At 67.1% G+C, this 55972-nt stretch carries 55 protein-coding genes (2 of these 55 only partly in view); 18 read left to right on the top strand and 37 right to left on the bottom strand.

Going from position 1 to position 55972, the window contains the following annotated elements:
* The 4 genes from G3545_RS13455 to G3545_RS13440 all read left to right on the top strand — a co-directional run.
* Positions 1 to 710: the 3' portion of a Gfo/Idh/MocA family oxidoreductase gene (locus G3545_RS13455; RefSeq protein ID WP_170013374.1), read on the top strand. It extends 427 nt beyond the left edge of the window; only the last 710 of its 1137 coding nucleotides appear in the window; its start codon lies off the left edge, out of view; its stop codon occupies positions 708 to 710.
* 76 nt (positions 711 to 786) lie between these two features.
* On the top strand, positions 787 to 1782 hold the full coding sequence (locus G3545_RS13450) for a tripartite tricarboxylate transporter substrate binding protein (protein ID WP_170013372.1): 996 nt from the start codon (positions 787 to 789) through the stop codon (positions 1780 to 1782).
* A gap of 188 nt (positions 1783 to 1970) precedes the next feature.
* On the top strand, positions 1971 to 2420 hold the full coding sequence (locus G3545_RS13445; protein ID WP_170013370.1) for a tripartite tricarboxylate transporter TctB family protein: 450 nt from the start codon (positions 1971 to 1973) through the stop codon (positions 2418 to 2420).
* A 7-nt stretch (positions 2421 to 2427) separates the two neighbouring features.
* Complete coding sequence (locus tag G3545_RS13440) at positions 2428 to 3936, top strand: tripartite tricarboxylate transporter permease (RefSeq protein WP_170013368.1); 1509 nt, start codon at positions 2428 to 2430, stop codon at positions 3934 to 3936.
* Positions 3937 to 4114: 178 nt separating this feature from the next.
* Here G3545_RS13440 and G3545_RS13435 read toward each other — a convergent pair whose 3' ends face one another.
* From G3545_RS13435 to G3545_RS13420, 4 genes are all read right to left on the bottom strand, one after another.
* Positions 4115 to 5071, bottom strand: coding sequence for a LysR family transcriptional regulator (locus tag G3545_RS13435; protein ID WP_170013366.1), 957 nt, complete (start codon positions 5069 to 5071; stop codon positions 4115 to 4117).
* 63 nt (positions 5072 to 5134) lie between these two features.
* The gene (locus G3545_RS13430; protein ID WP_170013364.1) at positions 5135 to 5686 is read right to left on the bottom strand and encodes a carboxymuconolactone decarboxylase family protein; all 552 of its coding nucleotides are present in this window, start codon (positions 5684 to 5686) and stop codon (positions 5135 to 5137) included.
* 6 nt (positions 5687 to 5692) lie between these two features.
* On the bottom strand, positions 5693 to 6721 hold the full coding sequence (locus G3545_RS13425) for a Gfo/Idh/MocA family oxidoreductase (RefSeq protein ID WP_170013362.1): 1029 nt from the start codon (positions 6719 to 6721) through the stop codon (positions 5693 to 5695).
* A 34-nt stretch (positions 6722 to 6755) separates the two neighbouring features.
* A complete protein-coding gene (locus G3545_RS13420; RefSeq protein ID WP_170013360.1) occupies positions 6756 to 7292 on the bottom strand; it encodes a flavin reductase family protein in 537 nt (178 codons plus the stop codon).
* A 78-nt stretch (positions 7293 to 7370) separates the two neighbouring features.
* Between G3545_RS13420 and G3545_RS13415 the strand changes: the two genes are divergently transcribed.
* Positions 7371 to 8339: a LysR family transcriptional regulator gene (locus tag G3545_RS13415; protein WP_170013358.1), complete on the top strand. Its 969-nt coding sequence runs from the start codon at positions 7371 to 7373 to the stop codon at positions 8337 to 8339.
* Positions 8340 to 8450: 111 nt separating this feature from the next.
* On the opposite strand, the gene G3545_RS13410 is transcribed toward G3545_RS13415, so the two are convergent.
* Genes G3545_RS13410 through G3545_RS13380 form a run of 7 tightly spaced genes read right to left on the bottom strand, consistent with a single transcriptional unit; the run spans position 8451 to position 14554 of the window.
* On the bottom strand, positions 8451 to 8888 hold the full coding sequence (locus G3545_RS13410; protein ID WP_170013356.1) for a cupin domain-containing protein: 438 nt from the start codon (positions 8886 to 8888) through the stop codon (positions 8451 to 8453).
* A gap of 16 nt (positions 8889 to 8904) precedes the next feature.
* Complete coding sequence (locus G3545_RS13405) at positions 8905 to 10005, bottom strand: Ldh family oxidoreductase (RefSeq protein WP_170013354.1); 1101 nt, start codon at positions 10003 to 10005, stop codon at positions 8905 to 8907.
* Entirely contained in the window at positions 10002 to 10457 is a 456-nt protein-coding gene (locus G3545_RS13400) for a cupin domain-containing protein (RefSeq protein WP_170013352.1), read from the bottom strand. The genes G3545_RS13405 and G3545_RS13400 overlap by 4 nt, the downstream gene beginning before the upstream one ends.
* Positions 10454 to 11488, bottom strand: a complete 1035-nt coding sequence (locus G3545_RS13395) for an amidohydrolase family protein (RefSeq protein WP_170013350.1) — start codon at positions 11486 to 11488, stop codon at positions 10454 to 10456. The genes G3545_RS13400 and G3545_RS13395 overlap by 4 nt, the downstream gene beginning before the upstream one ends.
* Before the next feature lie 8 nt (positions 11489 to 11496).
* Positions 11497 to 13029 (bottom strand): tripartite tricarboxylate transporter permease, encoded by a 1533-nt coding sequence (locus G3545_RS13390; protein ID WP_170013348.1) that lies wholly within the window; start codon positions 13027 to 13029, stop codon positions 11497 to 11499.
* Positions 13030 to 13055: 26 nt separating this feature from the next.
* Positions 13056 to 13508 (bottom strand): tripartite tricarboxylate transporter TctB family protein, encoded by a 453-nt coding sequence (locus G3545_RS13385; RefSeq protein ID WP_170013346.1) that lies wholly within the window; start codon positions 13506 to 13508, stop codon positions 13056 to 13058.
* Positions 13509 to 13534: 26 nt separating this feature from the next.
* A complete protein-coding gene (locus G3545_RS13380) occupies positions 13535 to 14554 on the bottom strand; it encodes a tripartite tricarboxylate transporter substrate binding protein (RefSeq protein ID WP_170013344.1) in 1020 nt (339 codons plus the stop codon).
* A gap of 507 nt (positions 14555 to 15061) precedes the next feature.
* Between G3545_RS13380 and G3545_RS13375 the strand changes: the two genes are divergently transcribed.
* Positions 15062 to 16171 (top strand): LLM class flavin-dependent oxidoreductase, encoded by a 1110-nt coding sequence (locus tag G3545_RS13375; protein WP_170013342.1) that lies wholly within the window; start codon positions 15062 to 15064, stop codon positions 16169 to 16171.
* A gap of 164 nt (positions 16172 to 16335) precedes the next feature.
* Here G3545_RS13375 and G3545_RS13370 read toward each other — a convergent pair whose 3' ends face one another.
* Genes G3545_RS13370 through G3545_RS13355 form a run of 4 tightly spaced genes read right to left on the bottom strand, consistent with a single transcriptional unit; the run spans position 16336 to position 19551 of the window.
* Positions 16336 to 17217 (bottom strand): SMP-30/gluconolactonase/LRE family protein, encoded by an 882-nt coding sequence (locus G3545_RS13370; protein WP_170013340.1) that lies wholly within the window; start codon positions 17215 to 17217, stop codon positions 16336 to 16338.
* A 9-nt stretch (positions 17218 to 17226) separates the two neighbouring features.
* Complete coding sequence (gene kduD / locus G3545_RS13365) at positions 17227 to 17991, bottom strand: 2-dehydro-3-deoxy-D-gluconate 5-dehydrogenase KduD (protein WP_170013338.1); 765 nt, start codon at positions 17989 to 17991, stop codon at positions 17227 to 17229.
* Positions 17991 to 18830: a 5-dehydro-4-deoxy-D-glucuronate isomerase gene (gene kduI, locus G3545_RS13360; protein ID WP_170013336.1), complete on the bottom strand. Its 840-nt coding sequence runs from the start codon at positions 18828 to 18830 to the stop codon at positions 17991 to 17993. Before kduI ends, kduD begins: the two co-directional genes overlap by 1 nt.
* A 43-nt stretch (positions 18831 to 18873) precedes the next feature.
* Entirely contained in the window at positions 18874 to 19551 is a 678-nt protein-coding gene (locus G3545_RS13355; RefSeq protein WP_170013334.1) for a GntR family transcriptional regulator, read from the bottom strand.
* Positions 19552 to 19667: 116 nt separating this feature from the next.
* Here G3545_RS13355 and G3545_RS13350 point away from each other — a divergent pair, with 116 nt between their 5' ends.
* From G3545_RS13350 to G3545_RS13335, 4 genes are all read left to right on the top strand, one after another.
* Positions 19668 to 20495 (top strand): fumarylacetoacetate hydrolase family protein, encoded by an 828-nt coding sequence (locus G3545_RS13350; RefSeq protein WP_170013332.1) that lies wholly within the window; start codon positions 19668 to 19670, stop codon positions 20493 to 20495.
* 54 nt (positions 20496 to 20549) lie between these two features.
* Positions 20550 to 21527, top strand: a complete 978-nt coding sequence (locus G3545_RS13345) for a TRAP transporter substrate-binding protein (protein WP_170013330.1) — start codon at positions 20550 to 20552, stop codon at positions 21525 to 21527.
* 95 nt (positions 21528 to 21622) lie between these two features.
* A complete protein-coding gene (locus G3545_RS13340) occupies positions 21623 to 22144 on the top strand; it encodes a TRAP transporter small permease (protein WP_246702818.1) in 522 nt (173 codons plus the stop codon).
* On the top strand, positions 22144 to 23424 hold the full coding sequence (locus G3545_RS13335; RefSeq protein ID WP_170013326.1) for a TRAP transporter large permease: 1281 nt from the start codon (positions 22144 to 22146) through the stop codon (positions 23422 to 23424). The genes G3545_RS13340 and G3545_RS13335 overlap by 1 nt, the downstream gene beginning before the upstream one ends.
* A gap of 144 nt (positions 23425 to 23568) precedes the next feature.
* On the opposite strand, the gene G3545_RS13330 is transcribed toward G3545_RS13335, so the two are convergent.
* Positions 23569 to 24471 carry an AraC family transcriptional regulator gene (locus G3545_RS13330; RefSeq protein WP_170013324.1) on the bottom strand — a complete coding sequence of 301 codons (903 nt, stop codon included), beginning with the start codon at positions 24469 to 24471 and terminating at the stop codon, positions 23569 to 23571.
* 217 nt (positions 24472 to 24688) lie between these two features.
* Between G3545_RS13330 and G3545_RS13325 the strand changes: the two genes are divergently transcribed.
* The gene (locus tag G3545_RS13325; RefSeq protein WP_170013322.1) at positions 24689 to 25522 is read left to right on the top strand and encodes an SDR family NAD(P)-dependent oxidoreductase; all 834 of its coding nucleotides are present in this window, start codon (positions 24689 to 24691) and stop codon (positions 25520 to 25522) included.
* Here G3545_RS13325 and lhgO read toward each other — a convergent pair whose 3' ends face one another.
* The 5 genes from lhgO to G3545_RS13300 all read right to left on the bottom strand — a co-directional run bounded on the left by lhgO (position 25523) and on the right by G3545_RS13300 (position 31752).
* A complete protein-coding gene (gene lhgO, locus G3545_RS13320; RefSeq protein ID WP_170013320.1) occupies positions 25523 to 26722 on the bottom strand; it encodes an L-2-hydroxyglutarate oxidase in 1200 nt (399 codons plus the stop codon). It abuts the gene before it with no gap.
* Between the two features lie 6 nt (positions 26723 to 26728).
* Positions 26729 to 27913: a lipase family protein gene (locus G3545_RS13315; RefSeq protein WP_170013319.1), complete on the bottom strand. Its 1185-nt coding sequence runs from the start codon at positions 27911 to 27913 to the stop codon at positions 26729 to 26731.
* Positions 27914 to 28145: 232 nt separating this feature from the next.
* Entirely contained in the window at positions 28146 to 28907 is a 762-nt protein-coding gene (locus G3545_RS13310; RefSeq protein WP_170013318.1) for an HpcH/HpaI aldolase/citrate lyase family protein, read from the bottom strand.
* A gap of 77 nt (positions 28908 to 28984) precedes the next feature.
* Complete coding sequence (gene araD / locus G3545_RS13305; RefSeq protein ID WP_170013317.1) at positions 28985 to 30724, bottom strand: L-arabinonate dehydratase; 1740 nt, start codon at positions 30722 to 30724, stop codon at positions 28985 to 28987.
* A gap of 56 nt (positions 30725 to 30780) precedes the next feature.
* A complete protein-coding gene (locus G3545_RS13300) occupies positions 30781 to 31752 on the bottom strand; it encodes a tripartite tricarboxylate transporter substrate binding protein (protein ID WP_170013315.1) in 972 nt (323 codons plus the stop codon).
* A gap of 170 nt (positions 31753 to 31922) precedes the next feature.
* On the opposite strand from G3545_RS13300, the gene G3545_RS13295 reads away from it, so the two are divergent.
* Positions 31923 to 32624, top strand: a complete 702-nt coding sequence (locus tag G3545_RS13295) for a GntR family transcriptional regulator (protein ID WP_170013313.1) — start codon at positions 31923 to 31925, stop codon at positions 32622 to 32624.
* A gap of 129 nt (positions 32625 to 32753) precedes the next feature.
* Complete coding sequence (locus G3545_RS13290; protein WP_246702817.1) at positions 32754 to 33581, top strand: RibD family protein; 828 nt, start codon at positions 32754 to 32756, stop codon at positions 33579 to 33581.
* On the opposite strand, the gene G3545_RS13285 is transcribed toward G3545_RS13290, so the two are convergent.
* The 4 genes from G3545_RS13285 to G3545_RS13270 are packed head-to-tail and all read right to left on the bottom strand — an operon-like array spanning position 33531 to position 36800.
* Complete coding sequence (locus tag G3545_RS13285) at positions 33531 to 34343, bottom strand: class I SAM-dependent methyltransferase (protein WP_170013310.1); 813 nt, start codon at positions 34341 to 34343, stop codon at positions 33531 to 33533. The two genes, G3545_RS13290 and G3545_RS13285, sit on opposite strands and share 51 nt — an antisense overlap.
* The gene (locus tag G3545_RS13280) at positions 34340 to 35419 is read right to left on the bottom strand and encodes a glycosyltransferase family 4 protein (RefSeq protein ID WP_246702816.1); all 1080 of its coding nucleotides are present in this window, start codon (positions 35417 to 35419) and stop codon (positions 34340 to 34342) included. The genes G3545_RS13285 and G3545_RS13280 overlap by 4 nt, the downstream gene beginning before the upstream one ends.
* The gene (locus tag G3545_RS13275; protein ID WP_170013306.1) at positions 35412 to 35813 is read right to left on the bottom strand and encodes a 6-carboxytetrahydropterin synthase; all 402 of its coding nucleotides are present in this window, start codon (positions 35811 to 35813) and stop codon (positions 35412 to 35414) included. The genes G3545_RS13280 and G3545_RS13275 overlap by 8 nt, the downstream gene beginning before the upstream one ends.
* Before the next feature lie 24 nt (positions 35814 to 35837).
* Positions 35838 to 36800, bottom strand: a complete 963-nt coding sequence (locus tag G3545_RS13270; RefSeq protein WP_246702815.1) for a zinc-binding alcohol dehydrogenase — start codon at positions 36798 to 36800, stop codon at positions 35838 to 35840.
* Between the two features lie 133 nt (positions 36801 to 36933).
* Here G3545_RS13270 and mdoH point away from each other — a divergent pair, with 133 nt between their 5' ends.
* The 4 genes from mdoH (at position 36934) to G3545_RS13250 (ending at position 41455) form a co-directional block, all read left to right on the top strand.
* Positions 36934 to 38733 carry a glucans biosynthesis glucosyltransferase MdoH gene (mdoH, locus tag G3545_RS13265; protein ID WP_170013303.1) on the top strand — a complete coding sequence of 600 codons (1800 nt, stop codon included), beginning with the start codon at positions 36934 to 36936 and terminating at the stop codon, positions 38731 to 38733.
* A 68-nt stretch (positions 38734 to 38801) separates the two neighbouring features.
* Positions 38802 to 39365, top strand: coding sequence for a cytochrome b (locus tag G3545_RS13260; protein ID WP_170013301.1), 564 nt, complete (start codon positions 38802 to 38804; stop codon positions 39363 to 39365).
* Positions 39366 to 39448: 83 nt separating this feature from the next.
* Positions 39449 to 40429, top strand: a complete 981-nt coding sequence (locus G3545_RS13255; protein WP_170013299.1) for an HlyD family secretion protein — start codon at positions 39449 to 39451, stop codon at positions 40427 to 40429.
* 24 nt (positions 40430 to 40453) lie between these two features.
* Complete coding sequence (locus G3545_RS13250) at positions 40454 to 41455, top strand: FUSC family protein (protein ID WP_170013297.1); 1002 nt, start codon at positions 40454 to 40456, stop codon at positions 41453 to 41455.
* Position 41456: 1 nt separating this feature from the next.
* Here the strand turns inward: G3545_RS13250 and G3545_RS13245 are convergent, their stop codons facing one another.
* From G3545_RS13245 to G3545_RS13230, 4 genes are all read right to left on the bottom strand, one after another.
* Positions 41457 to 42287 (bottom strand): glycine betaine ABC transporter substrate-binding protein, encoded by an 831-nt coding sequence (locus G3545_RS13245; protein ID WP_348644647.1) that lies wholly within the window; start codon positions 42285 to 42287, stop codon positions 41457 to 41459.
* A gap of 344 nt (positions 42288 to 42631) precedes the next feature.
* Entirely contained in the window at positions 42632 to 45835 is a 3204-nt protein-coding gene (locus G3545_RS13240) for an efflux RND transporter permease subunit (RefSeq protein WP_170013294.1), read from the bottom strand.
* 185 nt (positions 45836 to 46020) lie between these two features.
* Positions 46021 to 47247 carry an efflux RND transporter periplasmic adaptor subunit gene (locus G3545_RS13235; protein ID WP_170013292.1) on the bottom strand — a complete coding sequence of 409 codons (1227 nt, stop codon included), beginning with the start codon at positions 47245 to 47247 and terminating at the stop codon, positions 46021 to 46023.
* A 17-nt stretch (positions 47248 to 47264) separates the two neighbouring features.
* Positions 47265 to 48119 carry an alpha/beta hydrolase fold domain-containing protein gene (locus G3545_RS13230; RefSeq protein WP_170013290.1) on the bottom strand — a complete coding sequence of 285 codons (855 nt, stop codon included), beginning with the start codon at positions 48117 to 48119 and terminating at the stop codon, positions 47265 to 47267.
* Positions 48120 to 48283: 164 nt separating this feature from the next.
* Here G3545_RS13230 and G3545_RS13225 point away from each other — a divergent pair, with 164 nt between their 5' ends.
* Positions 48284 to 49198 carry a LysR family transcriptional regulator gene (locus tag G3545_RS13225; RefSeq protein WP_170013288.1) on the top strand — a complete coding sequence of 305 codons (915 nt, stop codon included), beginning with the start codon at positions 48284 to 48286 and terminating at the stop codon, positions 49196 to 49198.
* A gap of 143 nt (positions 49199 to 49341) precedes the next feature.
* Here G3545_RS13225 and G3545_RS13220 read toward each other — a convergent pair whose 3' ends face one another.
* From G3545_RS13220 to G3545_RS13185, 8 genes are all read right to left on the bottom strand, one after another.
* The gene (locus G3545_RS13220) at positions 49342 to 50067 is read right to left on the bottom strand and encodes an amino acid ABC transporter ATP-binding protein (RefSeq protein WP_170013286.1); all 726 of its coding nucleotides are present in this window, start codon (positions 50065 to 50067) and stop codon (positions 49342 to 49344) included.
* Positions 50045 to 50704 (bottom strand): amino acid ABC transporter permease, encoded by a 660-nt coding sequence (locus tag G3545_RS13215; protein WP_170013284.1) that lies wholly within the window; start codon positions 50702 to 50704, stop codon positions 50045 to 50047. The genes G3545_RS13220 and G3545_RS13215 overlap by 23 nt, the downstream gene beginning before the upstream one ends.
* Positions 50701 to 51375 (bottom strand): amino acid ABC transporter permease, encoded by a 675-nt coding sequence (locus G3545_RS13210; RefSeq protein WP_170013282.1) that lies wholly within the window; start codon positions 51373 to 51375, stop codon positions 50701 to 50703. Before G3545_RS13210 ends, G3545_RS13215 begins: the two co-directional genes overlap by 4 nt.
* A gap of 91 nt (positions 51376 to 51466) precedes the next feature.
* Complete coding sequence (locus G3545_RS13205; protein WP_170013280.1) at positions 51467 to 52258, bottom strand: transporter substrate-binding domain-containing protein; 792 nt, start codon at positions 52256 to 52258, stop codon at positions 51467 to 51469.
* Between the two features lie 5 nt (positions 52259 to 52263).
* Entirely contained in the window at positions 52264 to 53034 is a 771-nt protein-coding gene (locus G3545_RS13200) for a GntR family transcriptional regulator (RefSeq protein WP_170013278.1), read from the bottom strand.
* A 279-nt stretch (positions 53035 to 53313) separates the two neighbouring features.
* Positions 53314 to 55470 carry a methylmalonyl-CoA mutase gene (gene scpA, locus G3545_RS13195; protein ID WP_170013276.1) on the bottom strand — a complete coding sequence of 719 codons (2157 nt, stop codon included), beginning with the start codon at positions 55468 to 55470 and terminating at the stop codon, positions 53314 to 53316.
* A gap of 5 nt (positions 55471 to 55475) precedes the next feature.
* On the bottom strand, positions 55476 to 55832 hold the full coding sequence (locus tag G3545_RS13190) for a hypothetical protein (protein WP_170013274.1): 357 nt from the start codon (positions 55830 to 55832) through the stop codon (positions 55476 to 55478).
* 15 nt (positions 55833 to 55847) lie between these two features.
* Positions 55848 to 55972, bottom strand: partial view of a hypothetical protein gene (locus tag G3545_RS13185; protein WP_170013272.1) — the final stretch only. 235 nt of this gene lie beyond the right edge of the window; only the last 125 of its 360 coding nucleotides appear in the window; the start codon falls outside the window, past its right edge; the stop codon is at positions 55848 to 55850.

Raw genomic sequence — 55972 nt, 5'->3', positions numbered from 1 at the left:
TGCGTACCGGCGCGCTCGGCGACGTCACCATGGTGACGTCGCGCGCCTTCATGAACCGGCTGGTGGCGATCGACAATTACCGCCGCTCGGATGCGCCCGAGACCATCTCGCCAATGGTGATCTCCGGCACCCACGCGCTCGATATCGTCATGTGGTACCTGGAGGCCAAGACCCCGGTGGAGGTCTATGCCCGCTCGGTCGACAAGGTGCTGGGGCCGGACTATCGCGGCATCGACGGCACCGCCGGCATGATCATGATGAGCGACGGCTCGATCTACCATCTCAACATCTCCTGGGCGTTGCCGGTCACCTGGCCCGGCGCGGTCTACAGCCTCGAGGTCGGTATCGTCGGCACCACCGGCGTGCTCACCATCGACGACACCCACCGCGACATCGTGATGGCGGTGTCGGCGCCGCAGGCCGAGGGCTATCTGCCGGACAAGAGCCGCCTGGTCGATTTCCTGGGCTCCTATCCGCCCGGCGACATGGCGCTCGGCGAATTGCGCGGGCCGATGCGCACCGAGACCGAATCCTGGCTCAACCGCATCGCGCTCGACCTGCCGACACAGCATGCCACGGCGGCGGAAGCCCATAACCGGCTGATGCTGACCAAGGCGCTTGATCTCTCCGCCAAGCTGAAGCGCCCGGTGAAGCTGCCGCTCGAAGTCGACGCCGAAAAGGAACTCTTGCGCGAGGCCGCGATGGCCTGACGCGTTCATCCATCGAAGACGACGGCGCAAGCGGCAAAAACCACGCGGCGCCGGAACATCCCTGGGAGGGGAAACGATGACCAAGCGCATTGATCGACGCTACGTACTCGGCGCCGCTTTGGCGGCCGCGGGCATGCTCGCGGCGCCCGCCGCCTTTGCCCAGTCCGACTATCCGAACCAGCCGATCACCATGATCGTGCCGTTCGCGCCGGGTGGCGCCTCGGACTTCGCCGCCCGCCTGCTCCAGCCGCGGCTCTCCGCCATTCTCGGCCAGCAGATCGTCATCGAGAACCGCGACGGCGCCGCCGGCAATGTCGGCATGGACCTCGCCGCCCGCGCCAAGCCGGACGGCTACACGCTGTTCCTCGGCAATGTCGGCACCATCTCGATCAACCCCTACATCTTCTCAAGCCTCAGGGTGAAGCCGCTGCAGGACTTCGCGCCGATCTCCATCGTCGCCGACACGCCCGGCCTCCTGATCGCCAATCCCAGCTTCCCGCCGAACAACGTCAAGGAACTGGTGGAATATGTGAAGGCGCGGCCCGGCCAGGTGAACTTCGCCTCGCCCGGCACCGGCAGCGTGAACCGGCTGGAGATGGAATCGTTCCGTCGCGAGGCCGGGCTCGACATGGTGCACGTGCCTTACAAGGGCGGCGCTGGCCCCGCCACCGCCGATGTCATGGGCGGCCATGTCAGCCTGATGTTCGTCACCATCTCCTCGGGCATCAACCATGTGAAGGGCGGCCGGCTGAAGGCGCTCGGCGTCTCCACCAAACAGCGCGTGCCGCAGCTTCCCGACGTGCCCACCATGACCGAGCAGGGCTATCCAAAGAGCGTCTCGTCGTCCTGGCAGGGCATCCTGGTGCCTGCCGGTACGCCGCAGCCGATCATCGACAAGCTGCACGCCGCCGTCGTCGAGGCGATGAAGGACGAGACCATCCGCGCCCGCATGGGCGAGTCCGGCGTCATCGCCGTGTCGAGCGCCACCCCGGCGGAATTCAAGCAATACATCCAGGCCGACGCGGACAAATGGAGCGCGATCATCAAGGAGATCGGCGCCAAGGCGGATTGAGCCGGTACGCCGCCTTCTGCTTCAGCATCCTTCGAGGCCGGCCGGAAGCCGGCACCTCAGGATGAGGCCGTACTCCCAGAGGAACCTCATCCTGAGGTGCTCGCGCAAGCGAGCCTCGAAGGATGCCCAAGCCGAGCGTCGATCCCCAGCCTCCGAAGGCATTTGCCCAAACGCCCCCTGGAGCCTCCATGAATATCCGCCTCTCCACCGACTTCCTCACCGGCCTGCTGTTCTGCAGCCTCGGCGCCATCGCCATCATCATCGGCGCCAAATATCCGCTCGGCACCGCGGCGCGGATGGGGGCGGGGTATTTCCCGCTGATCGTCAGCATCGGCCTCATCATCCTCGGCGGCATCTTGCTGGCGCGCTCCTTCCTCACCGAGACCGAGGAGGTCGGCACGGTCGATCCGCGGCCGGTGCTGGTGCTGCTGGCGAGCGTGCTGGCGTTCGGCTTCCTGATCGAGGATTGGGGCTTCCCGCTCGCCGGCCTTGTCGTGGTGGTGGGGGCGAGCCTGGCGGGTCGCGGCTTCAAGCCGGTGGAGACCGGCCTGCTGGCGGTCGGCCTCGTCATCTTCTGCACGCTGCTGTTTTCCTACGGGCTGGGTCTGAACCTGCCCGGCACGCATCTAAGGTGGTGAGGGCGGCATGGAACTGTTCAACGACCTGCTGCTCGGCTTCTCGGTCGCGCTGACGCCGGCGAACCTCGCCTACGGCTTCCTCGGCGTGCTGCTCGGCACCATCATCGGCGTGCTGCCCGGCCTCGGGCCGGTCGCGACCATCTCCATCCTGCTGCCGGTGACGTTCGCGCTGCCGGCGCCGGCGGCGCTGATCATGCTCGCCGGCATCTATTACGGCGCACAATATGGCGGTTCGACCACGGCGATCCTGGTGAACCTGCCAGGCGAGAGCTCATCCGTCGTCACCGCCATCGATGGCTACCAGATGGCGCGCAAGGGCAAGGCCGGGTTGGCGCTCGCCACCGCGGCGCTGTCCTCATTCATCGCCGGCACCATCGCCACCGTCATCATCGCGGTGGCCGCACCTGCACTCGCGGAGGTGGCGCTCGATTTCGGCCCGGCCGACTATTTCTCGCTGATGCTGTTCGGCCTGATCGCCGCGGTGATCCTGGCCCATGGCTCGGTGATCAAGGCGGTGGGCATGATCCTGGTGGGCATCCTGCTCGGCACCATCGGCATCGACGCCAATACCGGCCTGGAGCGATATACCTTCGGCATTCCGGCCTTCGGCGACGGTATCGACTTCGCCGTCATCGCCATGGGCATGTTCGGCATCGGCGAGACCATCGCCAATCTGGAGCGCCGCGACGAGAACCGCACCTTCCTCAATGAGGTGCGCGGGCTGTGGCCGTCCTGGACCGACATCAAGTCGTTCCTGAAGCCGGCACTGCGCGGCACCGTGCTCGGCGGCTGCCTCGGCCTGTTGCCGGGCGGCGGCCCGGTGCTGGCCTCCTTCTCCACCTATGCGCTGGAGAAGAAGCTGTCCAAGGATCCGAGCCGCTTCGGCCATGGCGCCATCGAGGGCGTCGCCGGTCCGGAGGCGGCGAACAATGCCGCCGCGCAGACCGCCTTCATCCCGATGCTCACGCTCGGCCTGCCGTCCAGCGCGGTAATGGCGCTGATGATCGGCGCCCTGATGATGCAGGGCCTCTCGCCCGGCCCGCAACTGATGAACCAGCGCCCGGACCTGTTCTGGGGCCTGATCGCCTCGATGTGGCTCGGCAACCTGATGCTGGTGGTGCTGAACCTGCCGCTGGTCGGCATCTGGGTGAAGCTGCTCTCGGTGCCGTACCGCATGCTCTATCCGGCGATCATGCTGTTCTGTTGCATCGGCGTGTACTCGATTCACAACAACGCGCTCGACGTGGTGCTGGCAGCGATGTTCGGCGGCTTCGGCTTCCTCTGCTCGCGGCTGCGCTGCGAGCCGGCGCCGCTGCTGCTCGGCTTCATCCTCGGCCCGCTGATCGAGGAGACGCTGCGCCGCGCGCTGCTTATCTCGCACGGCGACCCGCTGGTGTTCGTGCAGCGCCCGATCAGCCTCTCCTTCCTCATCCTCGCCTTCTGCCTGCTCATCGTGCTGGTGGCGCCGATGATCCGGGTGACGCGGCAGAAGGCGTTCGAGGAGGGTGCGGAGTAGGGGACGCCCTGCTTCAGCATCCTTCGAGGCCCGGCGTTGCCGGGCACCTCAGGATGACGTGGTTGCAAGAGCGACGTCATCCTGAGGTGCGAGCACCAGCGAGCCTCGAAGGATGTTCAAGCCGAGGAACAAAAAAGGCCGGGCGCGAGCCCGGCCTTTCGATTCGATTGAACAAGCCTCACGCGGCGCCGACGAGCGTGCGTTCCGCCGGCATCTGCCAGGCCGAGCCTTCCGACAGCGCGCTGAAGATGCCGCGCTGCGCCAGGGCGTCAATCTCGGCGCGCAGCAGGCCCATCACCGCCTGCGCCGCCGCGCTTACCTGGTCGCCGACATGGGCGAGCATGATGGTGCGCGACAGGTTCACGCCGCCGACGGCAAGGCCGGTGAGCAGGCCGTCATTTATCTCCTTGCGGAATGCCGAGATCGGCATGATCGAGGCGCCGCGGCCGCGCAGCAGCATGCGGCGTATGGCTTCCACCGCATCGATCTCGCACTCCACCTCGATGCACACGCCGTGCGAGGCGAGCTGTTCGTCGACCATGGCGCGGATGCCGCGCGTCACCAGCATCGGCATCGAGGCCAGTTCGTCCAGCGTCACCACCGGCGACACCCCGCGCTGGTGGCGCGGCATGACCACGACGATCGGCTCGGTCAGCACTGCGGTGAAGCGCAGCGCACGGTTCGGCGGCGGGTTGGTGAGCAAGGCAAGGTCGACCTGACCGTTCAGCACGTCGACCTGGAGCCGGCGGGTGAATTCCTCGATGATCTTCAGCTGGATGTTCGGGAAGCCCGAGGTGCAGCGCTCGACCAGGCCCGGCACCAGCAGCGGGCTCAATGTCGGCGAGATGCCGACGACGACGCGCCCGGTCGGCCCCTCGCTGCCAATATTCAGCTCCTCGGTGGCGCGGGCCACTTCCTGGAGGATGCGGCGGCTGTGCTGCAGGAAGCGCCGCCCGGCGAAGGTGAGCTGCACTCCGCGCGGCAGGCGCACCAGCAGCGGCGTGCCTATCTCGGTCTCGATGCGCTGGATGTGCCGGCTCAGCGCAGGCTGCACGATGCCGAGGTCACGCGAGGCCCGCGTGATGCTGCCGAGTTCGGCAACGCGAACAAAGGCTTCGATGCTGCGCAGTTCCATGTCGGCTTCCTCCGGTCGGGAGCGCTTGTCGTGTCGTTCGCACCCGTTGTTGTTTGGGGTTCCTCACGCCGATGCCGGCACGCGGAACACCCGCAAGGCGATTGCCAGCATCGAATAATAGCCAAGCAAACCAGTGAGTTCGACCACCGTCCGGCGACCAAAGCGCGAATTGGCCGCGGCGAACAGTTCGTCCGGCACTTCGCGGTCGCGATAGAAGGCGGCTGCGAAGTCATGCACCAGAGCGGCGTCGGGATCGCTGAAGTCCGGCCGGCGCTTTTGTGCCAGCGCCTCGATCTCGGTTTCGGGCACTCCGGCCTTGCGGGCCTCGTGGGAATGCACCTCGAATTCGTAGTCCGCGCCCCAATAGGCCGCGGTGGTCAGGATCGCGGTCTCGGACAGGCGCGGCGGCAGGCCGGTGCGGTAGCGGCAGAAGGCGCCGACGGCCTGCACCAGTTCGCACAGTTCCGGATTCTCCAGATAGACATGGAACGGTGCCGGCACGGCGCCGGCGCGCGGGCGGGCGATATTGTCGAAGACCCGGCGCTGCTCATCGCCCAGCTCCTCACGGGTGAGGGCCCGGTAGCGCGGCTCGGTGGTAGTTGTGTTCAATTCCATTCCCTCTCACGCGCTCGCGGCGGCGCGGCCGGGCTGGCTGCCGGTCTCCACCGGCACCGGCGCATTGGTCGCCACCGAACGGCAGATCGCCTCGAGCACGGCGATATTGCCGATCTTCTGCGCGTCGGTGAACACATACGGCGAGCCGGCGGCGATCGAGCGGGCGAAGGCTTCGAGATTGGCCTTCACCGTGTCGGCCCACTCATAGTCTCGCACTTCGACCCGGCCGTCCTTGTGCTGGACGGTGAGTGTGGTCTTGCCCGGCGTGTCGGGATGGGTGTGGTTGCGCGCCTCGACCCAGGCGTCGGAGCCATAGACAGTAATGCCGATATAGTTCGGCGTCACCAATATGGCGTTGAGATAGCCGGTGGCGCCGGAGGCGAAGCGGGTCAGCACCGAGACCACGTCGCCATTCGCCCGGTTCGAGGCGCGCTGCGCCGTCGTCGCATAGACCTCGGTGATCGGCCCGAACAGGTCGATGAAGCCGTCGGTGAGATGGATGCCCATCGCCGTCATGCCGGCGGCAGGCGCATCGACCGGGGAGGCGCGCCAGTCGCCCGCCGGGACCTCGGCGAGCTTGTCATGGCTGAAATTGGCCTCGACATGCATGAAGGTGCCGAGCGTGCCGCTGTCGACCAGGCGCTTGATCTCCAGCATGGCCGGCTCGTAGCGGCGCTCATGGCCGATGCCGAGCTTGACCCCGGCGGCACGGCAGGCCTCGACCGAGCGCTCGGCGTCAGCGCGGTTGAGCGCCAGCGGCTTCTCGCAGAACACATGCTTGCCGGCCTTGGCGATGGCCAGCACCTGCCCGGTGTGCAGCGAATGCGGGGTGCACAGGATCACCGCGTCGATGGTCGGGTCGGTCAGCACATCGTCCCAGCGCGTGGTGACCGGGATGCCGTATTCCGCGGCGAAGGCGGCCTGCGCATCCGAGGTGTCGATGGCGACGACGATGCGCAGCTCGGTGGAATCCGCCATGCGGCGGATCATGTGCTTGCCCCACCAGCCAAGGCCGGCAATTGCGGCGCGGATCATGCGTTTCCTACCCTTTTCGTTGCGATGCTTGTTGTCAGGCCCGGGCGGCCGCCTCGACCGTCTCCGGGTGAGCGGCCGGCACCCAGAAGGCGCCGGTCGAGAAGATCAGCGGTTCGCCGTCGCGATGCATGGCACGCTCGACCCGGCCGAGGAAGATCAGGTGGTCGCCAGCTTCGATGATGTTCTCGGTGCGGCATTCGAAGCGGGCGATGGCGCCCTCCACCAGCGGGCAGCCATTCTGGCCGAGCCGGTGCTCGACGTCGGTAAACTTGTCCTCGCGCGGCGTCGAGAAGTGCCGGCACAGCTTCTTCTGGTGGGTGGCGAGCACATTGACCGCGAAGCAGCCGGCTGCCTTGAAGCCCGGCAGCGACGGTGCGCGGCGCTGCAGGCTCCACAGCACCAGCGGCGGATCGAGCGAGACCGAGGAGAAGGAATTGACCGTCAGCCCTTCGAGCTTGCCCTCCGGCGTGCGGGTGGTGACCACAGTGACCCCGGTCGCGAAGCGGCCGAGCGCCCGGCGGAAATGGCCATGGTCCTCGGGTTCGCGGAATTCGATGACATGATCGCTCATGAGATGAGGGTAGGCCGGCTTTTTCCGCTGTAGAAATGATATGATCTGCTTTCCCTCATCAGGAAACATGATGCCGGCATGAGCGACACCCTGCGCGATATCCGCCTTTTCGTGGCTGCCTATGAAGAACGCTCCTTCACCGCCGCGGCGGAACGCGAGCACGCCACGCAGTCCGGCGTCTCCCAGCACATCCGCAAGATCGAGGACCGCTTTGCCGTCCGGCTGTTTGCGCGCGGCAGCGGCATGGTGCGCCCGACCCCGGCGGGCGACAGCTATTACCGCCATTGCATCGAATTGCTGCGGCTGAACGAGATCGCCAGCCGCTCGGTCGCCGGCTATGGCGACGGGCTCGACGGTGACATGGTGGTGGGGCTGATGCCGACCATGACGCGCAGCGTGCTGGCGCCTGCCCTGGCGCGCTTCGTCGAGGCGCATCCCAATGTGGTGGTGCGGGTGCTGGAAGCTTTCTCCAACACCCTGACCCAGCAGGTGCGCAGCGGCGACCTCGCCTTCGCCATCGTGCCGGCCTCGACCGGCGTGGTGGGCGTGAAGACCACGCGCTTTGCCTATACGCCGGAGGTGCTGGTTTCGGGGCTGGCCGCCGGCCGGCGCCACATGGAGCCGATCAAGCTCGCCGATCTCGGCCCGCTCAAGATCGTGGTGCCGAGCGCGCAGAATGTGCGCCGCACCAATCTCGAGACCTATTTCAACGCCACCGGCGTGCAGGTCGAGCGGCTGCTGGAGCTCGACGCCATGATGGGCGCGCTCGATTTCATCGCCAGCACCGACTGGGTGGCGATCCTGCCCGGCCTGATGATGGCGGAGGATGCGACAAGCCAGGCGCCGCGGCGCTGGACCGTCAACCCGCTGGCGGATCCGCCGGTCGGCATCGAGCTGGTGCTGATCGAGCCGGCCCGCCGCCCGCTGATCCCGGCGGCGGCGGCGTTCCTGGACATGCTGCGCGAGGAGACACGGAAACTTGGGGCCGTGTGGGGGGAAAGCGCCACGCCTCAGGAGGCCACTCAGAAAGACACCACGTCATCCTGAGGTGCGAGCGAAGCGAGCCTCGAAGGATGCCCATCCCCGATGGCCGTCTTCTGCTTCAGCATCCTTCGAGGCCCGGCTGTCGCCGGGCACCTCAGGATGACGTGGTTCTATTCACTCCGACCCATAATAGCCCCCGGTCGCCTTGCCGTCGGCGGGATTTCCCGCGATGCCGTGGGTGGTGTCCTTGACCACGAAGAACAGCACGTCCTCTTCCGGCAGCGCCACCGTGGCGTGGACCACGTTGGGCGGGAAATAGATCAGCGTGCCGGGGCCGGCGATCTGGTCTTCCTCGCCCTCGATGCTGACCCGGAGCCGGCCCTGCACGACGTAGTTCCACTGCTCATTGGGATGCGAGTGCGGACGCGCGCCGGTGCCGGCGGCCTTGTGCATCAGCCCGCATTGGGTGCGGATGCCCTCCACCACGCTGCCGAAGGCAGTAGAATAGGCGGCGCCTCCGGGAATGCCCTCTAACTTGGCGAGCTGGAACAGATAGGCGCCTTCGCCGGCCTTGAAGGCGCCCTGGTTGATGGTCTGCGGCTGCGCGGTCATGGCGTGCGGTTCCTGCTCACGGCTGGCGGGAGGTGAAGGTGGCAATGCCGAGCTGGCCCGCCAGTTCGTCGAGCTGGCGCTGCAGCGGCGCGGGGATCGGCACGCCATGCTCGCGCCGCTCGTCGCGGCGCACCGCGCGCTGGTCGCCCGGCATGCGGATCTCCTCGACACCGGGCAGCGGCGTGTCGCCCCGCAATTCGTCGAGCTGGCCCTTCAACAGATTGGCGAAAACTGCCATCGGCATGAAGCGCTCGACATCGAGCGCCAGGATGAAATGGCCTGTATTGGTCTCGGTCGAGTTGTCGGCGTTGAAGTCGACCACCTCGCTGCCGAAGGCGGCATTGTTCAGCGTGCCGGCCAGTATGCCGAGCACCAGCGCGAGGCCGCTGCCCTTGTGGCCACCGATCGGCAGCAGCAGCCCCTCGCCGGTGCGCTTGGGATCCGTAACCGGGGAGCCGTCACGCTTGCTGACCAGCCAGCCCTCCGGCAAGGCCTTGTCCTGCATCACGTATTTCTTGACGGTGCCGTAGGAGACGATGGTGGTCGCGATGTCCAGCACCACCGGCGGCTCGTCGCCGCAGGGTATGCCGACGGCCAGCGGGTTGGTGCCGAGCAGCGAGGAGGTGCCGCCCCACACCGCCATATGGTTGGAGCTCGCCACCACCGAATAGATGCCGACCATGCCATGCTTCACCGGCATCTCGGCATAGAGCGCGGCGGGGCCGGCATGGTTGGAGCGGCGCACCCCGACCCAGGCGACGCCGGTATAGCGTGCCATCTCGATGGCGGTCTCGGTGGCCGTGGTCATCACCAGATGGCCCATGCCGTTGTCGCCATCGACCAGCGCCACCGCGGGCCCCTTGCGGGCGACACTGATGTTCGGGGTCGGATTGACGCCGCCGGCCCTCAGCCGCCGGACATATTGCGGCAGGCGGAAGATGCCGTGGGCGTCGGCGCCGGTGAGGTCCGCTTCGACCATCATCTCGGCGACCTTGGCGGCGCCCTCGGCCGGCAGGCCGCAACTCCTCATGGCGTCGGAGATCATGCTCCCCAGCACCTGCGGGGCAAAACGGCGAGGGGACTCGACCGGCGTATCGGTAACGGCGTGCACGCTCACTTGCGGTCTCCCGCATGCGAATCCTTCGCGTGCGAGTCCCTCGCATGCTCGGAGGCGATGCTGTGGGTCTTGCCGGTCTCCATCAGCGTGCGCGTCGCGTCGACGTCGGCATAGGTCCAGAATATCTCCAGCTTCTCGGTGTCCGACACATTGCGGAAGCGGTGCGGGATGTTGGGCGGGATCCAGGTGGTGTCGCGGGCCTTCAGCGCATATTCGACGCCGCCGATCTCGAAGACAGCTTCGCCTTCAAGGACGATCACGCTCTCCTCGCAATTGTGGCAATGCAGCGCGATCGCGGCTTTGGGCCCGAAGCTGGTGATGCCGTTGAGCAGCTTTTGCGAGCCGAGCTCGCCGGTGACGAGCCGCACCGTGCGGGCGCCGCCGCCACGCTCGGTGACCGGGAGTTCGTCCGGTCGAAGCACGGCGGCGGAAGGGGCGTTGCCGGCGCTCATGCGATGGCCTTCGCCTTGGCGTCCACCGTGCCGCTGACGCCGAAGAAGCCGGCCGCGGTGCCGCCGAGGATGGCGTCGCGATCCGTCTCGGCGAGGCCGGCCTCGCGCACCTGACGGGCACATTCCAGCGTGCCCATGTCGAACGGATAGTCGCTGCCGAGCAATATGTGGTCGGAGCCGAACGTGTCGGTGAGATAGCGCAGCGCCGGGCCGTAATGGGTCAGCGTGTCGAAATACAGCCGGCGGATCGAGACCTCCGGGCTCTCCTTGATGAATTTGCGGCACTCCGGCCGCTCCTTCCAGCCATGGATCATGCGGCCGGTCTGGAACGGCATGAAGCCGCCGCCATGTACGAAGCAGATCTTCAGGTTCGGGTAGCGCTCCAGCACGCCGGAGAACACCAATGAGGCCGCCGCGATGGTGGTCTCCAGTGGATTGCCGATCAGGTTCTTGAGGTAGAAATCCTTGGTGCGGTCGCCCGCCGCGGTCTTCTGCGGATGCACCAGGATGAAGGCATCGAGTTCCGCCGCGGTCGACCACACCGGCTCCAGCGCCGGATCGTCGAGGTTCTTGCCTTCGACATGCGAGCCGATCTGGATGCCGCCGAGACCGAGCTTCGACACCGCGCGGCCGAGTTCGTCGGCGGCGCGCTTCGGGTCCTGCAATGCCACCGTGCCGATGCCGAGGAAGCGGTCGGGATGCTTGCGCACCAGATCGGCAATGGCCTCGTTCTGCACCGCCGACAACGCGGCGGTGAGCGCGGGATCCTGCTCATAGAGGAAGGTCTGCGGGCAGTTCGACAGCACCTGCAGATCGATGCCGGCAAAGTCGAGATCGGCAAGGCGCTTGTCGAGATCCCAGCCGCCGCGCGGGAACGGACGCTGCACGATGTCGGCGACCTTGAGCACGCCGCCTTCGGCATCGACCTCGCTGAGGCGCGGGCCGATCTCCGGGGCCTCGTTCCGCATCAGGCGCATCATCTCCTCGGTCAGGATATGCGCATGGACATCGATCACGGGGGTGGCAGTCATCGGAGCTCCTAGTCGGAAGAATTGGAAACGAGGCCATCGTCCAGACGGGCGCGGCGCGCGGCGCGGCGATTCATCAGGGCGTTGAAGATCGGCAGCACCAGCGAGGCGATGACGAGCAGCGCCAGCACGGCGGAGAGCGGACGCTGCACGAAGATCGCCATGCTGCCCTCGGACAGCATCAGCGACTGCCGCAGCGAGGTTTCCATCAGCTGTGCCAGCACCACGGCGAGCACGACCGGCGCGCGAGGTATGTCGGCGCGGATCATCCAGTAGCCGACCACGCCGAAGAACAGCGTCAGCCCGACATTGAACAGGCTGAGGCTGGTGGCATAGGCCCCGACCAGCGAGATCATCAATATGCCGGGCACCAGGTAGGAATACGGGATGCGCAGCACCGAAGCGAAGATCGGCGCCATCGGCAGGTTCATGACCAGCAGGAACACATTGCCGATGAACATCGAGGCGATGAGCCCCCAGACCAGGTCCGACTGCTCGGTGAGCAGGCCTGGGCCGGGTCGGATGCCGAGCAGCACCAAAGCGGCAAGCAGCACCGCGGTCGAGGCCGAGCCGGGAATGCCGAGCGCCAGCATCGGCACCAGCGCACCATGGGCGGCCGAGTTGTTGGCGGATTCGGCGGCGGCGACGCCGTCGAGCGCACCGCGGCCGAAGCGTTCGGGGTGCTTGGAGAATTTCTTCTCGACCACATAGGCCAGCAGCGCCGCCACCGTCGGGCCGGCGCCGGGCATCAGGCCGATGAGGAAGCCTATGGTGCCGCCGCGCAGCACCGCCATGCGGCACTCGGCCCAGTCCTTGGCGGTGAGCCACATGTCGCGCAGCCGGGTCTTGATCGGCTCGACATGCTGGGTCTGCTCCATCGAGACCAGAATCTCGGCGATGCCGAAAATGCCGATGGCGACGGGCAGGAAGTCGATGCCTTCCAGCAGCTCCAGCGAGCCGAAGGTGAGGCGCGACGTGCCCTGGATCGGATCGGTGCCGACCAGCGCCACCATCAGCCCGAGCGCGGCGCCGATCATCGCCTTGATCGGCGAGCCGGTGCCCATGCTGGCGGTGGCGGTGATGCCGAGCAGCGCCAGCAGGAAGTATTCCGGCGCCGAGAAGCTGAGCGCAAAGGCGCTGAGCGCCGGGGTGAGGAATACCAGCGCGGTGACGGCGCTGATGCCGGCGAGGAACGAGCCGATCGCCGATATGGACAGCGCCGCGCCGGCTCTGCCCTGCTTGGCGAGCTGGTTGCCGTCCACCGCGGTCATCACGCTGGCGGCCTCGCCCGGCACGTTCACCAGCACCGAGGTGAGGGTGCCGCCATACATGCCGCCATACATGATGCCGGAGAGCATCACGAGGGCGGTCACCGGCTCGAGGCCGAAGGTGACGGGCAGCAGCAGCGCCATGCCGGCGGCCGGCCCGATGCCGGGCAGCACGCCGATCAATTGGCCGAGCGTGACGCCGATGAGCACGAACAACAGGTTCGTCGGCGTCGACGCGACCGCAAATCCTTGGGCAAGTGAGGCGAGGGCGTCCATGGTCCGTCCGGTTCTGGCGAGCGGGCTCAGATGCCCAGCACCCCTTGCGGAAGAGAAATGCCGAGCCAGGCGATGAAGACGCCATAGACGATGCCGACGGTGATCGCCGTGGTGGCAAGGCTCGGAATGAGCGGCCGCCGCTCGACGGCGAGCAGCAGGAACAGGCAGAAGACGACGCCGGAGAGGATCAGCCCGAGCACCGGCACCGCCAGCAGCATGATCCACAGCGCGGCGGCGACCTCGACGACGCGCAGGAAACCGTGGCGATCCGGAAAATTGTGCGGCTCGTGCTGTTCGCGGCGTAGCGCCGTGAACAGCAGCAGCAGCGACAGCACGATCCCGGCAATCCCCACCCAGAACGGCGCGAACGCCGATCCGGGTGCGAATTCCGACCAGTATTCGAGCTGGTGGGTGCCGATCATGACGGCGACCGACAAAGCGAGCACGATGAGTGCCGTGACGATGTCGACCGTCCTCATGCCGGCCTCCCTTTCGTTGACGATGCTCACTGGCCGGCCGGAGGAGCCTTGGCGAGGCCGAGGTCCTTCAGCAGTGCGAGGTGCTCTTCATGCAGCTTGGCGAGGTGCGCCTTGGCCTGCGAGGCCGGGATCATCTCGCTGCGCAGGAAGTTCTCCTTGATGCTCGCCTGCCATTCCGGATTGGCGACCAGCTTGGCGATGGCGTCGTCCCAGAACTTCACCGTGCCGGCGTCGAGATCCGGCGGGCCGGCGAGACCCCAGGCCTGGCCCCACACCACGGCGAAGCCCTGCTCCTTGGCGGTGGCGAGGTCCTTCAGCTCCGGCTCGGTGCGGCGCTTCTCGGAGAGGATGGCGATCATCTTGGCCTTGCCGCTCTTGACCAGCGGCAGCGCCTCGGAGGGCGTCAGCGTCATCATGTCGACATTGCCGCCGAGGAAGGCGGCCTGCGCGGCGCCGCCACCGTCGAACGGTACATAGTTCAGCTTCACCTTGCCGGCCTTCTCGACCAGGCCCGCCACCATGTGGTCGGTGGAGCCGCTCTGCGCGCCGGCAACCTTCACGCTACGCTCGCGCTGGGCGGCGAGTGCCACGAGGTCCTTCAGGCTGTTGACCGGCGAGGAGGGCTGCACCACCAGCACCAGGTCGCCCTGGATGAACATGCTGATCGGAGTCAGCTTGTCATAGACGGTGGCGAGACCCTGGGTGATCGGGGTGGTGAGGATCGGCTGGGCGATGCACAGCACGATGTTCTTGTCGCCCTTCTTGGCGAGCACGAAATTGGCGGCGACCATCCAGGAGCCGCCGGTGCGGTTCTGCACCACCAGCGGGTTGGTGATGATCTTCTGCTCATTGAGGATCTTGGCGGCGCGGCGCATCAGCACGTCGGGCGTGCCGCCCGGGCTGGTGCCGGTGGTGATCTCGATGGGGCCGGTCGGCGCGGTCTGCGCGGAAAGCCCGGTGGGCAAGGCGGCAAAAGCGAGCGTGGCGCCGATCGCGGCAAGCGCGGTGCGCCTTAGGCGGAAATGCTGGGTCTCACGAATGGTCATGGCGTTCCTCCATTGGCCTATGCGGCGACAGCGTCGTTTTCGACGTCTTCTGCGGAAGCTAAGGACGGTGACGCATATGTGTCAAGTTGTGCCTCATATATTCGTAGATACTCTCCCATGTCTAAAAAGCATGGATGTAATACAAATCGGCATATGTTTTGGTTGTACGAAATATAATCGGTAGAACGTGCATTGTTCGGTGATATTCCGTTGGGGATTATCTGTAACGAACAAAGATGATGTCGTTCTTCGTGGCAGAGGAGCAGGGCGCTCGGCTTGCGCATCCTTCGAGGCTCGCTGCGCTCGCACCTCAGGATGAGGTCATTTTTTGAGATGAACCTCATCCTGAGGTGCCCGGCGACGCCGGGCCTCGAAGGATGCTCAAGCCGAGCGACACGCCCCCGAGCGCATTAGAACTCCTGATCGGGCGCATCAGTTCTTATCGTTTCTGTTAATGCAGACGCGCCGCTAGCGTCCGGCCTGAACGGACACGTGCGGAGAGCAGGCATGCAACTCGGCTTCTTCACCATGCCCATCCATCCCCTCGGGCGGGATTGGCGCGAGACCCTGCGGGAAGACCAGGAAGCGTTCCTGCTGGCCGACGAGCTCGGCTACAGCGAAGGCTATGTCGGCGAGCACGTCACCGATCTGGCCGAGAACATCACCAGCTGCATGGTGTTCCTCGCCAGCCTTGCCGGGCGCATCAAGCAGATGCGGCTCGGCACCGGCACGGTGAACATGCCGAATATCCACCCGGCGGCGGTGGCGGCGCAGATTTCGATGCTCGACCATCTGCTCGACGGCAAGCTCAATTTCGGCATCTCGCCGGGCGGCCTGCTGTCGGACGCCGAAGTGTTCGGCAATCTCGATGCCGACCGTAACGCCATGTTCCTGGAAGCCATCGATGCGGTGATGGCGATCTGGACCGGCGAGGCGCCCTACAAGATCGACGGCAAATACTGGAAGATCACCACCGAGCGCACCCTGTTGCCGGAAATCGGCCAGGGCATCATTGGCCGCCCGCTGCAGAAACCGCATCCGCCGGTGGTAATCACCGCGGTGGCGCCATTCTCCAAAGGCGTGAGCGCGGCGGCTGCGCGCGGCTGGGACCCGATCTCGGCCAACTTCCTGATGCCGAAATGGGTCGCCACCCATCGTGCCTCCTATGAGGAAGGCTGCCGGGCGGGCGGGAGGCCGGTGGATTTGTCGAACTGGCGCGTCGCCAAGAGCGTCTTCGTCGCCGAGGATGCCGCGACGGCGCGCGAGTACGCTCGCGGCGAGGGCAGCCCCTATGTGCATTATTTCCGCTCGCTCTTCACCAAGCTGGTCAAGAACGGCCGCTCGAATCTGTTCAAGGAAGACCCGTCCATGCCGGACAGCGAGCTGACGCTCGAGCATGTGCTCGATCGCCTCGTCATTCACGGCACGCCGGACGAAGTGGCCGACAAGCTGCTCGGCTTCGTCGACGAGGTCGGCCCGTTCGGCACGCTGCTCTATGCCGGCCACGACTGGCGCGACCCCGCCCTCGCCAAGCGGTCGATGCGTCTGATGGCGGAGCAGGTGATGCCGCTCGTCAATGCCGAGCTGGGGGCAGAGGAGACCGCGGCGGCGGAGTAGCCTTCTTCCCTGCCACCACCCATCGTCATCCCGGAACGGCCGCAAGGCCGTATCCGGGATCGCGCGCAGGAAGGGGCACCACTCTCGGCACGCGATCCCGGCTCTTCGCTTCGCTGCGGCCGGGATGACGACTTACTGGAACAGCGCGCGCGGCATGCGCCAGCTCACGGCAGGTCGTCTGCGAACAGGCCGACCTTGGCTCCGGCGACGCCGGGGTCGAGCACCAGCACATCTCCCGAGGGCGGCGGCGCGTCGGCACTGCGGCGCAGCGTGGTGAGATAGAGCGTGCGCAGCCCCTCGCCGGCAAAGCACGGCATGGTCGGTCCCGGGGTCGGCAGCGGGATATGGGCGAGCATGATGCCGTCCCGCGAGAAGCGGTTGAGGAAGCCGGCGGAGACGCCGGAGCTCCAGTAATTGCCGTCGACATCGCAGGCGCCGCCATCCGGGCGGCCTTCCTCATTGCTCGGCGTGGCGATGCGCGTGCGGTTGGAAATGGCGCCGGTCGCGGGATCGAAATCCCAGCGGTCGATCCAGGGGCCGGCGGAATCGGTGTGGAACATCGAGCGGCCGTCCGGCGACCAGGCGAGGCCGTTCGAGACCTTCAGCCCCTCGACCTTGCGCTCCACGGTGCCGTGGGCATCGACGCGATAAAGCGCCGCGATCGGCTTGCGGTCGGCCGAGGCGACATCGTGCATGGTGCCGACCCAGAAGGCACCGTCCGGCCCGACCTTGCCGTCATTGAGCCGCAGCTCGGGGAAATTGGTCTCCACCGTCGCGAGCAATGAGCGCGCACCGGTCGCCGGGTCGAACATCACCACGTCGCCGCCGACCGCCACCACCAGCCGCCCGCTGCGGGCGAGGCCGAGGCTGGCAACCGGGCGGTCGAAATGCCACTGCCGGCGCTCGCCGGTCGATGGCGTAAAGGCGTGGATGATGCCGGCGGGGATGTCGGCAAACAGCAGCCGGCTATTCACTTCGTCCCAGACCGGGGATTCGCCGGTGGAACAGCGGGCCTCTAGAGCGACGCGGATCTCGGGAGTGCTCATGTGTGCGCCTCAGCGTGCGAGCCAGCCGCCATCCACCGGGACGACGGTCCCCGTTACATAGGACGAAGCAGGGGAGGCGAGGAAGAGCACCGCGGTGGCAATGTCCTCCGGCCGACCCCAGCGCGCCATGGGGATGCGGTCCAGTATCTGCCGGTTACGGCCGGGATCCGCCCTGAGCGCGAAGGTGTTGTCGGTTTCCATATAGCCGGGCGCGATGGCGTTCACGGTGATGCCGCGTGGCGCCAGCTCGTTCGCCATCAGCTTGGTGAGGCCGACAATGCCATGCTTGCTGGCGGTGTAGGACGGCACGCGGATGCCACCCTGGAAGGCGAGCAGCGAGGCGATGTTGATGATCCGTCCCTCGCTCATGCGCAGGCTCCAGCGCCGCGCGAATGCCTGCGACAGGAAGAACAGGCTCTTCAGATTGATGTCCATCACCGCGTCCCAATCCTCCTCGGTGAAATCGAGCAGGTCGGCGCGGCGGATGATGCCGGCATTATTGACGAGGATGTCGACGGCGCCGACCTCGTCCTCGATCTTGCCGACCAACGCGTCGAGTCCGGAGGTGTCGGCGAGGTCGCGCACCACCTCGTGGAAGGCGACGCCGAGCGCACGGATGCTGGCCGCGGTTTCCGGCATGGGCTGCGAGCCGAGCCCGACAATGTCGGCGCCGGCCCCGGCCAGCGCCTCGGCGATGGCACGACCCAACCCGGTGCGCGCGCCGGTGACGAGGGCGCGGGAGCCGGTCAGGTCGAACAGCTCGGCGCCGCGCATCAGGCCAGCTCCGCCATCGGTACGAAGTCCATGTCGGCGAAGGACTGGTTGTCGCCCGCCATTGCCCAGATGAAGGCGTAGGCCCCGGTGCCGGCGCCGGAATGGATCGACCAGGGCGGCGAGAGTACGACCTGCTCGTTGCGCACGATCAGGTGGCGGGTCGCTTCCGGCCGGCCCATCAGGTGCACCACGAAGGCGTCGGGGGCGAGCTCGAAATAGAAATAGCTCTCCATGCGCCGGTCGTGGGTGTGGGCCGGCATGGTGTTCCACACGCTGCCGGGCGCGAGGCGCGTCAGGCCCATCACCAGTTGACAGGTCGGCAGCACGCCGGGATGCAGATATTTGAAGATGGTGCGCTGGTTCGAGGTCTCCAGCGTGCCTAGCGGTTGCGGCGAGGCTTCCGCCTCGCGCACCACCCGGTTGGGATGGCGCATATGGGCCGGGGCTGAATTGGCATAGAGCTTCGCCGGCTTTGAAGGATCGAGGCTCTCGAAGCTGAGATCCCGAACGCCCATGCCGAGATAGACAGCTTGGCGCGGCGCGACGATCAGTTCCGCATTGTCGGCGCGCACGCGCGCAGTGCCCTCGCCGACATTGATGGCCCCGAGCTCGCGGCGCTCCAGTAGGAACTCGGCGCCGACCAGTCTGGCCAGCGCGGTGTCCGGGGCGAGCGGCCGGCCGTCCGGCTGGATGCCCAGCACCAGCATGCGGTCATAATGGGTGTAGGTGGCGCGGATCTCGCCGGGAGCGAAAATGCCTTCGATCATGAAGTGCCGGCGCAGTTCGTTGCCGTCGAGGGCTTCCGCCTGCCCGTAATGGATGGCGTGACGTGTCTCCATTGGCGTTCCCCTTCTTCAGAAGGCCGTAAGCCGGCCGTTGTTCTCAGATGAAAAGATCGCGGTGCGACGCCTGCACGGTCGGCAGCGCCTTCAGGATTTCGGACAGATGCACCTTGAGCGCCGCCTCGGCGCGATCGGCATCGCGGGCGTCGACCGCCTCGATGATGGCGCGGTGCTGGCCGATGAGGCGCGGCAGCGCCGTTGCCGAGGGCAGCGTCAGATGGCAGACCCGGTCCATATGGGCCTTGATGTCGTCGATCACGGTCCAGGCGGACGGGCAGCCGGCGCCCTCGGCCAGCGCAGCATGGAACAGTTCGTCGGCACGCTGGAATTCGTAATGCGCGCCGGCCTCGGCGGCCACCGTCTGGGCGTCGAGATAGAAATCGATGCGGGTGCGCACCCGGGCGTCGAAGCGCTCGCAGGCGCGGCGCACCACGGCGGTCTCCAGCGATTCCCGGATGAAGCGCGCCTCCAGCATGCGCTCGAGCGATATCTTGACGACGAAGGTGCCACGGCGCGGCTGGATCTCGACGAGACCGGAACGGGCGAGCGAGATGAAGGCTTCGCGCACCGGCTGGCGCGACACGTTGAGACGCGCGGCGATGTCCTGCTCGGACAGCGGCGCGCCCGGCGGAATCTCCATGGTGATGATCGCCTTGCGGATCTCATTCTCGACGCGGCGGGCGCTGGTCACCCCCACATCGCCGGACTCCACATTCACCGAAAGTCTCCCGCGGTCGCTTCTCTTTCTGCTTGACGCTGTACCATACCAGAGCCACTATCTGCCATACCAAAAACGCGTGATTGGGCGATAAACGTCCTCAATGGGTGGAAACGATGCCCCACTGGCCTGACGCCAAAGGCACGGCGGAGGAGTTCATCGCAGCACGGCGCGAGGTGCGCGTGCTGGCGGAATTCCCCGGTCCGCTGCCGGCCGATCTCGACGCCGCCTATGCCGTGCAAGAGGAGGTGCTGCGCCTCACGCCGCGCCGCCTCGCTGGATGGAAGGTGGCAGGCATCCCGCCCGGCTTCCGCGCGCAATATGACGCCGAGCGAATGGTCGGTCCGGTGTTCGCCGACGCGGTGCAGGAAGTGGCCAAGAGCGGCCATGCCATCGTCGAAGTGCATGAAGGCGGCTTCTGCGCCGTCGAGGCCGAGTTTGTGGTGCGCCTGCTCGCCGATGCGCCGGACAAGGACTGGCTCACGGCGGAGGACATCGCGGCCATCTCCAGCCTGCACGCCGGCTCGGAGATCGCCTCCAGCCCGCTTGCCACCATCAATGATCTCGGCCCCGGCGCGGTGATCTCCGATCACGGCAACAATTCCGGCGCCCTTGTCGGCCCCGGCATCCCGCGCAGCACCTTCGGCCATTGGGACGCGCTGGCCTCGCGCACCTATGTGAATGGCGAGCTGGTCGGCGAGGGCAGCGCCGCCCGCGTCGCCGGCGGGCCGTTCGCTGCCGCGGCCTTTCTCGCCGCCCAGCTCGCCACCCGCGGGCGGCGGCTGAAGGAGGGCGACATCATTCTCACCGGCATGACCACCGGCGTCCATTCGGTCCCGGTCGGCGCCCATGCCCGCCTCGAATTCGAAGGCATCGGCAGCTTCACCCTCGACGTCGTGGCGCGCCGGGCGGCGCACGCGGCGCCGCGGATGGCTGCCGGCTGAAGACCACCCTCATAGTCAAGGCGGGCCAACCGCCGGCATATCAGGAGGAAACCCATGAAGACGCCGAGCCTTCTCTGCATGGCTGCCGTTCTCGCCACCCTCGCGGTGGCGCCAGCCGCGGCGCAGAACGTCACGCTGCGTTCCGCCGACATCCATCCCGACGGCTACCCGACGGTCGAGGCCGTCATCTATATGGGCAAGCTGGTCGAGGAGCGGACCAAGGGCCGCATCAAGATCCAGATGTTCAACAATTCCGCGCTCGGCAGCGAGAAGGACACCATCGAGCAGACCCGCTTCGGCGTCATCGACATGAACCGGGTGAACACCGCGCCGTTCAACAACCTGGTGCCGCAGACCCAGGTGCTCGGCATGCCGTTCCTGTTCCGCTCGGTCGATCACATGCACAAGGTGGTGGACGGGCCGATCGGCGAGGAGATCCTCGCCGCCTTTACCCCGCACGGCCTGGTCGGCCTCGCCTTCTACGATTCCGGCGCGCGCTCCTTCTACACCACCAAGAAGCCGGTCAAGGGTCTCGCCGATCTCAAGGGGATGAAGGTCCGCGTCCAGCAGTCCGACCTGTGGATCGCCATGATGAAGGCGTTCGGTGCCAATGCGACGCCGATGCCGTTCGGCGAGGTCTATTCCTCGCTGGAGACCGGCGTGGTCGACGGCGCCGAGAACAACTGGCCTTCCTATGAATCCTCGCGGCATTTCGAGGTGGCGAAGAACTACACCCTCACCGAGCACTCGCTGGCGCCTGAAGCGCTCGTCATCTCCAAGATCAGCTGGGACAAGCTCTCGCCGGACGACCAGAAGATCGTCCGCCAGGCGGCGAAGGAGTCGGTCGGCAAGATGCGCGAATTGTGGACCGCCCGTGAGAAGGCCTCCGAGGATAAGGTGCGCGAGGCCGGCGTCACCGTCATCAAGGTCGACAAGCAGCCTTTCATCGACGCGATGAAGCCGGTCTATGACAACTTCGTCACTGATCCGAAGATGAAGGACCTCGTGTCCCGCATCCAGGCGGTGCAATGAGCGCCCCGCTGCAGCCGGCCGAAGCCGGATGGTCCGCCCCGGGGCATGACCCGGGGCCGGCCGCCCTGTCTTCCTCGGAGCCGAGGCCCATCCCGATGAACGGCACCTTGCTCGCCATCCGGCGCGCGCTTGCGCTCACCTCGAAACTCGCGCTCGGGATTTCGGGTGTCGGGCTCGTCGTCATGACGGTCGCGGTCGGCTGGCAGGTGTTCGCGCGCTACGTGCTGAACGACACGCCGACCTGGTCCGAGCCGGTCGCCCTGCAGCTCATGGCCTGGTTCATCCTGCTCGGCGCGGCGGTCGGCGTGCGCGAGAGCGTGCATCTGGGGCTCGACCTGCTGCGCCACGTGGTTCCGGAATGGGCGGGCAAGGCGATGGACCTCATCAATCTCGGCCTGGTCGCCTTCTTCGGCGCCGCCATGGCGGTGTACGGCACCCAGCTCGCCATCGGCACCTGGACGGCGACCATTCCCGTGCTCGGCCTTCCCGGCGGCGTGGACTTCTTTCCCCTCGTCGTCGGCGGCGCGCTCATCGCGCTGTTCGCGCTGGAACGCTTTGTCGATGTCCTGCTCGGGGTGAAGCCGGCGGCCGACGTCGAGATCCTGGAGGCGGTGTGATGGCCTATTGGGTCCTGTTCGGCACCTTTACGCTGCTGATGCTGATCGGCACGCCGATCGCCTTCTGCCTCGGCATCGCCTCGCTGGCGACGGTCCTCTATATGGGCCTGCCGCCGGTCGTGGTGTTCCAGCAGCTCAATTCCGGCATCAATGTCTTCGCCATGATGGCGATCCCGTTCTTCATCTTCGCCGGCGACATGATGATACGCGGCGGCATCGCGGCACGGTTGATCCGCTTTGCCGCGGGGCTGGTCGGCCACATGCGCGGCGGGCTTGGCCAGGTGAACATCGTGGCCTCCACGCTGTTCGGCGGCATCTCCGGCTCGGCGGTGGCGGACGCCTCGGCGGTCGGCGGGCTGATGATCCCGCAAATGGCGGCGCGCGGCTATGACCGTGACTATGCGGTGAACGTGACGGTAAACGCCGCCATCATCGCGCTGATGATCCCGCCGTCGCACAATCTGATCCTCTACTCCATCGCTGCCGGCGGCACGGTCTCGGTGGCGGACCTGTTCACCGCCGGCATCATACCCGGCCTGCTGCTCGCGCTCTCGCTCATGGTGACGGCCTATTGGGTGGCGCGCCGGCGCGGCTATCCCGCCGAGCCGTTTCCCGGCTTTGCCAAGGTCGGTTATTACCTCATCTCCGCACTGCCGGGGCTGCTGCTGATCGGCATCATCTTCGGCGGCGTGCGCTCGGGCATCTTCACCGCGACGGAAAGCTCCTGCATCGCGGTGATCTATGCGCTGCTGGTGGCGCTGCTGGTGTATCGCGAACTCGACTGGCGCGGCTTCGTCGAGGCGACGCTCGGCGCGGTGCGCACCACGGCAATGGTGCTGCTGGTGATCGGCGCTGCAGCCTCGTTCGGCTGGCTGATGTCGTTCCTGCAGGTGCAGCAGGCCACCATCGCTGCCATCCGCGCCATCTCCAACGACCCGATCATCGTGCTGCTGCTGATCAATGTGGCGCTGCTGGTGCTCGGCACCTTCATGGACATGGCGCCGATGGTCATCATCTGCACCCCGGTGCTGCTGCCGATCGTGAAGGCGTTCGGCATCGACCCGGTGCATTTCGGCATCGTGATGATTCTCAATGCCGGCATCGGGCTGAACACGCCGCCGGTCGGCACCGTGCTGTTCGTCGGCTGCGCGGTCGGCAAGATCTCGATCCGCGAGGCGATGCGCACCATCTGGCCGTTCTTCGGCGCCAGCATTGCCGTGCTGATGCTGGTGACCTACGTGCCGGCGCTCTCGCTCTGGCTGCCGGCGCAGTTCCGGTGAGGCTAACTACGCGACTTGCCCCCTCTCCCCGTTGGGGAGAGGGGTGGGGTGAGGGGCTCAAAGCTCCGCAATCGTGCTCCCCCTCACCGACCCGCTTCGCGGGCCACCTCTCCCCCTCGGGGAGAGGAAAGGGAGGCCAATCTCTCAGGCGTAGAGCGGCGCCTCGCTGGCGCGCAGCCGCTGCACGTCGCGGATCGGCGGCGCGCCGAACAGCCGGCGATATTCGCGGCTGAACTGCGAGGGGCTGTCATAGCCGACGCTGTGCCCGGCAAGCGCCGCGTCCATCGCCTGGGCGAGGATCAGCCGCCGGGCCTCCTGCAGCCGGAGCTGCTTCTGGAATTGCAGCGGGCTCATCGAGGTCACCGTCTTGAAGTGCTGGTGCAGGGCGGAAGAACTCATGCGCGCTTCCCTGGCGAGATCCTCGATCCGGAACGGCTCGCGGAAATTGCGCTTGAGCCAGGATATGGCGCGGCCCACCTGCTGGAGCCGGCTGTCGGCGACCGCGATCTGCCGCAACCGCGCGCCCTGCGGGCCGATCAGCAGGCGATAGAGGATCTCGCGCTCCGCCACCGGCGCCAGGATCGGGATGTCGCGCGGACTGTCCAGCAGCCGCACCAGCCGCACCGCGGCGTCGAGCAGTTCGATGGTGACGTCGGAGAGGAACACGCTCGCCTGCGATTCGCCGGGACGCGGCACGAGCAGGTTCGCCTCCATCATCAGCGCGCCGAGCATGCCGGCGTCGAGACTGAGCAGGAAGCACAGATAGGGCTGGTCCGTGGAGGCTTCGATGATCTGCCCGACCACCGGGACGTCGACCGACACCACGAGATATTGCGCGCGGTCATAGACGAAGACATTGCCGCCCGACATCACCTGCTTGCGGCCCTGCGCGATGATGCAGATGGCGGGCTCGTGCAGCACGTGGATCGGCTCGCTCGCCTGCGAGGCGCGGATCAGCGACACCCGCGGCAGCGCGGTCGGATGGATGCCGTCCGCCGGCGTGGATCGTTCAATAAGCCGAGCGAATTCAGGCTGCGCATCGCTCATCGAGCATCTCCGACTTCGTTGAAGGATCGGGCTTTGTCCCCATGATCGGATAGCGTCGGCGGCGCCGCGGTGGAAACGGAAAATCGCGAAGCTGGAGGATCGTGCAATAAGCCAGGCCGATCTGTCTATCGTCCGCGCGGGCCGTGGCGCCAATCTCCCGCACACCGCCGGCCACATCCGCCGCGGCGAAATAATCCCGGACATAGGCAGGACTTCCATGAGCAGAATCTGGTTCGTGACAGGCGCAGCGCGCGGCATCGGCGCCGAGATCGTCAAGGCGGCGCTGGCCAATGGCGACAAGGTGGTCGCCACCGGCCGCCGCATCGAGGCGCTGGAGGCGGCCTTCGGCAGCAGCCCCGACGTGCTGCCGCTCGCGCTCGACGTCGCCGACGAGGCCGCGGCGCAACGCGCGGTGGAGGCGGCGCTCGCCCGCTTCGGCCGCATCGACGTGCTGGTCAATAATGCCGGCTACGGCCAGCTCGGCCTGTTCGAGGAGATCGAGCCGGCCGACATCGAGCGGCAATTCGCCACCAATGTGTTCGGCCTGTTCCACGTGACCCGCGCGGCGCTCCCGGCGATGCGCCGGCAGCGCTCCGGCCACATCGTCAATCTCTCCTCCATGGCCGGCGTGGTCGGCTTTACCGGCGCCGCGGTCTATTGCGCCACCAAGTTCGCGGTCGAGGGTTTCTCGGATTCGCTCGCGACCGAAGTCGCGGATTTCGGCATCGGCGTCACGCTGGTCGAGCCCGGCTTCACCCGCACCGACTTCCTCGAAGCCAGCTCGGTCGCCTATGGCACCAGGCATGTCGCCGACTATGACGACACCTCGGCTCGGGCGCACGCGGACTTTCACCAGTATAATGGCCAGCAGGCCGGTGATCCGGTCCGGCTAGCCGCGGCGCTCGTCACCATAGCCGGCACCGCCAAGCCGCCTCTGCGCCTTGCCACCGGCTCGGACGCGGTCGTCGGCATCGGCGCCAAGCTGGAGCGCATGCGCGACGAACTTGGCCTGTGGCGCGACCTCTCGGTCTCGGTCGACCGCGCGGCCTGATTACGCCACGAAGCCGGTTGCCGCCGCCTCGTCGACGATGTGCCGCCCGATCGGCAGCGCGGCCGTCGCCGCCGGGGAGGGGGCGTTGCAGACATGGATGGAGCGGGCGGTGCGCCGGAGCAGGAAATCGTGTGCCAGCGTGCCGTCGGCGAACATCGCCTGCGCCCGCACCCCGCTGCGATAGGGCTGGAGATCGTCGAGCGTGAGTTCCGGGCAATAGCGCTGGCAGAGTTCGAGATAGCGCTGCCGGCTCAACGAATTGCGCAATTCGCCCATCCCATAGCGGAAATTCTTGGCGAGGAAGCGCCGGAAGCCGGAGAAGCGCACGATGTCGGCGGCGTCCCTCGGGTCGAAGGCGAAGGTGGAATAGCCTTCACGCTTCAGGCTCAGCACCGCGTTCGGCCCGACCGTGACATAGCCGCCGATCATCCGCGTCAGATGCACCCCGAGGAACGGAAAGGCGGGATCGGGGACCGGATAGATGAGGTGGCTCACGATCTGGTCGCGCGCGGCCGGCAGGCGGAAATATTCGCCGCGAAACGGCACGATGGCGAAGTCGAGCTCGATCCCCGCCATCGCCGCCAGCCGGTCGGCATTCAACCCGGCGCAGCCGATGAGATGGCGGGTGCGCAACACCCCGCTATTGGTCGCGACATTGATGCCGTCCGGGTCTTCCTCCAATGACAGTACCTGGGTGTTGCAGGCGATGGTGCCGCCGGCGGCGATGAAATCGGCGGCCATGGCGCGGGTCAGCGCCGGAAAGTCGGTGATGCCGGTCTCCGGCACATGAAGTGCCGCGAGGCCGGCAATGTGCGGCTCGCGCCGGCGCAATTCCGCCGCGTCAATGCGCTCGACATTGAGACCGTTGCGCCGCGCCCGATCCTCCAGCTTGGCGAACCGGGGAAGCTCGTCCTCGCGCGTCGCCACGATCAGCTTGCCGCAGCGATCAAATGCGATGCCGTGCTCGGCGGCGAATTGGGCCGTCTCGGCATTGCCCTCCCGGCAATAGCGCGCCTTCAGGCTGCCCGGCTCGTAATAGACCCCGGCATGCACCACGCCGCTGTTGCGACCGGTCTGGTGGGCGGCGAGCTCGGCTTCCTTCTCCACCAGCAGGATCGCGGCGCCCGGTGCGCGGCGGGCGAGCTGCATGGCGGTCGAGAGGCCGATAATGCCGCCGCCGACGATGATGAAATCCAGCATAAGCGTTCAGTTCCCGCAGTCGCTCGGCGCCGGCGCTCCGGCAAAGCGGTCGGTGATCCATTGGATGGCGTCATTTGACGAGCGATAGCCGGCAAAGCCGTGACCGACGCCGGGAAGCTGGAGCAGTTGCACCCGCGCCCCGGCGCGGCAGAGCTGATTGTTGTAGGCGTAGGTCACGCTCGGCCTAACCACAGTGTCGGCCGTGCCCTGGGCGAGGAAGACCGGGACCCGCGCCGGCAAGGCACCGGGCGTATTGGCGTCCATGATGCCGCGCCACGGCTCGACCGCGGTGAGGTCGCCGACATCGAGGAAAACCCGGGCGAGGAAGGCATCGGCGCTGTGACGCTGGATGAAATCCGGGATCGAGCCGACGCATTCCTGCGCCAGCGTGTCGACCTTGGGGATGGCGGCCGGAGCGACCACGCTGTCAATCGGCGCGCCGAACACCCGCGACCACGACCACAACGTCATCGAAGTGAGGTTCAAGCCGGCGGGCGAGGCAAGGTCATCCTTGAATAGCGTGCCGAGCTCGGTCGCCGGCGCTGCCGCAGCCACGCCGACGAGGTTCAGCTCGGGTGCATAGCGCCGGGCCAGGATGCCGGCATAGAGCGCGGCATGGCCACCCTGCGAATGGCCCCAGACCGCATAGCGGCCGGAGGCGCCGGCCTCCGGCAGGGCGCGGGCGGCGCGCACCGAATCCAGCACCGCGCGACCCTCGCTGAGACCGACGAGGTAGGGGTGTGGGCCGAGCGTGCCGAGGCCGGGATAGTCGGTGGCGGCGATGACATAGCCGCGCGTGATCATGTCGCGCAGCCCCGGGATCAGCGGGAACAGGAAGGGCGAGAGCGAGGGCGCGCAGCGCGGCACCACGCCGGTGGTCGGGTGCGCCCAGGCGACCACCTCACGCCCGCCGGCCGGTGCCGGGCCGGGCGGCACGATGACGACGCCGGACACCGCGATCGGCTCGCCGTGCAGGCCGGTGGAACGGTAGAGCACCCGGTAGGTTGCCGCCCCGCTCGGCGCACCGGTCATCGATTCGGCGCGGATGATCGAGCCGGGCGGGCCGGCGATCTCACTGGGTGACGCCAGGTAGAACGGGGTCTGCGCGTTTGCGGGCGTGAGGCCGGCGGCCGAGATGCAGAGGAAAAGGGCGGAGGCGAGGGTACGCAGGAACGGGCGGTGGCTGATCATCTCACGCCTCACGGTCCGCGCCGTACTGGGCGCTGCCTACGCTTAGCGCGGCGCTGGCGTCGGGAACAGAGGGGGAGCTTCGCGTGAGCCTCCTTCGAGGCTCGCTATGCTCGCACCTCAGGATGACGTGGTTTTCAATACAACGTCATCCCTAGCAGTTGGCCATTGGCCAACTGCGGGGGTGCCCGGCGAAGCCGGGCCTCGAAGGATGCTGCAGTCGAGCAACCAACACCTAGCGGAACCGCCGCACCAGCGCTTCCGAGCCGCGCGCCAGCAGGCCGGAGTCAGAGCCCACTGCGGTGAAGATGCACCCGGCGGCGATATAGCGCTTCGCCAGCGCCTCGTCGCCGGTGAGGATGCCCGGGCGGTTGCCCGCCTTGACGATGCGGCCGGTGAGTTGCTCGATCAGCGACACCACCGCCTCATTGCCCTGGTCACCGAGATAGCCGATGGCGGCCGAGAGGTCGCCCGGCCCGATGAACACGCCGTCGACGCCCGGCACCGCGCATATCGCTTCGAGGTTCGTCAGGGCAAGCTCGGATTCGATCTGCACCAGCACGCAAATCTCTTCGTGGGCGTGCTTGTAATAATCCTTCACGCGCCCGAAGCGCGAGGCGCGCGACGCGGCAGCGAAGCCGCGTACGCCGTGCGGCGGATAGCGCGTATAGGACACCGCAGCGGCGGCCTGCTCCGCGGTATCGACCATCGGGATCAGGAAGCTCTGCACCCCGGCATCGAGATAGCGCTTGATGATGACCTGGTCGTTCACCGGCGGGCGCACGATTGGCTGCACGCGGTTCTCCATGCAGGCATGGAGCTGCGAGAACACCATCGGCAGCTCGTTCGGCGAGTGCTCGGTATCGATCAGCAGCCAGTCATAGCCGGAGCCGGCGACGATCTCGACGGTGAGGTGGCTGGCGAGGCTGCACCACAGGCCGATCTGCTGCTCTCCGGCATAGATGCCGCGCTTGAAGGCGTTGACGGGCAGGTCCACGGGAAATCCTTCTCGATTGGAATGGGCCGGAGCATGACGTTGTCTGAAAACCGCTTCGCACTTTTCGGCATCATGCTCTAGAAAATCGCGGGCTCGCCGGCCGGGGCGCCGAACGAGGTCTCCAGGAAATCGAAGTCGCAGCCCTCATGCGCCTGGCCGATATGGCGGGAATACATCCAGCCATAGCCGCGCTCGTAGCGCGGTGGCAGCGGCGTAAGCGCGGCGCGGCGTCGGGCCAGTTCCTCCTCGCTCACCTGCATGTCGATGGTGCGGGCTTCGACATCGAGGCTGACGAGATCGCCGGTGCGCAGGAGCGCCAGCGGGCCGCCGACATAGCTTTCCGGCGAGACATGGAGGATGCAGGCGCCATAGCTGGTGCCGCTCATCCGCGCATCCGAGATGCGCACCATGTCGCGCACGCCCTGCTTCACCAGCTTCTTCGGGATCGGCAGCATGCCCCATTCCGGCATGCCCGGCCCACCCTGCGGCCCGGCATTGCGCAGCACCAGCACATGGTCGGGAGTGACGTCGAGATCGTCGCTGTCGATCGCCGCCTTCATCGCCGGATAGTCGTCGAACACCAGTGCAGGCCCGGTGTGCCTGGTGAGATGCGGCGCGCAGGCGCTCGGCTTGATGACGCAGCCTTCCGGCGCCAGATTGCCGCGCAGTACGGCAAGCGCGCCTTCCCGATAGATCGGATTGTCGATGGTGCGGATGACGTCGTCATTATGCACCTTGGCGCCGGCGATGTTCTCGCCGACGCTCTGCCCGGTCACGGTCAGCGCATCGAGGTGAAGCAGGTCGCCGAGCCGGTTCATCAATGCCGGCAGGCCGCCGGCGAAATAGAAATCCTCCATCAGATAGGCGTCGCCGCTCGGCCGCACATTGGCGATCACCGGTACGATGCGGCTGGCGCGGTCGAAATCCCCCAACCCGATTTCGGCTCCGGCGCGGCGCGCCTGCGCGATCAGATGGATGATGGCATTGGTCGAGCAACCCATCGCCATGGCGACGGCAATGGCATTCTCGAACGCGGCGCGGGTCTGGATGCGCGCCGGCACCAGGTCTTCCCACACCATCTCGACGACGCGCCGGCCAGAGTCCGCGCTCATGCGGATATGGTTGGCGTCGGCGGCGGGGATCGAGGAGGCGCCGGGCAGCGTCATGCCGAGCGCCTCGGCGATCGCGGTCATGGTGCTGGCGGTGCCCATGGTCATGCAGTGGCCGTAGGAGCGGGCGATGCCGCCCTCGATCTCCTGCCATTCCGCCTCGCTGATATTGCCGGCGCGGCGCTCGTCCCAGAACTTCCAGGCGTCCGAGCCGGAGCCGAGGGTCTTGCCCTTCCAGTTGCCGCGCAACATCGGCCCGGCCGGCACATAGATGGCCGGCACGCCGGCGCTGGTGGCGCCCATCAGCAAGGCTGGGGTGCTCTTGTCGCAGCCGCCCAGCAGCACCACGCCGTCGACCGGATGGGAGCGGATCACCTCCTCCGCCTCCATTGCCAGCATGTTGCGATAGAGCATGGAGGTCGGCTTCAGGAAGGTCTCGGAAACCGAATGCACCGGCAGTTCCAGCGGGAAGCCGCCGGCCTGCAGCACGCCGCGCTTCACATCCTCGACCCGGTGCTTGAAATGAGCGTGGCAGGGATTGAAGTCCGACCAGGTGTTGAGAACGGCGATTACCGGCTTGCCGACCCAGTCCTCCGGCCCATAGCCCATCTGCATGGCGCGGGAGCGGTGGCCGAAGCCGCGCAGGTCGTCGGGCGCCAGCCAGCGGGCGCTGCGCAAAGTGTCGGGGCTCTTGCGGTCGGTCTTCATAAATGGCCTCGATGAGAAGGCGGGCGGCGTATGGCCGCCCGCTTATTATAACCCTATCACTGCGTGGCGATATCGCCGGCTTTCACCACGTCGCGCCAGCGCGCTTCTTCCGCAGCCTGGAACCTGGCGAACTCCTCCGGCGTGTTGGCGACCACCTCGAAGCCGAGATCGTTGAACTTCGCCTTGGTCGCCGGGTCCGACAAGGCCGCGGCGAGCGCCTGCGAGAGCTTGGCCTTGACGTCGGCCGGCAGCCCCTTCGGCGCGGCGGCGGCCTGCCAGGAATAGACGATGAGCCCGTCGACGCCGGATTCCTTCATGGTGGGCACATCGGGGAACACCGGGTGGCGCTGCTCGGCGGTTACGCCCAGCACCTTCAGCTTGCCGGCCTTGATGTGGCTGGCGACGGCGCCGAGATTCTGGAACGAGACGTCGGCATGGCCGCCAATCAGGTCGGTGATGGCCGGCCCGCCGCCCTTGTAGGGCACATGGATGCCAGTGGTGCCGCTCTTCTGCCAGAACAGCGCGGCTGTCAGATGGTCCGACGAGCCGGAGCCGGACGAGGCGAAAGTCACCTTGTTGGGGTTCTTCTTGAGATAGTCGACCAGTTCCGCCACCGAATTGGCCGGGAAGGCCGGATTGGCGACCAGCACGTTCGGGGTGCGCACCGCCACCGTGAGCAGGTCGAAATCCTTGCCCGGGTCGTAGCCGAGCTTGGCATAGAGCGCGGGATTGATGGCGTAGACGCCGATCGAGCCGACCAGCAGCGTATAGCCGTCGGCCTTCTCGTTCTTGACATGGGCGGCGCCGGCACCGCCATTGGCGCCGGGGCGGTTGTCGATGACGACCGGCTGGCCAAGGGTTTCCTGCATCTTCGGTGCGATGAAGCGGGCGGTACTGTCCGAGGCGCCGCCGGGCGGGAACGGCACCACGACGGTGACGGTGCGCTCCGGATAGGCGAAGGCGGGCGCGGCGGGAAGCACGGCGAACGCCGCCAGCATGGCGAGCGAGGCGATCTTCAAGCGGGACATGTTTCCTCCTGTGGCATCGCGTGGACGCGCATGACGAGGAACCGACCGCCGAAATTGGCGTGGCGGTGAGGTTTCCTCCCTTGGCGCCCCGTCTGTGCGGGGCTTGAGCTGATCGACTAAAGCGCTAATGCATTAGTGAAGTCAAGCAAGGCTTGGTATAGGATGGCGCCATGGACATTGCCGCAAATCCATCCCGCCCGCCGCGGGATCCCTATCGCCACGCAGCGCCGCAGGTGTTCGATTATCTGCGCGAGCGCATCATCGGCTTGGAGATGCCGCCTGGCACGCTGATCTCGCGCGCCGAATTGCAGAAGCTGTTCGGCTTCTCCTCGACCCCGGTGCGCGACGCGCTGCTGCGCCTGCAGGAGGAATCGCTGGTGGAGATCTTTCCCCAGCACGCCACCGTGGTGAGCCCGATCGACCTCAAGCTGGCCCGGCAGGCGCAGTTCCTGCGCCGCTCCATCGAGCAGGAGGCGGTGCGTACCCTGGCGCTGATGACGGAGCGGGCAGTGGTGGTGGACCGGCTGGAGACCGCCATCGAGGTGCAGCAGGCGCTGCTCGCACGCGCCGATCTCGAGGCTTTCCACGCCGCCGACCGCGATTTCCACCGCATCTTCTTCGAGGCGGCCGGGGTGCCGGACCTGTGGGTGATGGTGCGCCGCCATGCCGGCCATATCGACCGCATCCGCCGCCTGCATCTGCCGATGCCGGGCAAGGCCGAGCAGGTGATCGCCGACCATCGCGCCATCACCAGGGGCATTGCCTCCGGCGATCCGGTGATCGCGCAGGAGGCGCTGCGCGAGCATCTGTCGAAGTCGCTCGCCTTCTCGGCGGACCTGCGCGCCCGCTGGCCGGACTATTTCCGGGACTGAAGCGAGGCGTGCCCTACATAATCGTGTCATTGAGGCATGTTCCGCAAAAGTTGAATGACCTTTGCGCCCCGAACATGCTTTAGCGTGTGGTCCGTGGCGCGTGCGCCCTCTTCCGCCGGATCGGAAAGCATGCCGTTCGACGCCAGCCGCAGCATGCGGGACGAAAGCACCGAGGAGTGGCACGCCGTGCTCGCGGCGCGCCGGCGCGGCGGCACCGCGGCGCTGCCGGCGGACGGCCTGTTCGGGCCGCTGCTGCACGCCCCGCGCGGCCGCTCGTATGTCATGGCCCAGCTCGGCCAGTCGCTGGACGGGCGCATTGCCAACGGCTCCGGCGAATCCCGTTACATCAACTGCCCGCACGGCATCACCCACCTGCACCGCCTGCGCGCGCTGGTGGACGCGGTGCTGATCGGCGCCGGGACCGCCATCACCGACGATCCCCGTCTCGATGTCCGCCATGTCGAGGGCGACAATCCCGCCCGCGTCGTGCTCGATCCGCGTGGACGGGTGCCGGCGAGCCTCCGCATTTTCCGCGACGACGGTGCGCGCCGCATCGTGATGGTCGGCGAGGAAGTGGCGGTCGATCTGCCTGCCGGTGTCGAGGTGCTGCGGGTGCGGCGCGACGAGAACGGCTTCGCCCCCGCGGATGTGGTAGCAGTGCTCAGGGCCGCGCGGCTGGAGCGCCTGCTGGTGGAGGGCGGATCGCGGACCGTGTCGCGCTTCCTCGACACTGGTGCGCTCGACCGGCTGCACCTCATGGTCGCGCCGATCGTGCTCGGCGACGGGCCGGCCGGCATCAGCCTGGACACGCCGCGCGCGCTCTCCGACTGTGTGCGCCCGCCGACCCGGGTTTACCGGCTCGGCGGCGACGTGCTGTTCGATTGCGACCTGGCGGCTGTTCCCGCTTCAGAGCGGCAGCGCCAGCAGGTCGACATGGCCGACCCGCAATTCGAGTGAGCCCGCCTCGGCCTCGGCACGGCGGCGCGCGGCCCACCGGCTGAGCTCGGCCTCCGGCAGCCGCCCGGTCTCGCGCACCGCCTCGATCCAGCCATCCAGCAACGCCACGAGCAGCGAGGGCTGATCCGGCCCGACGTGCCAGTCGGCCGGCGCGCGCTCGACCCTGAAGCCTTCCGCTTCGAGCTGGCTGGCGGCCATCTCTCCCGCCCGTGTTCCGAGCGAGGGGCCGAACCCCTTGTCGCCGTCCATGTGGTGGCGGAAGGCGGCGAACACCGCCTCGTCCAGCGAGTCTTCCGGCAGGCAGGCCATGCGCCCGTCGACGGTGAGCGTCGCATGGATCGCCGCACCCTTCGCAGCGCGGGCGAGCGTGGCGACAAAATCCGCACTGACGAGGTCGAGCAGAGCCGACATGGTGACGAGATCCGCCCGCGCGAGAACATCCTCCCAACCCGGCTGCGCCAGGTCGCGGAGCATGGTGCGCGCGACAAGCGGCCGGCCGTCGCGGTCGGTTAGCGTCCGCGACGAGTCCTGTGCTTGCTCCAGCAGCGCAGGGTCATTGTCCACCAGCAGCCAGCTTTGCGGTCCTGGCAGCAATGGCGCCAGCGCCCACATATTGGAACCAGATCCGGTGCCGAGATCGACGATCGCAAGGCGCTTGCGGCCGCTGAGCGCCTCAGTGAGCCGCGCGATCAGCCCGGCATCGCGGGCGGCGCGGTCGGCCGGCTCGCGCAGCGCCAGCCACGAGGTGGAAAAGCCGCTCACGACGTCGCCTCGCCGGTGCTCGCTATGGCGTCCGCTACCCGCCGGGCGGTATCCGCCCAGGTCGGCAGCAGTGGTGCGGCGGCGCGCGCGGCCTCGGCGCGGCGGGCGCGATGAGCGGGATCGGCGATGAGCTTTGCCAGCACGCCGGCCAGTGCCCGCGGATGGCCCGGCGGCACCAGTTCACCCGCCGCGCCGACGGTCTCGGCAATGGCGCCGCCGGTGGTGCCGACCACGGGCAAGCCGCGCGCGATTCCCTCGGCATAGGCCATGCCATAACCCTCATAATGCGAGGCCAGGACGAAGATATCGGCACTGTCATAGAGCGCGTCGAGCTCGGCGCGTCCGAGCGGCCCGTGCAGCGCGACGCGCTCGCTCAAGGCATAGCGATGGATGGCGGCGACGATCTCGGCGGCATGGGCGGGATCGAGGCCGGGATCGCCGACGAGGTCGAGCCACCAGTCGAGCGCGCGCAGCTCTTCGAGCGCGGCGAGCAGGTCGAGATGGCCCTTGCGCGGGATCAGCGAGCCGACCGCGATCAACTGCACCCCGGGCCCGCCGGAGCCGCGCGCGAAGGCGGCCGGATCGGTGCCGGGCACGGCGACGACGATGCGCTCCGCTGCCACCTCGAAATCCCGCGTCAGCGCCGTGGCCGTGGCCGGGCTGGTGACGACGACGCGCCCGGCATGCGAGAGCGCCGCCCACTCGCTCGCCCGCAGTGCCCTGGCGTGATCCGCGGCAAGGCCGGTCTCGTTGGCGAGCGGATGATGCACCAGCGCGATCAGTGGCCCGCGTGCCGCCAATTGCGGCGCCTCCCGGTCCATGACACCGAAGGCGAGGCCGTCGATCATCAGTGGCGTGCCGAGCGGCAATGCCGTGAGCGCCGCCAGCGCTTGCCCGCGCTCGGCGTCCGACGGCGAGGGAAAGCCGCCGGGCAGGGCGATGTGCTCGATTTCCCAGCCGAGCGCCCGCAACTCGTCCATCAGCCGGCGGTCATAGCCATAGCCGCCGGTCGGCGCTTCGAGATCGCCCGGTATGGCAAAGGCCAGATGCCTCTCGGCCCATTGTCTGTCAGCCAAGATCCGCCTCGTACCAGGCACGCGCAACGTGGCTCTCATTCAGCGCCACCTTCAGTCGCGTCACCTGCCGCGCACCCTCGCCGAGCTTGCCTGCGGCGATGGCCGCGGCGATCTCGTCAAAGATATGCCGCGCCAGGAATTCCGTCGTGGTGTTGCGCCCGGCAAATTGCGGGATGTCATCAAGATTGCGGTAGTTGAGCGGCGCCAGCGTCGCCTTGAGCGCCTCGAGCGCGAGGCCGATATCGACGACGATGCCGTCCGCATCGAGCTCGGGCCGATAGAAAGCGACATCGACCACGAAGGTCGCGCCGTGCAGCGCCTGCGCCGGGCCGAACACGGCGCCGCGGAAGGAATGGGCGATCATGATGTGGTCGCGAACCTCGACGGCGAACATTGGCGGCACCTCTCGTTGCAGGGACTACGCGTCGCCATCATAGGCGATCAGCGGGCAGGGATCAGGCCCGGCGAGCAGTTCGCCCATGCGGGCCGGCAGCGTGGCGAACGGCACCGGCTTCGAGAGCAGCGCGTCGAGCCGGGGATCGCGCAGCAGTTCCAGCGCCTTGGCCAGCCTGCGGCGATGCGTCCAGCGCGGCCGGCGGCCCGGCGAGATGCGGCCGACCTGGCTGGAGACCAGCCTGAGCCGAAGCGCATGAAAGGCTCCGCCGAGCGGCGCGGCGACCGTCCCCTCGCCATACCAGCTCAGTTCCACCACGCTCGCCTCGTCGCCCGCGCAGGCGAGCGCCGTTGCAAGCCCCGCGGCCGAGGCGCTGGCGTGGAACACCAAATCTGCCCCGCCGGGGGCCGCATCCGGCAGCGCGAAACCAACGCCGAGCGCATGGGCCAGCCGTTCACGGGCCGGGTCGATATCGACCAGCGTGGTCTCGGTGCCGGGAATCCGGCCGGCAAGGTAAGCGACGAGGCTCCCCACAGCACCGCCGCCGACCACCACGATGCGCTCGCCCGGCCCGACGCCGGAATCCCACAAGGCGTTGAGCGCGGTCTCCATGTTCGCCGCCAGCGCCGCCCGCGCTGGCGGCAAACCCTCGGGAAGCGGCAGCACCGCTTCCTTCGGCACGACGAAACGATCCTGGTGCGGATGCAGCGCGAAGACGTGTTCATCGGAGCCCGCCACGCGCCCGACCGCGGCATAGCCGTATTTCACCGGGAACGGGAAATCGCCCGATTGGCGCGGCGCGCGCATGCGGGCGAACTCGCTTTCCGGCACCCGCCCCTCGAACACCAGCCGCTCGGTGCCGCGGCTCAGGCTACTGAACCGAGTCTCGATGAGCACCTCGCCGGGACCAGGCGGCGCCAGCGTTTCCACGCGCAACTCGCCGGTGCCGGCGGCAATGGTCCAGAAGGCGCGGGCTTGAAGCGTCATTGTCGCGCGGTCCTTCCGTTCAAGCGGGCGTCATTGGCGCCCACGGCTGCGATATCGTAAGGAAACCCACCCGGCGGCCGGATTCCGCCGTATTGCCCGTCTCTGAATCCTAGCGCAACCGGGTGCCTTTCCCATGTCGTTCGTGCTTGAGACCGCCACCGACGCTGATGCGTCGATCCGCGAGCATGCCGGGCTGCGCCGCGCGGTGACGCGCCGCCGGCTGGCCTTCGCGCTCGCCTGCGCCATGAGCTGGGTGGGGCTAATTGCACTGCTGGCCGCCGCACTGGCGCCGGGCGGCATCGATATGCTGGATGTCGCCATCCTCGCCGTCTTCGCACTCTATGTGCTGTGGCCGCTGATCGGCTTCTGGAATGCGTTTGCCGGCTTCATCCTGATGCGCTTCGTACGCGATCCGGTCGGCCTCGTCTGCCCACCGGCGCGCCTCGTCACCGGCGAGGAGCCGATCATCGGGCGCATCACGCTGGCGCTGTGCATCCGCAATGAAGACCCCCAGCGGGTCTTCGGCAATGCCAGGGCCATGCTTGCCGAATTGTCGGTGACGCCGTTCGCCGGGCATTTCCGGCTGCACATATTGTCCGATACCGACCGCCCCGACATCGCGGCGCTGGAAGTGCGTGCGGCGGCCGAGCTCCAGGCCGAGGCGCCGGGCCGCATAGCCGTCGCATATCGGCGCCGCACCTCGAACGAGGGTTTCAAGGCCGGCAATATCCGCGATTTCTGCGAGCACCATGCCGGCGACGCCGACCTGATGGTGGTGCTCGACGCCGACAGCCGCATGTCGGCGGCGCGCATCCTCAAGATGGTGCGGGTGATGGAGGACAGCCCCAGGCTCGGCATCTTGCAGAGCCTTGCCGTCGGCCTGCCCTCGATGAGCCCTCTGGCGCGGCTGTTCCAGTTCGGCATGCGGCTCGGCATGCGCTCCTACACCTTCGGCAGCGCCTGGTGGCATGCCGATTGCGGCCCCTATTGGGGTCACAATGCGGTGCTGCGCATCGAGCCGTTCCGCCGTCATTGCGACCTGCCGCGCCTGCCGGGCCGCTCGCAGCACGGCCGCGACATCCTCTCGCACGACCAGATCGAGGCGGTGGTGATGCGCAGCGCCGGCTATGAGGTGCGGGTACTGCCGGAGGAGGGCGGCTCCTATGAGGAGAACCCGCCGGACCTCATCGAGCACATGCGCCGCGACGCCCGCTGGTGCCGCGGCAACATGCAGTACCTGCGACTGCTGCGCTTGCCCGGGCTGTTGCCGGCGAGCCGCATCCAGCTGGTGCTGGCGATCCTGATGTTCATCGCCTCGCCCGCCTTCATCGTGCTGCTGGCCTTGCTGCTGGTGCAGGCGCTCCGCAATGCCGGGACGCACTGGTTCGACGCTCCGGCTGGCCTGTTGCTGCTGGCGCTCGGCCTTCTCGTGATGTTCGCGCCCAAGATCGCCTCCGCGCTCGACGTGCTCACCCGGCCGGCGGAGCGCGCCCGCTTCGGCGGCGGCTGGCGCTTCCTTGCCGGGTGCCTGGCGGAGACGCTGTTCGCCTTCCTGGTCACGCCACTCGCCGCGGTGAGCCACACCTTGACCATTGCTGGCATCGTACTGGGGCGCAGCGCCAATTGGGGCGCGCAGATGCGTGACGCCCATGGCGTGCCGCTGCGCGCCGCCTTCGCCCGCTTCTGGCCGCACACGCTGCTCGGGCTCACGGCACTGGCGGGCTTGCTGGCGCTTGGCCCGCTGGCGGCGCTTTATGCCGCGCCGGCCTTTGCCGGGGCGCTGTTCGCGGTGCCGCTCGCCATGCTGACCGCGAGCCCGGCCTTCGGCGGCTGGATGCGGCGCAACGGGCTGTGCGCGATTCCCGAGGAGGTTCGGCCCGCTCCCACAGCGATCACGACGAATATGACCTTGGAATCGTTACAGGACGGATGAATTCGTCGCGCAACGGTGCCATTCTGCGCCGCACGCGGCCGTAAGGCCGCCTCATCGGGGAGTGCGCGATGCAGGACGGAACCATCGCCGTATCCGAGCGCCATGCCGCGGGTCGCTATCGCGGGCCGGCGCGGCTGATGCACTGGCTGGTGGCGCTCATCGTGCTGTGCATGATCCCGGTCGGCATCGCCATGGGCCGGATCAACAGCGGACCGTTGCAGGACTGGCTGTTCTACCTGCATGAGGCGTTCGGCTTCACGGTTTTCGTGCTGGTGCTGATACGGCTCGCCTATCGGGTGACACACAAGCCACCGCCTTTGCCTTTGAGCGTGCCGCGCTGGCAGCGGATCGCCTCCGAGGCGGTGCACAGCGCGCTCTATGTGCTGCTGCTCGCCCAGCCCTTCATCGGCTGGTTCGGCGCCAGCGCCTATGGCGCGCCGGTCAGCATCTTCGGCCTGTTCACCCTGCCCGCGTTGGTCGCCAAGAACGAACCGCTCTCCGACGCCATCTTCACCATCCACGACTATGTCGGCTTCACCATTGCCGGCCTGCTGGCGATCCATATCGGCGCGGCGCTGATGCACGGGCTCTTTCAGAAGGACGGCGTGCTGCAGCGCATGTGGCCGCCATAGTTCCCGGTAAACAGGGCTTGCGTACCACCGGCCTTTGCCGCGCATGATGGGCGCGCACTCGTCCGCGTCCGGAACCCGACCTCATGCTTGCCCTGCTGCTGCGCCATCCCGTCCGGCTGATCCTCGGCGCTGCCGTGCTGCTGTTCGTGCTCTATGAGATCAGCGTCGGCTTCTTCGCCTATACCGGCGACGCCTATGTCATGAGCGACATCGTCATCATCTCCTCGGAGATCGAAGGGCCGGTCTCCAAGCTGGCGGTGCAGGACAATGCGGTGGTGAAAGCCGGCGACCTGCTGTTCGCGATCGAGCCGACACCCTACCAACTCGCTGTCGACAACGCCGATGCCTCGCTCGCCCAGGCCAAGGCCAATGTCGAGCTTGCCACGGACGAGGTGGCCTCGGCCAACGCCACCTTGCAATCCGCGCAAGCGGTCGAGACCAATGCGAACACCACGATGGGCCGTGTCCGCTCGCTGTCGAAGGAAGGCTTCTCCTCGGACGCCAATCTCGACCTTGCCACCCGCGACCTCGCCACGGCCTCTGCCAATGTGCTGGTGGCGCAATCCGGGTTGCAGGTGGCAAGCCGGCGTGTCGCCGTGGGCAGTGCCAATGTCGCAGCGGCGACCGCTATGCTCGCCAAGGCGAAGTACGAGCTTTCCAAGACCACGGTGACCGCGCCGGAGGCCGGGCGTGTCGCCCCCTTCACCACGAGACAGGGGGATTATCTGCGCGCCGGCACGCAGGTGATGGCCATCGTCACCGATGCCCGCCGCCGCGTCGTTGCCAATGTCGCCGAGCGCCATCTATCGCATATCAAGCTTGGGCAGAAGGTGTTGGTGACGCTCGGCGCGCAGCCCTGGGTGATCCATGAAGGGCAGGTGAGCGGCATCGCCGCCGGCGTCGCGCGCTCGCCGGAGAGCCCGGGCATCGTGCCCTATGTCGAGCCGACCACCGACTGGGTGCGCCTGCCGCGGCGCTTCCCCGTCGAGATCACGCTCGATGCCTGGCCGCAGGGCACGCCGCATTTCGTCGGTTCCGACGCCCGCGTGCTGATCTGGTTCTAGGGCGTGTTGGAGGGGTGTCGCGCCATGGACGATATCAGCCGCCAGGCCCTCGCCACCGCGGTCGCGGTCGTGGTCGCGGTCTATATCGCCATCGCTGCGGGGCTCGAGCAGCCTTACTGGGCGGCGCTCAGTGCGGTGATCATCTCCAATGTCGACCGCGGCGCGATGTTCACCAAGGGCGTGCTGCGCATCGCCGGCACCATAGTCGGTGTCACCGGCGGCTATGTCGTGTCGCTGTGGCTGGAGGGGCAGCCGATCGCGCAGGCACTGCTGCTGATGCTGCTGGCCGGGCTCGGCACCTATGGCCGCCAGCGCAGCGACTACGGCTATGCCTGGTTCTACGGGTCGCTGAGCGCGCTGCTGGTTCTGCTGTGCAGCATGACGACGCCGGCGCAGCTCTATGGCTTCGCGCATTTCCGCTGCTACGAGATCATCATCGGCGTCGCGGTCTCGACGCTCGCCAATTGGGCGCTGGGCCCGCGCGCCGGGGAACTGCCGAGAGGACTCACCGCTACCCCCACGGGGATCAGCGCCGAGAACGCCGCCTGGCAGGGCCTCGCCGCGGCGATCGGCGCGCTGGCCATCGTGTTCGCCTGGGTGGCGTTCGACCTGCCGCAACTGACGCAGGTGCTGATCTCCAGCCTCGTCGTGGTCGATGCCGACCCTGCCGCCACCCGTCACCGCGGCTTCCAGCGCATTCTCGGCTGCGTGATCGGCGGCGCCACCGGCCTGCTGGTCATCGGCATCAACGCCACCAACATCGTGTGGTGGACGGCGAGCCTGTTCCTGTTGGTCTTCCTGTTCGCGCGCGTGCATCTCGGCAAGACCGCGAACACCTATGTCGGCACCCAGTCGGCGGTAGCGCTGCTGGTCACCATGGTCGATTCCGGCCCGCCCTCCAGCGTCACCGCCCCCCTCGACCGCCTGGTCGGCATCATGCTGGGCGTCGCGATGATGACCGCGGTGGTGTGGCTGATGAATCTGAAGCCGCCGGAGGCGAAACCGGTGGACGCCGAGGCCGGCTGAATTAACGCAACAGCCGCCGGGCGCGCAGGTAGTCGGTGGCGACGGCGCGGGCGTCCTCGCCATTGATCTGGACCCGCGCGTTCAGCTCCTGCAGCGTTTCCTGCGTCAGCCCCTCGAAGGCGGCGGTGAGCAGGCGGGGCAGCTCGGGATAGAGTTCAAGCACCTCGGCGCGCACCACCGGTGCCGGCTGGTAGACCGGCTGCACCCCCTTGGTGTCGCGCAGCACCTTCAGCCCGGCGGCGGCGATGCCGCCATCGGTGCCATAGACCATGGCGGCGTTGACACCGTATTTGCCCTCGGCCGCGGCGCGGATGGTCATTGCGGTATCGCCGCTTCCGACGATCATGATCTGCGCCGGCGCAAGGGTGAAGCCATAGGCCTTCTGGAAGGCCTGCAATGCCGCCGGGCTCGCCACGAACTCGGCGGAGGCAGCGAGCTTCACCTTGCCGCCGCCCGATACCCAGCGTGCGAACTCCTCAAGCGTCGGCGCCTTGTTGGAGCCGGCCACCTCGCGCCGCACCGCGATCGCCCAGGTATTGTCGGCCGGCGCGGGGGTGAGCCAGACCAGCTTGTTGCGGGCGTCGAGTTCCTTGGCCTTGGCGTAGGCGGTGTCGGCCTTCTTCCAGGCCGGATCCATGGCCATGTCGAAGAAGTAGCCGGCATTGCCGGTATATTCGGGATAGAGGTCGATGCCGCCGTTCATCAGCGCCGAGCGCACCGCCTTGGTCGGGCCGAAGGACAGCTTGTACTCGACCGCAATGCCGGCGCGCTCCATCAGCAGGCCGATCATGTTGCCGAGCACGGCGCCTTCGGTATCGCTCTTCGAGGCCAAAATGATGGGGCGCCGGGAATCCGCCGCACGCGCAGCCGAAGGCAGGGCCGCGAACAATAACGCAGCCAAAAGCACTGTCATACCGCCAAAGACAACCGTCCGGCGGCCATGACCTCCTGTCATGGACCCACACCCCGCACGCATCGCATTCGTCGCCGGCGTTTTTTGTCCGGCTTACCCCGAGTTTTATGGGATGCACGGTAGCACGAAATTCTTGCTATCGGTGATCGTCCGATCACCTTTGCGCGAATGGTCGGGACAGGCCCGCGAATGGTTGCAGGGCACCGGAACGCAAAGCGCGGAGCCTTGCGGCCCCGCACTCATGCGTCGTCATGTCGCTCGGCCTATTCGGCCGGGCTGGCGCTATGGCCGGCGGCCGGCCCAGGTATCGGCAGCGCCTCGCCGTGCTGGATCAGCTTCCGGTTGCCGGTGAGGCGGCGCAGCAGCACGTAGAACACCGGGGTGAGGAACAGGCCGAACAGCGTCACGCCGATCATGCCGGCGAACACCGCGATGCCCATCGCCTTGCGCATCTCGGCGCCGGCGCCGATCGAATAGACCAGCGGCACCACGCCCATGATGAAGGCGAACGAGGTCATCAGGATCGGCCGCAGCCGCAGCCGGCTCGCCTCGATCGCCGCCTGGACCGGGGTCCGCCCGGCGAACTCCAGTTCTCGGGCGAACTCCACGATCAGGATGGCGTTCTTGGCCGACAATCCCACCAGCACCACCAGGCCGATCTGGGTGAAGATGTTGTTGTCGCCGCCGGACAGCCACACCCCGGTCATGGCCGCGAGCAGGCCCATCGGCACGATCAGGATGATCGCGATCGGCAGCGTCAGGCTCTCATACTGGGCGGCGAGCACCAGGAAGACGAGCAGCAGCGCGAGCGGGAACACCAGGAGCGCCGAATTGCCGGCGAGGATCTCCTGATAGGTCAGGTCGGTCCATTCATAGGCGAAGCCCGGCGGCAGCACCTCGGCGGCAATGCGCTTGGCCGCATCCTGCGCCTGGCCCGAGGAATAGCCCGGAGCCGGCGAGGCGTTGATGTCGGCGGTCAGGAAGCCGTTGTACCGCTGCGCGCGCTCGGGCCCGGCGGTGGTTTCGACCCTGAGCAGCGCCGACAACGGGATCATCTCGCCCGAGGTCGAGCGCACCTTCAGCTTGCCGATGTCCTCGGGACGGGCGCGATAGGCGGCGTCCGCCTGCACCCGCACCGAGTAGGTGCGGCCGAACTTGTTGAAGTCGTTCGCGTAGAGCGAGCCGAGATAGATCTGCAGCGTCTCGAACACCGACTGGATCGGCACACCGAGCTGGCGCGCCTTGACGCGGTCGATATTGGTGAAGAGCTGGGGGACATTGATCTGATAGGTGGTGAACTGGCCTATCAGCTCCGGCGTCGCCATGGCCTTGGCCATGAAGGCGTTGGTGACGTCGCTCAATGCCTCGTAGCCGCGACCGGCACGGTCCTCGATCTGCAGCTTGAAGCCGCCGACCACGCCGAGGCCCTGTACCGGCGGCGGCGGGAACATGGCGATGAAGGCGTCCTTGATGCCCGCATACTTCTGGTTCAGCGACATGGCGATGGCGCCGGCGCTGAGATGCGGATCGCGGCGTTCCTCGAACGGCTTCAGCGTCGAGAAGACGATGCCGGAGTTCGAGGAATTGGAGAAGCCGGCGATCGACAGGCCGGGGAAGGCCACCGCGCTCTCGACGCCGGGCTCCTGCATGGCGATCTCGCTCATGCGGCGGATCACCTCTTCGGTGCGGTCCAGCGTGGCGCCGTCCGGCAGTTGGGCGAAGCCGACGAGGTACTGCTTGTCCTGCGCCGGCACGAAGCCGCCCGGCACTGCCTGGAACAGCCAGTAGGTGGCGCCGAGCATGACGCCATAGACCAGCATCACCAGGGTCTTCTGGGTGAGCACGCCACGCACGCCGCGGGAATAGCCGTTGGAGCCGCGCGCGAACACCCAGTTGAAGCCGCGAAAGAACCAGCCGAACAGGAAGTTGATGACCCGCTGCAGGCGATCCGGTGGCGCATGGTGGCCCCTCAGCAGCAAGGCCGAGAGCGCGGGCGACAGGGTGAGCGAATTGATCGCCGAGATCACCGTGGAAATGGCGATGGTCAAGGCGAACTGACGGTAGAACTGGCCGGTAAGGCCTGAGATGAAGGCGAGCGGCACGAACACCGCGACCAGCACGAGGGCGATGGCGATGATCGGCCCCGACACCTCCGTCATTGCCCGGTAGGACGCCTCGCGCGGCGTCAGCCCGGCCTCGATGTTGCGCTCCACATTCTCGACCACGACGATGGCGTCGTCGACCACGATGCCGATCGCCAGCACCAGGCCGAACAGCGTCAGCGCGTTGATCGAGAAGCCGAACAGATGCATGACCGCGAAGGTGCCGACGATCGACACCGGCACCGCCAGCAGCGGGATGATCGAGGCCCGCCAGGTCTGCAGGAACACCACGACCACGATCACGACCAGCAGCACGGCTTCGAGCAGCGTGTGGATCACCGCCTCGATCGAGGCGCGCACGAACTGGGTGGTGTCATAGACGATGGCGTAGTCGACGCCTTCCGGCATCGTCTTCTTGATCTCTTCCATCGTCGCGCGGACATTGTCGGCGATCTCGAGCGCGTTGGAGCCGGGCGCCTGGAACACGCCGACGCCGACCGCCTGCTTGTTGTCGAGCAGCGAGCGCAGGGCGTAGTCGGCGGCGCCGAGCTCGATGCGGGCGACGTCGCGCAGCCGCACCACCTGGCCATCGGAGCCGGTCTTCACCACGATGTCGCCGAACTCGTCCTCGGTCTCGAGGCGCCCCTGGGCATTGACGGAGAGCTGGAGATCGACGCCGGGAACGGAGGGCGAGGCGCCGATGATCCCGGCCGCGGCCTGGATGTTCTGCGCCCGGATCTCGTTGACCACGTCACCGGCCGAGAGGCCGTGCTCGGCGATCTTCTGCGGGTCGAGCCAGACCCGCATCGAGTAGTCGCCGGCGCCGAAGATGTCGATCTGGCCGACGCCGGGGATGCGCGCCAGCCGGTCCTTGACGTTCAGCACGCCGTAATTGCGCAGATAGGTGATGTCGTACCGGTCGTTCGGCGAGATCAGATGCACCACCATGATGAAGTTCGGCGAGCTTTTCGCCGTGGTGATGCCGAGGCTGCGGACTTCCTCGGGCAGGCGCGGCTCGGCCTGCGCGACGCGGTTCTGCACCAGCTGCGTCGCCTTGTCCGGGTCGGTGCCGAGCTTGAAGGTGACGGTCAGCGTCATCACGCCGTCGGTCGTCGCCTGGCTGGACATGTAGAGCATGTCCTCGACGCCGTTGATCTGCTCCTCGATCGGGGTGGCGACCGTGGCGGCGATGACCTTCGGATTGGCGCCCGGATAGGTGGCGCGCACGATCACCTGCGGCGGCACCACCTCCGGATATTCGGAGATCGGCATGACGCGCAGCGCCAGCAGGCCGGCGACGAAGATCAGGATCGACAGCACGCCCGCGAAAATCGGTCGGTCGATGAAGAATTTGGACAAGTTCATAACCGTCTCCCCCGAGCATTTCCCGATCGGATGGACTGATCCGATCGAAGGGGAAATGCTCCAGTCTATTGAATCTAGAGCCCTTTCTTATCGCTCGGATGTTCCATCCGACCGGAAGGGGCTCTAGGGAGCAGCCCCCGGAAGGGGGCGAGTTCAGCGTGTTGAAAGTGGAAGGCGAGGGGCGATCAGCCCCCCGCCACCTTGGTCTTGTCCTGCGTGGCGGCGCTGGCGGCGTCCATCGGCACTTCCTGGGGCGCGAGCAGGGCACCCGGGCGTACGCGCTGCAACCCGTTCACGACGATGCGCTCGCCGGCCTTCAGGCCGCTGGCGACCACGCGGAGATTGTCGGCGGGCGGGCCGAGCTTGACCTCGCGATAGGCTGCCTTGCTGTCGCCATCGACCACGAAGACGAACTTCTTGTCCTGGTCGGTGCCGACCGCACGCTCATTGATGACCAGCGCCGGCTCGGTCTTGGCGCGACCCATCTTCACCCGGGCGAACTGCCCCGGGATCAGTCGCCCGTCGGGATTGTCGAATACCGCGCGCATGCGGAAGGTGCCGGTCGAGGCATCGACCTGATTGTCGACCAGCTGGAGATGGCCGCGCACCGACTTGCCGCTGGTCGCGGTGGTGATCTCCACAGGGATGCGGGCGAAGGCGTCGGTCGAGCCGGCTGCCTCGCCGAGCGAGGTCATCGCCCGATTGACCGCCTCTTCATCCGCATTGAAGCTGACATAGATCGGATCGACCGAGACCAGATTGGTCAGTACCGGCGCGCCAGGGCCGGCGGCGACGAGATTGCCGACGGTGATCTCCAGCCGGCCGACGCGACCGGCGACCGGGGCGCGGACCTCGGTATAGCCGAGATTCAGCTTGGCGGTCTGCACCGCAGCCTGGGCGGCGCGCAGATTGGCCTGCGCCTCCTTGTAGTTGTTGGTGCGGTTATCGAGATCCTGCACCGACACCACCCTGGCGTCGACCAGGCGCTGGCCGCGCTCGAGTTCGTTCTTGGTCAGCGACACCCGCGCCTCGGCGGCGGCGGCCTGGGCCTCGGCGCCGTCGAGCTCGGCCTTGAAGGGTTCCTGGTCGATGGTGACGAGCAGGTCGCCCGCCTTGACCAGCGCGCCCTCGCGGAAATGCACGATCTCGACCGCACCGGCGACGCGCGAGCGAACATCGACGCGCTCCACCGCCTCGAGGCGACCGGAGAACTCATCCCAGGACATGGCGTCGCGCGGTTGCACCACCGAGACCGAGACCGGGGTGCCTTGCGGGGCGGCGGCGGGGGCGGGGTCGGTCGCCTGCGCCACCTGGCTCGGCCAGCTGACGAGGAACGCGCCGCCCATGCCGACGGTGAGGCTGAGGGCAAGGCCGGTGCCGAGCAGGCGACTGCGAAGTGACTTGGTGCTCATCAGGATTCTCCCGGCCCTCAGGCCCGAATGCTGTGTTCGGTATGTACGGATGCGGCGGACCCGAGCGGATCCGCCAGGAATTCGGTGATCAGCCGGCCGACCGGACCCATCCAGTCAGGCTCGACATTGGGTCGAAGGCCGAGAGCGTCCGGCCAATTGGTCGGCCCCGGCAACACGATTTCGCGGACATCGACCTCGCAGGCGACAAGCCGCTTGGCGTAGGCGACGCTCTCGTCACGCAGCGGATCGTCGTCGGCGGTGACGACCAGCGCCGGCGCCAGATTCTGCAGGCGGCGCGAGCCGAGCGGCGCGGCGTAAGGGTGCGCGCCCTTGTCGGCAGTGCCGAGATAGCGGTGCCAGCCATCCGCCCATTTGCAGCCGACCGAGCCGGCCTGCGCATCACGGATCGAGCGCGTGGAGAGGCAGGGGTCGAGCATCGGCGAGAGCAGGATCTGCCCGGCGAGCGGCGGCGCACCCTGGTCGCGCGCCATCAAGGCGAGCGCGGCAGCGATGTTGGCGCCGGCCTCTTCGCCGGCGACGAACAGCGGCGAGCCGCGGCCCGCCCATTTCGCCCGCTCCTTATAGAGTGCGCGCAGCCCGGCGAAGGTGAGGTTCAGCGCCTCGGGGAAGCGATGCTCGGGCGCCAGCGGATAGTCGGCGGACACCACGGTAGCGCCGGCGCTGGCGATCAGCGATGCCACCGGCTCGCCACAGGCGAGGCAACCGGCAACAAAGGCGCCGCTGTGCAGATGGAACACCAGTGGCGCCGAGCGCGGCGTGCCGGCGGCACGATAGACGCGCACGCGCAGCTCGGCGTTCTCGCCGATGCGCAGGCTGTCCTCGGTCCAGTTCCCAGGCACGCTCAACGACATGATACCCGCCCCGCGAGCCAGACAGTCTGGCCCCTCATGTTGCGATGCGGCGGAAACTAGGCGCAACGGCGGCGCGAATAAATACAAAAGGAGTGATAACATTATTCACATATGGAAATAATAGCGCCATAACCCGGTGCTTTCCGAAGCGGCACGGAGGTGCCATGGACCAGATTGCTGCAATGCGGGCGTTCGTGCGGGTGGTCGAGGCCGGCACCTTCACGCGCGCCGCCGACCTGCTCGACATGCCGAAGCCGACGCTCACCAAACTGGTACAACAGCTCGAATCGCATTTGCGTACGCAGCTCCTGAACCGCACCACGCGCCGGGTCGGGGTGACGCCGGACGGAGCTGCCTATTACGAGCGAGCTGTCGCTTTGCTGAACGATCTCGACGAGCTCGACGGCAGCATGGCGCGCTCGCAGGCGAGCCCGCAGGGCCGGCTCAGGGTCGATGTCGGCACCGCCCTGGCGCTGCACATCATCATTCCGGCGCTGGCGGATTTCCACGAACGCTATCCCGATATCCAGATCGACCTCGGCGTTTCCGACCGGCCGGTCGACCTGATCGGCGAGAATGTCGATGTCGCAATCCGTGGTGGGGAACTGTTGGATCCGACACTGATCGCGCGGCGCATCGCCGAAATCGAGCTGATCACCTGCGCGACGCCGGCCTATCTCGCCCGCCATGGCGAGCCGAAGCATCCGCACGACCTGGAGAACGGCCACCGCTCGGTGAATTTCTTCAGCCCGCGCACCGGGCGGAACTTCCCGTTCAGCTTCGCGCGGGGCAATGAGTATTACGAGTTCACCCCGCCGCACGCGCTCTCGGTGAACGATTCCGTCGCCTATGTCACTTCCGGGCTCGCCGGTCTCGGCGTGGCGCAGATGCCGGTGTTCATGGTGCAGGACCAGATTGCCGCCGGCACGCTCACGCACATCTTGCCGGACTGGAAGGCCGAGAGCGTCGTGATCTATGTGGTCTATTCGCCCAACCGGCACTTGAGCAGCCGGCTGCGCGTCTTCGTCGACTGGATCGCGGAGATCTTCTCGACCTCCGCGGTGCTGCGGCGGAGGTGAGATCGACGTCATCCTGAGGTGCGAGCGTAGCGAGCCTCGAAGGATGGTGAAGCAGAAGGCGGCTCACGGGGGCGGGCATCCTTCGAGGCCGGCCTCACGGCCGGCACCTCAGGATGACGTACCGACGGAAAGCGAACGGGGAATCACTGCATCCCAAGGAACTGCTTCAGCTCCGGCGTGCGCGGGCTGGCGAACACCTCCTCCGGCGGGCCGATCTCATGCACGCGGCCCTGGTGCATGAAGACGACGCGCGAGCAGACTTCGCGGGCGAAACGCATCTCGTGCGTCACCATCATCAGTGTCATGCCCTCGCCGGCGAGCTCCTTCACCACGGCGAGCACCTCGTTCACCAGTTCCGGGTCGAGCGCCGAGGTGATCTCGTCGCACAAGAGGGCAATGGGCTGCATGGCGAGCGCGCGGGCGATGGCGACGCGCTGCTGCTGGCCGCCGGAGAGCTGGTCGGGATAGGCATCGAACTTGTGCCCGAGGCCGACGCGCTCCAGCATCTTCTTCGCCATCGCCTCGGCGTCCGCCTTCGGCGTCTTCTTCACCACCATCTGCGAAAGCATCACGTTGCGCCCGGCGCTGAGGTGCGGGAACAGGTTGAAGCTCTGGAAGATCATGCCGACCTTCAGCCGCAGCGCCTTCAGATGCAGATCGTCGGGCAGCAATTGCGCGCCGGCCACCGAGATCGAGCCCTCGTCGATGGTCTCCAGCCCGTTGATGCAGCGCAGCAGGGTCGACTTGCCGGAGCCGGACTTGCCGATGATGGCGATCACCTCGCCGGGCTCGACGTCGATATTGATGCCCTTCAGCACTTCGTTGTCGCCGAAGCGCTTCTTCACTTCAGTGATTTCGATGAGCGACATTGAGCTTCCTCTCCAGCATCTGGCTCGACCGGGAGAGCGGCCAGCACAGGCAGAAATAGATGAGGGCGACGAGGCCATAGACGGTGAAGGGCTCGAAGGTGGCGTTGGTCACCACCGTGCCGGCCTTGGACAGTTCGACGAAGCCGATGATCGAGGTGAGCGCGGTGCCTTTCACCACCTGCACCGAGAAGCCGACGGTGGGCGGTACGGCGATCCGCAATGCCTGCGGCAGGATCACCCAGCGCATCTGCTGGATGTAGCCCATGCCAAGGCTGGATGAGGCTTCCCACTGCCCCTTGGCAATGGCCTCGACGCAGCCGCGCCAGATCTCGACCAGGAAGGCCGCCGTCCACAGGATCAGGGCGACGCCGGCCGCCAGCCAGGCCGGCACATCGATGCCGAACAGGCCGAGCCCGAAGAAGGCGAGGAACAGCTGCATCAGCAGCGGCGTGCCCTGGAACAGCTCGACATAGGCCTTGGCGAAGCCCTGGCCGAACTTGTTGTGGCCGATGCGCAAGAGGAGCAGCAGCGCGCCGACCATGCCGCCGCCGATGAAGGAGACGAGCGAGAGCAGCACGGTCCAGCGTGCCGCCAGCAGGAGATTGCGCAGTATGTCCCAGGTAGTGAACTCGTTCATCGCGCCGCTCCTCGCCGGGGGAAGATGGTCCAGCCAAGGCCGCGCAGCACCTGGCGGAGCGCGATGGCGAGGGCGAGATAGATCAGCGTCGAGACGAAATAGGTCTCGAAGGCGCGGAAGGTGCGCGACTGGATGAAGTTCGCCGCGAAGGTAAGGTCCTCCGCCGCGATCTGCGAGACCACGGACGAGCCCAGCATCACGATGACGATCTGCGAGGACAGCGCCGGCCAGATGCGTTGCAGGGCCGGGACGAGCACCACGTACCAGAAGGTCTGGATGCGGCCCATGCCGAGGCTGGCGCCGGCTTCGAACTGGCCGCGCGGCGTCGCCTGGATGCCGGCCCGGATGATCTCGCAGCCATAGGCGCCGAGATTGATCACCATGGCGAGGTTCGCCGCCTGCAATTCGCTGAGGCGCAGGCCGAGCGAGGGCAGGCCGAAGAAGATGAAGAACAGCTGGATCAGGAACGGCGTGTTGCGGATCATCTCCACATAGGCGCCCACCACCGGGCGCAGCCATTTCGGCCCCAGGGCCCGCGTCCAGGCGCAGGCAATGCCGAGCGAGACGCCGAGCACGCCGCCGATCAGCGTGAGTTCAAGCGTGATGCCGATGCCCTTGAGCAGCACCGGCCAGTATTCGACCAGCCAGCCGAAATCGAATTCATAGGCCATAGCCTGCCCCAGCCCCTTCTGATGTCAGGAACTCCTCGTGGACGGTGGGGCGGACGGAACCTGTCCGCCCCGGCTCATGTGTCTGGAAGACTCAGAGATCGGCGGGCAGGCCGCTGCCGAGCCACTTCTGCGAGATGGCGGCAAGCGCGCCGTCGCCCTTCGCCCCGGCTATGATCTCGTTCACCTTGGCAAGCAGCGCCGGCTCGTTCTTGTTGAGGCCGATGAAGCAGGGCGAATTCTTGATGAGGAACTTGATCTCCGGCTTCTTCGGCGGGTTGCGGGCGAGGATCGCAGCCGCCACCACATTGCCGGTGGCGATCACATCGACCTGGCCGGAGAGGAAGGAGGAGATGGTGCCGTTATTGTCCTCGTAGCGCTTGATGGTGGCGTCAGTGGGCGCGATCTTGGTCAGCTCGAGATCTTCCACCGCGCCGCGGGTGACGCCGACGGTCTTGCCGGAAAGCTCTTCCACCTTGGTCACCTTGACCTCGGCCGGGCCGAACACGCCGTTGAAGAACGGCGCATAGGCGCTGGTGAAGTCGATCACCTTCTCGCGGTCCGGATTCTTGCCGAGGCTGGAGATGACGAGGTCGACCTTGTTGGTCTGCAGATACGGGATGCGGTTGGCGCTGGTGACCGGCACCAGCTCCAGCTTGGCGCCGAGCTTGGCGGCGATCAGCTTGGCGACGTCGACGTCATAGCCCTTCGGCTCCATGTCGGCGCCGACGCTGCCGAATGGCGGGAAGTCCTGCGGCACGGCGATGCGGATGGTCTTGCGTGTCGTGATGTCGGCGAGCGCGTCGGCTTTCGCGGCGTGCGGCAGAACGAGGCCGGCGGCGAGGACGCCGCCCGTGACGAGTGCGAGGAGGGCGCGGCGGTTCATGTGCTTCATTCCTTGATGCGCGAGTGGGATGAATGGGCATGCGGCGCCCCGTGCGCATGCGCATGGGGCGTGGAAGCCTGAGGCATGGAAGGCGGTGAGCCGGCAAAGGTTGAAGGCGTGAGCAGTTCGCGCAGGCCCGCGAGCGGGTCCGGCCTGGTGGCGAGGTCGAGGCCGGCTTCCACATTGTCGATGTGCTCGGCCATCAGCCGGGCCGCCTCACCGAAGTCGCCGACCTCCAGCGCGGCCACGATGTCCTCGTGGTCGTGGCTGGATTCCTCGGCCTTCTCGGTCGGCTGGTAGAGCATCGAGATCAGCGTGGTGCGGGCGGTGAGATCGCGGATGATCTCGGTCAGCAGCCGGTTGCCGACGACGTCGGCGAGATGGATGTGGAAGTCGCCGAGCAGGCAGGCGCGCGAGCCGACATCGCCGCTCTCGATCGCCTCGCGCTCGGCCGCGACATGGGCCCGAAGGCTTTCGAGCGCCTTGGGCGAGATCTCGCGAATGGTGTGCAGTAGCCCGGTCTCGATCACCCGGCGGGTATGGAAGGCGTCGCGCGCCTCTTCCGCCGAGGGCTCGACCACGTACCAGCCGCGCCGGGCGCTGACCTGCACCACGCCGCGCGTCTCCAGCCGCATCATCGCCTCCCGCACCCGGGTGCGGGAGATGCCGAACAGGTCGGCGAGCTTCTGCTCGCCGAGCCGCGTGCCCGGTGCGATGCGTCCGGCGAGGATGGCCGAGAGGATGGCTTCCTCGATATTGGCGGTAGCGGGGTTCATCAGGCCTGCTCACAAAACTTGTATGCAAGCTTGTAAGCAACGCCTGTGCCAGCAGCGCCAAGGGTTCGGGTCGAATGGTGCGGAATGCGACGAATTGCGAATAGTCGTCATCCTGGAATGGCCGTGAGGCCATATCCGGGATCGCGCAAACGCGATCCCGGCTCTCCGCTTCGCGGAGCCTGTCCTCGGGCTTGCCAAAGGCAAGACCCGTGGGGCCGGGATGACGAAACTATTTGACCAAGAGTCCGGCAGCCAATTGCCGGCTATGCAGCCTTTTGCCTATTCCGCCGCGCGCTGGGCGTAGCCGAGGCGTTCGTTGAGCTTACGGATAAGCTCTTCCGCCGCATCGGGGATCACCGTGCCCGGCGGGAAGATCGCCTCCGCGCCCGCCGCGCGCAGCGCCTCGTAATCCTGCGGCGGCACCACGCCGCCGACCACGATCATGATGTCCGGCCGGCCCTCGGCGGCGAGCGCCGCCTTCAGCTCCGGCACCAGCGTCAGGTGTCCCGCCGCCAGCGAGGACACGCCGACGATGTGTGCGCCGCTCGAGGCCGCCTGCTTCGCCGCCTCCTGCGGGGTGGCGAACATCGGGCCGATATCGACCTCGAAGCCGATATCGGCGAACGCCGAGGCGATCACCTTCTGGCCGCGATCGTGACCATCCTGCCCGACCTTGGCGACCAGGATGCGCGGGCGCCGGCCTTCGTCAGTGGCAAACGCGCTCACCATGTCTTCGACCTGGGCCAGCCGGTCGGCCATCGCACCGGCCTCGCGCTTGTAGACGCCGCTGATGACGCGGATCTGCGCCGCGTGCCGGCCGAAGGCGCGCTCCAGCGCGTCGGAAATCTCGCCGACCGTGGCCTTGGCCCGCGCCGCGTCGATGGCCAGCGCCAGCAGGTTGCCGTCGCTGGTCGCGCCCTTGGTCAGCGCGCCAAGGGTCGCTTCGGTCGCCTTGGGGTCACGCTCCGCCCTGAGCCGCTTCAGCTTCTCGATCTGCGCGGCGCGCACCGCGGAATTATCCACCACCAGCACGTCGAGCGGCGCTTCAGTCGCCGGCCGGTGGCGGTTCACCCCGACCACGATCTGCGCACCGGAATCGATGCGGGCCTGTGTCCGTGCCGCGGCTTCCTCAATGCGCAGCTTGGGAATGCCGGCCTCGATCGCCTTGGCCATGCCGCCGAGCGTCTCCACCTCGTCGATGTGGGCGAGCGCGCGAGCCGCGAGGTCGGCGGTCAGCCGCTCCACGAAATAGGAGCCGCCCCACGGATCGATGGCGCGGGTGGTGCCGCTCTCCTGCTGCAGCAGGATCTGCGTATTGCGGGCGATGCGGGCGGAGAAGTCGGTCGGCAGCGCCAGCGCCTCGTCGAGCGCATTGGTGTGCAGCGACTGGGTGTGGCCCTGCGTCGCCGCCATCGCCTCGACCATGGTGCGGACCACATTGTTGAACGGATCCTGCGCGGTGAGGCTCCAGCCCGAGGTCTGGCAATGGGTGCGCAGCGGCAGCGACTTCGGGTTTTTCGCGCCAAGCTCGGTCATCAGCCGCGCCCAGATGAGGCGCGCGGCGCGCAGCTTCGCGACTTCCATGAAGAAATTCATGCCGACCGCCCAGAAGAAGGACAGTCGCGGCGCGAACACGTCGATATCGAGCCCGGCCCTGGCGCCGGCGCGCACATATTCGACGCCGTCCGCCAGCGTATAGGCGAGCTCCAGATCCTGTGTCGCCCCGGCTTCCTGCATGTGATAGCCGGAGATCGAGATGGAGTTGAACTTCGGCATCTCGCGCGAGGTGAAGGCGAAGATGTCGGAGACGATGCGCATCGAGGGTTCGGGCGGGTAGATATAGGTGTTGCGGACCATGAACTCCTTGAGGATGTCGTTCTGTATGGTCCCGGAGAGCTGCGCCGGCTTCACGCCCTGTTCTTCCGCCGCCACCACATAGAGCGCCAGCACCGGCAGCACCGCGCCGTTCATGGTCATGGACACGCTCATCCGGTCGAGCGGGATGCCCGAGAACAGCGTGCGCATGTCGTAGATGGAATCGATCGCAACCCCGGCCATGCCGACATCGCCGGCGACGCGCGGATGGTCGCTGTCATAGCCACGATGGGTGGCGAGATCGAAGGCGATCGATAACCCCTTTTGCCCGGCGGCGAGGTTGCGCCGGTAGAAGGCGTTGGAATCCTCTGCCGTGGAGAAACCGGCATATTGCCGGATGGTCCAGGGCTGGGTGGCGTACATCGTCGGATACGGCCCGCGCAGGAACGGCGCGATGCCGGGAAAAGTGTCGAGGAAACCGAGGCCGGCAATGTCGCTCGGCCCATAGACCGGCTTCACCGCAATGGATTCCGGCGTCAGCCACGCCTCGCTGCCGGGGAGCGCGGCAGGCGGCACAGGCTTGGTCCAGTCGATGGCGGCGAAATCCGGGATGCGGGTCATGGGGTCTATCCCTTACGCCTGTCCACGCGGCGCTGCATTTCGTCCATTACGTCCTGGACGTCTTTAAGACTGAGATCAGCGTCAGCGTCAGGGCTTGCGCGCAGGTCAGGCTCGTATCGCTTCGCGCTGAAGATAATGCCTGCGAGCAGATCGAACCAGAATTCTGGGCTGAACCCTTTGTTGACGATAGTCAGGAAGCGGTAGAAGCGCGGATGGCGGATCGGACCACGCCACCCATTGATGTTTGAGGGCGATTGCGGGCGTGCCCGCGCCGCCTCATAGGCCGTCCAAAGTTGATGATAGCGTTCCGCCAATTCGTCGTCCGTCAACTTGGCGAGGTCGGATCGCAGATTGATCGCCATCCTGTTCACTCGGGATCACGCCTTCCGGGCGACCCAGGAGCCGGAGCACTCGGACTTCACCGACGACCAGTCGCCGGAGGCGGTATCGCCGCGCACCAGCCCGGTGGCTTTCACCTTCTGGCCGGCACCGGCGATTTCCA

Source organism: Starkeya sp. ORNL1 (genome assembly GCF_012971745.1).
Lineage (GTDB): Bacteria > Pseudomonadota > Alphaproteobacteria > Rhizobiales > Xanthobacteraceae > Ancylobacter.
Note: the sequence above shows the minus strand (reverse complement) of the source record. Positions and strands in the feature narration are given on the sequence as shown.

Excerpts from the sequence above, each read along its gene's own strand:
- G3545_RS13410 (WP_170013356.1), bottom strand. The coding sequence starts at position 8,888 with ATGACCGCGCAGCCGCAGACCATCAACCAGGGCGCCTTCAAGGCCGGC.
- G3545_RS13295 (WP_170013313.1), top strand. The coding sequence starts at position 31,923 with ATGGACATTGCCGCAAATCCATCCCGCCCGCCGCGGGATCCCTATCGC.
- G3545_RS13440 (WP_170013368.1), top strand. The coding sequence starts at position 2,428 with ATGGAACTGTTCAACGACCTGCTGCTCGGCTTCTCGGTCGCGCTGACG.
- G3545_RS13235 (WP_170013292.1), bottom strand. The coding sequence starts at position 47,247 with ATGAGCACCAAGTCACTTCGCAGTCGCCTGCTCGGCACCGGCCTTGCC.
- G3545_RS13225 (WP_170013288.1), top strand. The coding sequence starts at position 48,284 with ATGGACCAGATTGCTGCAATGCGGGCGTTCGTGCGGGTGGTCGAGGCC.
- mdoH (WP_170013303.1), top strand. The coding sequence starts at position 36,934 with ATGTCGTTCGTGCTTGAGACCGCCACCGACGCTGATGCGTCGATCCGC.
- G3545_RS13415 (WP_170013358.1), top strand. The coding sequence starts at position 7,371 with ATGAGCGACACCCTGCGCGATATCCGCCTTTTCGTGGCTGCCTATGAA.
- G3545_RS13445 (WP_170013370.1), top strand. The coding sequence starts at position 1,971 with ATGAATATCCGCCTCTCCACCGACTTCCTCACCGGCCTGCTGTTCTGC.
- G3545_RS13435 (WP_170013366.1), bottom strand. The coding sequence starts at position 5,071 with ATGGAACTGCGCAGCATCGAAGCCTTTGTTCGCGTTGCCGAACTCGGC.
- G3545_RS13220 (WP_170013286.1), bottom strand. The coding sequence starts at position 50,067 with ATGTCGCTCATCGAAATCACTGAAGTGAAGAAGCGCTTCGGCGACAAC.
- G3545_RS13430 (WP_170013364.1), bottom strand. The coding sequence starts at position 5,686 with ATGGAATTGAACACAACTACCACCGAGCCGCGCTACCGGGCCCTCACC.
- G3545_RS13290 (WP_246702817.1), top strand. The coding sequence starts at position 32,754 with ATGCCGTTCGACGCCAGCCGCAGCATGCGGGACGAAAGCACCGAGGAG.
- G3545_RS13330 (WP_170013324.1), bottom strand. The coding sequence starts at position 24,471 with ATGAGCGATGCGCAGCCTGAATTCGCTCGGCTTATTGAACGATCCACG.
- G3545_RS13390 (WP_170013348.1), bottom strand. The coding sequence starts at position 13,029 with ATGGACGCCCTCGCCTCACTTGCCCAAGGATTTGCGGTCGCGTCGACG.
- G3545_RS13240 (WP_170013294.1), bottom strand. The coding sequence starts at position 45,835 with ATGAACTTGTCCAAATTCTTCATCGACCGACCGATTTTCGCGGGCGTG.
- G3545_RS13190 (WP_170013274.1), bottom strand. The coding sequence starts at position 55,832 with ATGGCGATCAATCTGCGATCCGACCTCGCCAAGTTGACGGACGACGAA.
- scpA (WP_170013276.1), bottom strand. The coding sequence starts at position 55,470 with ATGACCCGCATCCCGGATTTCGCCGCCATCGACTGGACCAAGCCTGTG.
- G3545_RS13345 (WP_170013330.1), top strand. The coding sequence starts at position 20,550 with ATGAAGACGCCGAGCCTTCTCTGCATGGCTGCCGTTCTCGCCACCCTC.
- G3545_RS13255 (WP_170013299.1), top strand. The coding sequence starts at position 39,449 with ATGCTTGCCCTGCTGCTGCGCCATCCCGTCCGGCTGATCCTCGGCGCT.
- G3545_RS13380 (WP_170013344.1), bottom strand. The coding sequence starts at position 14,554 with ATGACCATTCGTGAGACCCAGCATTTCCGCCTAAGGCGCACCGCGCTT.
- G3545_RS13215 (WP_170013284.1), bottom strand. The coding sequence starts at position 50,704 with ATGAACGAGTTCACTACCTGGGACATACTGCGCAATCTCCTGCTGGCG.
- G3545_RS13350 (WP_170013332.1), top strand. The coding sequence starts at position 19,668 with ATGCCCCACTGGCCTGACGCCAAAGGCACGGCGGAGGAGTTCATCGCA.
- G3545_RS13270 (WP_246702815.1), bottom strand. The coding sequence starts at position 36,800 with ATGACGCTTCAAGCCCGCGCCTTCTGGACCATTGCCGCCGGCACCGGC.
- G3545_RS13370 (WP_170013340.1), bottom strand. The coding sequence starts at position 17,217 with ATGAGCACTCCCGAGATCCGCGTCGCTCTAGAGGCCCGCTGTTCCACC.
- G3545_RS13400 (WP_170013352.1), bottom strand. The coding sequence starts at position 10,457 with ATGAGCGCCGGCAACGCCCCTTCCGCCGCCGTGCTTCGACCGGACGAA.
- G3545_RS13230 (WP_170013290.1), bottom strand. The coding sequence starts at position 48,119 with ATGTCGTTGAGCGTGCCTGGGAACTGGACCGAGGACAGCCTGCGCATC.
- G3545_RS13425 (WP_170013362.1), bottom strand. The coding sequence starts at position 6,721 with ATGATCCGCGCCGCAATTGCCGGCCTTGGCTGGTGGGGCAAGCACATG.
- G3545_RS13450 (WP_170013372.1), top strand. The coding sequence starts at position 787 with ATGACCAAGCGCATTGATCGACGCTACGTACTCGGCGCCGCTTTGGCG.
- G3545_RS13260 (WP_170013301.1), top strand. The coding sequence starts at position 38,802 with ATGCAGGACGGAACCATCGCCGTATCCGAGCGCCATGCCGCGGGTCGC.
- kduD (WP_170013338.1), bottom strand. The coding sequence starts at position 17,991 with ATGCGCGGCGCCGAGCTGTTCGACCTGACCGGCTCCCGCGCCCTCGTC.
- G3545_RS13395 (WP_170013350.1), bottom strand. The coding sequence starts at position 11,488 with ATGACTGCCACCCCCGTGATCGATGTCCATGCGCATATCCTGACCGAG.
- G3545_RS13420 (WP_170013360.1), bottom strand. The coding sequence starts at position 7,292 with ATGAGCGATCATGTCATCGAATTCCGCGAACCCGAGGACCATGGCCAT.
- G3545_RS13325 (WP_170013322.1), top strand. The coding sequence starts at position 24,689 with ATGAGCAGAATCTGGTTCGTGACAGGCGCAGCGCGCGGCATCGGCGCC.
- G3545_RS13205 (WP_170013280.1), bottom strand. The coding sequence starts at position 52,258 with ATGAACCGCCGCGCCCTCCTCGCACTCGTCACGGGCGGCGTCCTCGCC.
- G3545_RS13275 (WP_170013306.1), bottom strand. The coding sequence starts at position 35,813 with ATGTTCGCCGTCGAGGTTCGCGACCACATCATGATCGCCCATTCCTTC.
- lhgO (WP_170013320.1), bottom strand. The coding sequence starts at position 26,722 with ATGCTGGATTTCATCATCGTCGGCGGCGGCATTATCGGCCTCTCGACC.
- G3545_RS13340 (WP_246702818.1), top strand. The coding sequence starts at position 21,623 with ATGAACGGCACCTTGCTCGCCATCCGGCGCGCGCTTGCGCTCACCTCG.
- G3545_RS13315 (WP_170013319.1), bottom strand. The coding sequence starts at position 27,913 with ATGATCAGCCACCGCCCGTTCCTGCGTACCCTCGCCTCCGCCCTTTTC.
- G3545_RS13250 (WP_170013297.1), top strand. The coding sequence starts at position 40,454 with ATGGACGATATCAGCCGCCAGGCCCTCGCCACCGCGGTCGCGGTCGTG.
- kduI (WP_170013336.1), bottom strand. The coding sequence starts at position 18,830 with ATGGAGACACGTCACGCCATCCATTACGGGCAGGCGGAAGCCCTCGAC.
- G3545_RS13385 (WP_170013346.1), bottom strand. The coding sequence starts at position 13,508 with ATGAGGACGGTCGACATCGTCACGGCACTCATCGTGCTCGCTTTGTCG.
- G3545_RS13200 (WP_170013278.1), bottom strand. The coding sequence starts at position 53,034 with ATGAACCCCGCTACCGCCAATATCGAGGAAGCCATCCTCTCGGCCATC.
- G3545_RS13210 (WP_170013282.1), bottom strand. The coding sequence starts at position 51,375 with ATGGCCTATGAATTCGATTTCGGCTGGCTGGTCGAATACTGGCCGGTG.
- G3545_RS13375 (WP_170013342.1), top strand. The coding sequence starts at position 15,062 with ATGCAACTCGGCTTCTTCACCATGCCCATCCATCCCCTCGGGCGGGAT.
- G3545_RS13300 (WP_170013315.1), bottom strand. The coding sequence starts at position 31,752 with ATGTCCCGCTTGAAGATCGCCTCGCTCGCCATGCTGGCGGCGTTCGCC.
- G3545_RS13335 (WP_170013326.1), top strand. The coding sequence starts at position 22,144 with ATGGCCTATTGGGTCCTGTTCGGCACCTTTACGCTGCTGATGCTGATC.
- araD (WP_170013317.1), bottom strand. The coding sequence starts at position 30,724 with ATGAAGACCGACCGCAAGAGCCCCGACACTTTGCGCAGCGCCCGCTGG.